Origin of the sequence: Spirochaeta isovalerica (assembly GCF_014207565.1) — a bacterium.
In the GTDB taxonomy this organism is placed as follows: domain Bacteria; phylum Spirochaetota; class Spirochaetia; order DSM-2461; family DSM-2461; genus Spirochaeta_F; species Spirochaeta_F isovalerica.
The window spans coordinates 1-57671 of record NZ_JACHGJ010000014.1 but is presented as its reverse complement, the minus strand read 5'-3'; the positions used below and the strand labels follow the sequence as shown (position 1 = coordinate 57671).

The 57671-nt window shown below is 46.8% G+C and carries 51 protein-coding genes and 1 tRNA gene (1 of these 52 running past the window's edge); 32 read left to right on the top strand and 20 right to left on the bottom strand.

Annotation, left to right across the window (positions count from 1 at the left end; genetic code table 11):
- Positions 1–142 carry the start of a glycerophosphodiester phosphodiesterase gene (locus tag HNR50_RS21445; RefSeq protein WP_184748860.1) on the bottom strand. The gene continues 617 nt to the left of window position 1, outside the view, so 142 of the gene's 759 nt are visible here — the first part of the coding sequence; it begins with the start codon at positions 140–142; its stop codon lies off the left edge, out of view.
- Between the two features lie 66 nt (positions 143–208).
- Between HNR50_RS21445 and mnmE the strand changes: the two genes are divergently transcribed.
- Genes mnmE through rsmG form a run of 3 tightly spaced genes read left to right on the top strand, consistent with a single transcriptional unit; the run spans position 209 to position 4038 of the window.
- A complete protein-coding gene (mnmE, locus tag HNR50_RS21440) occupies positions 209–1567 on the top strand; it encodes a tRNA uridine-5-carboxymethylaminomethyl(34) synthesis GTPase MnmE (RefSeq protein ID WP_184748859.1) in 1359 nt (452 codons plus the stop codon).
- A gap of 1 nt (position 1568) precedes the next feature.
- Positions 1569–3431, top strand: a complete 1863-nt coding sequence (gene mnmG, locus HNR50_RS21435; RefSeq protein ID WP_184748858.1) for a tRNA uridine-5-carboxymethylaminomethyl(34) synthesis enzyme MnmG — start codon at positions 1569–1571, stop codon at positions 3429–3431.
- Positions 3415–4038 carry a 16S rRNA (guanine(527)-N(7))-methyltransferase RsmG gene (gene rsmG / locus HNR50_RS21430; RefSeq protein ID WP_184748857.1) on the top strand — a complete coding sequence of 208 codons (624 nt, stop codon included), beginning with the start codon at positions 3415–3417 and terminating at the stop codon, positions 4036–4038. Before mnmG ends, rsmG begins: the two co-directional genes overlap by 17 nt.
- Here the strand turns inward: rsmG and HNR50_RS21425 are convergent.
- Positions 4035–5408, bottom strand: coding sequence for a tetratricopeptide repeat protein (locus tag HNR50_RS21425; RefSeq protein WP_221439955.1), 1374 nt, complete (start codon positions 5406–5408; stop codon positions 4035–4037). The two genes, rsmG and HNR50_RS21425, sit on opposite strands and share 4 nt — an antisense overlap.
- Positions 5409–5461: 53 nt before the next feature.
- Between HNR50_RS21425 and HNR50_RS21420 the strand changes: the two genes are divergently transcribed.
- From HNR50_RS21420 to HNR50_RS21410, 3 genes are read left to right on the top strand one after another with little or no spacing between them, the layout of a single operon-like run.
- Positions 5462–7561, top strand: a complete 2100-nt coding sequence (locus HNR50_RS21420) for a flagellar assembly lytic transglycosylase (RefSeq protein WP_184748855.1) — start codon at positions 5462–5464, stop codon at positions 7559–7561.
- Positions 7562–7589: 28 nt separating this feature from the next.
- Positions 7590–8387 carry an undecaprenyl-diphosphate phosphatase gene (locus HNR50_RS21415; protein ID WP_184748854.1) on the top strand — a complete coding sequence of 266 codons (798 nt, stop codon included), beginning with the start codon at positions 7590–7592 and terminating at the stop codon, positions 8385–8387.
- A 48-nt stretch (positions 8388–8435) separates the two neighbouring features.
- Positions 8436–11117: a DNA translocase FtsK gene (locus HNR50_RS21410; RefSeq protein ID WP_343060260.1), complete on the top strand. Its 2682-nt coding sequence runs from the start codon at positions 8436–8438 to the stop codon at positions 11115–11117.
- Here HNR50_RS21410 and HNR50_RS21405 read toward each other — a convergent pair.
- Positions 11107–11370 carry a hypothetical protein gene (locus HNR50_RS21405; protein WP_184748853.1) on the bottom strand — a complete coding sequence of 88 codons (264 nt, stop codon included), beginning with the start codon at positions 11368–11370 and terminating at the stop codon, positions 11107–11109. The genes HNR50_RS21410 and HNR50_RS21405 overlap by 11 nt on opposite strands.
- A 93-nt stretch (positions 11371–11463) precedes the next feature.
- Here HNR50_RS21405 and HNR50_RS21400 point away from each other — a divergent pair, with 93 nt between their 5' ends.
- The 12 genes from HNR50_RS21400 (at position 11464) to HNR50_RS21345 (ending at position 24191) form a co-directional block, all read left to right on the top strand.
- The gene (locus HNR50_RS21400; protein ID WP_184748852.1) at positions 11464–12690 is read left to right on the top strand and encodes an ABC transporter permease; all 1227 of its coding nucleotides are present in this window, start codon (positions 11464–11466) and stop codon (positions 12688–12690) included.
- An 85-nt stretch (positions 12691–12775) separates the two neighbouring features.
- Positions 12776–13195, top strand: a complete 420-nt coding sequence (locus HNR50_RS21395; RefSeq protein WP_184748851.1) for a GntR family transcriptional regulator — start codon at positions 12776–12778, stop codon at positions 13193–13195.
- Positions 13192–14316, top strand: a complete 1125-nt coding sequence (locus HNR50_RS21390) for a slipin family protein (protein WP_184748850.1) — start codon at positions 13192–13194, stop codon at positions 14314–14316. Before HNR50_RS21395 ends, HNR50_RS21390 begins: the two co-directional genes overlap by 4 nt.
- The gene (locus HNR50_RS21385; RefSeq protein WP_184748849.1) at positions 14313–14990 is read left to right on the top strand and encodes an ABC transporter ATP-binding protein; all 678 of its coding nucleotides are present in this window, start codon (positions 14313–14315) and stop codon (positions 14988–14990) included. Before HNR50_RS21390 ends, HNR50_RS21385 begins: the two co-directional genes overlap by 4 nt.
- A gap of 2 nt (positions 14991–14992) precedes the next feature.
- The gene (locus HNR50_RS21380; RefSeq protein ID WP_184748848.1) at positions 14993–16240 is read left to right on the top strand and encodes an ABC transporter permease; all 1248 of its coding nucleotides are present in this window, start codon (positions 14993–14995) and stop codon (positions 16238–16240) included.
- A gap of 12 nt (positions 16241–16252) precedes the next feature.
- Complete coding sequence (locus tag HNR50_RS21375; protein ID WP_184748847.1) at positions 16253–17488, top strand: ABC transporter permease; 1236 nt, start codon at positions 16253–16255, stop codon at positions 17486–17488.
- Between the two features lie 23 nt (positions 17489–17511).
- Positions 17512–18252: an outer membrane lipoprotein-sorting protein gene (locus HNR50_RS21370; protein ID WP_343060259.1), complete on the top strand. Its 741-nt coding sequence runs from the start codon at positions 17512–17514 to the stop codon at positions 18250–18252.
- Positions 18246–19508 (top strand): hypothetical protein, encoded by a 1263-nt coding sequence (locus HNR50_RS21365; protein ID WP_184748846.1) that lies wholly within the window; start codon positions 18246–18248, stop codon positions 19506–19508. Before HNR50_RS21370 ends, HNR50_RS21365 begins: the two co-directional genes overlap by 7 nt.
- Before the next feature lie 16 nt (positions 19509–19524).
- Complete coding sequence (locus tag HNR50_RS21360; RefSeq protein WP_221439954.1) at positions 19525–20064, top strand: hypothetical protein; 540 nt, start codon at positions 19525–19527, stop codon at positions 20062–20064.
- Positions 20065–20135: 71 nt separating this feature from the next.
- Positions 20136–21014 carry a DMT family transporter gene (locus HNR50_RS21355; RefSeq protein ID WP_184748844.1) on the top strand — a complete coding sequence of 293 codons (879 nt, stop codon included), beginning with the start codon at positions 20136–20138 and terminating at the stop codon, positions 21012–21014.
- A gap of 26 nt (positions 21015–21040) precedes the next feature.
- A complete protein-coding gene (locus HNR50_RS21350; protein WP_184748843.1) occupies positions 21041–22600 on the top strand; it encodes a hypothetical protein in 1560 nt (519 codons plus the stop codon).
- A gap of 4 nt (positions 22601–22604) precedes the next feature.
- Positions 22605–24191 (top strand): hypothetical protein, encoded by a 1587-nt coding sequence (locus tag HNR50_RS21345; RefSeq protein ID WP_184748842.1) that lies wholly within the window; start codon positions 22605–22607, stop codon positions 24189–24191.
- Here HNR50_RS21345 and ispF read toward each other — a convergent pair.
- Genes ispF through HNR50_RS21330 form a run of 3 tightly spaced genes read right to left on the bottom strand, consistent with a single transcriptional unit; the run spans position 24188 to position 25830 of the window.
- A complete protein-coding gene (ispF, locus tag HNR50_RS21340; protein ID WP_184748841.1) occupies positions 24188–24661 on the bottom strand; it encodes a 2-C-methyl-D-erythritol 2,4-cyclodiphosphate synthase in 474 nt (157 codons plus the stop codon). The two genes, HNR50_RS21345 and ispF, sit on opposite strands and share 4 nt — an antisense overlap.
- 3 nt (positions 24662–24664) lie before the next feature.
- A complete protein-coding gene (locus HNR50_RS21335) occupies positions 24665–25315 on the bottom strand; it encodes an IspD/TarI family cytidylyltransferase (RefSeq protein WP_184748840.1) in 651 nt (216 codons plus the stop codon).
- Entirely contained in the window at positions 25312–25830 is a 519-nt protein-coding gene (locus tag HNR50_RS21330) for a CarD family transcriptional regulator (RefSeq protein WP_184748839.1), read from the bottom strand. Before HNR50_RS21330 ends, HNR50_RS21335 begins: the two co-directional genes overlap by 4 nt.
- Before the next feature lie 107 nt (positions 25831–25937).
- Here HNR50_RS21330 and HNR50_RS21325 point away from each other — a divergent pair, with 107 nt between their 5' ends.
- A complete protein-coding gene (locus HNR50_RS21325) occupies positions 25938–26336 on the top strand; it encodes a flagellar basal body-associated FliL family protein (RefSeq protein WP_184748838.1) in 399 nt (132 codons plus the stop codon).
- A 41-nt stretch (positions 26337–26377) separates the two neighbouring features.
- Here the strand turns inward: HNR50_RS21325 and HNR50_RS21320 are convergent, their stop codons facing one another.
- Both HNR50_RS21320 and HNR50_RS21315 read right to left on the bottom strand, forming a co-directional pair.
- Positions 26378–27937, bottom strand: coding sequence for a peptide ABC transporter substrate-binding protein (locus tag HNR50_RS21320; protein WP_184748837.1), 1560 nt, complete (start codon positions 27935–27937; stop codon positions 26378–26380).
- Positions 27938–27950: 13 nt separating this feature from the next.
- Positions 27951–28898 (bottom strand): aldo/keto reductase, encoded by a 948-nt coding sequence (locus HNR50_RS21315; RefSeq protein ID WP_184748836.1) that lies wholly within the window; start codon positions 28896–28898, stop codon positions 27951–27953.
- Positions 28899–29024: 126 nt separating this feature from the next.
- Between HNR50_RS21315 and aroF the strand changes: the two genes are divergently transcribed.
- Positions 29025–30908, top strand: a complete 1884-nt coding sequence (gene aroF, locus HNR50_RS21310) for a 3-deoxy-7-phosphoheptulonate synthase (protein WP_184748835.1) — start codon at positions 29025–29027, stop codon at positions 30906–30908.
- A 32-nt stretch (positions 30909–30940) separates the two neighbouring features.
- Here the strand turns inward: aroF and HNR50_RS21305 are convergent, their stop codons facing one another.
- On the bottom strand, positions 30941–32332 hold the full coding sequence (locus HNR50_RS21305; protein WP_184748834.1) for a TP0584 family protein: 1392 nt from the start codon (positions 32330–32332) through the stop codon (positions 30941–30943).
- Between the two features lie 73 nt (positions 32333–32405).
- On the opposite strand from HNR50_RS21305, the gene HNR50_RS21300 reads away from it, so the two are divergent.
- On the top strand, positions 32406–33152 hold the full coding sequence (locus HNR50_RS21300) for a hypothetical protein (RefSeq protein ID WP_184748833.1): 747 nt from the start codon (positions 32406–32408) through the stop codon (positions 33150–33152).
- Between the two features lie 37 nt (positions 33153–33189).
- Here the strand turns inward: HNR50_RS21300 and leuS are convergent, their stop codons facing one another.
- From leuS to HNR50_RS21285, 3 genes are all read right to left on the bottom strand, one after another.
- Entirely contained in the window at positions 33190–35697 is a 2508-nt protein-coding gene (gene leuS, locus HNR50_RS21295) for a leucine--tRNA ligase (protein ID WP_184748832.1), read from the bottom strand.
- A gap of 57 nt (positions 35698–35754) precedes the next feature.
- Positions 35755–37239: an HDOD domain-containing protein gene (locus HNR50_RS21290; protein WP_184748831.1), complete on the bottom strand. Its 1485-nt coding sequence runs from the start codon at positions 37237–37239 to the stop codon at positions 35755–35757.
- Positions 37240–37312: 73 nt separating this feature from the next.
- Entirely contained in the window at positions 37313–37720 is a 408-nt protein-coding gene (locus HNR50_RS21285; RefSeq protein WP_184748830.1) for a hypothetical protein, read from the bottom strand.
- Positions 37721–37913: 193 nt separating this feature from the next.
- Here HNR50_RS21285 and rsmI point away from each other — a divergent pair, with 193 nt between their 5' ends.
- The 4 genes from rsmI (at position 37914) to HNR50_RS21265 (ending at position 40933) form a co-directional block, all read left to right on the top strand.
- Positions 37914–38585: a 16S rRNA (cytidine(1402)-2'-O)-methyltransferase gene (rsmI, locus tag HNR50_RS21280; RefSeq protein ID WP_184748829.1), complete on the top strand. Its 672-nt coding sequence runs from the start codon at positions 37914–37916 to the stop codon at positions 38583–38585.
- A gap of 58 nt (positions 38586–38643) precedes the next feature.
- Complete coding sequence (locus HNR50_RS21275; protein ID WP_184748828.1) at positions 38644–38931, top strand: flagellar biosynthesis anti-sigma factor FlgM; 288 nt, start codon at positions 38644–38646, stop codon at positions 38929–38931.
- Positions 38932–39008: 77 nt separating this feature from the next.
- Entirely contained in the window at positions 39009–40148 is a 1140-nt protein-coding gene (locus HNR50_RS21270; RefSeq protein ID WP_184748827.1) for an iron-containing alcohol dehydrogenase, read from the top strand.
- On the top strand, positions 40148–40933 hold the full coding sequence (locus tag HNR50_RS21265) for a TrmH family RNA methyltransferase (protein WP_184748826.1): 786 nt from the start codon (positions 40148–40150) through the stop codon (positions 40931–40933). The genes HNR50_RS21270 and HNR50_RS21265 overlap by 1 nt, the downstream gene beginning before the upstream one ends.
- Here HNR50_RS21265 and HNR50_RS21260 read toward each other — a convergent pair.
- The 3 genes from HNR50_RS21260 to HNR50_RS21250 form a co-directional block, all read right to left on the bottom strand.
- Positions 40923–41153, bottom strand: a complete 231-nt coding sequence (locus tag HNR50_RS21260) for a glutaredoxin family protein (RefSeq protein WP_184748825.1) — start codon at positions 41151–41153, stop codon at positions 40923–40925. The genes HNR50_RS21265 and HNR50_RS21260 overlap by 11 nt on opposite strands.
- A 72-nt stretch (positions 41154–41225) precedes the next feature.
- Positions 41226–42707, bottom strand: a complete 1482-nt coding sequence (locus HNR50_RS21255; protein ID WP_184748824.1) for an HDOD domain-containing protein — start codon at positions 42705–42707, stop codon at positions 41226–41228.
- Positions 42708–42784: 77 nt separating this feature from the next.
- On the bottom strand, positions 42785–45178 hold the full coding sequence (locus tag HNR50_RS21250) for a Lon protease family protein (protein WP_184748823.1): 2394 nt from the start codon (positions 45176–45178) through the stop codon (positions 42785–42787).
- Between the two features lie 28 nt (positions 45179–45206).
- Here HNR50_RS21250 and HNR50_RS21245 point away from each other — a divergent pair, with 28 nt between their 5' ends.
- Genes HNR50_RS21245 through HNR50_RS21235 form a run of 3 tightly spaced genes read left to right on the top strand, consistent with a single transcriptional unit; the run spans position 45207 to position 46772 of the window.
- Positions 45207–45968: a Nif3-like dinuclear metal center hexameric protein gene (locus HNR50_RS21245; protein ID WP_184748822.1), complete on the top strand. Its 762-nt coding sequence runs from the start codon at positions 45207–45209 to the stop codon at positions 45966–45968.
- A 26-nt stretch (positions 45969–45994) separates the two neighbouring features.
- Positions 45995–46516, top strand: a complete 522-nt coding sequence (gene lspA, locus HNR50_RS21240; protein ID WP_343060258.1) for a signal peptidase II — start codon at positions 45995–45997, stop codon at positions 46514–46516.
- Positions 46500–46772: a hypothetical protein gene (locus HNR50_RS21235; protein ID WP_184748821.1), complete on the top strand. Its 273-nt coding sequence runs from the start codon at positions 46500–46502 to the stop codon at positions 46770–46772. The genes lspA and HNR50_RS21235 overlap by 17 nt, the downstream gene beginning before the upstream one ends.
- On the opposite strand, the gene HNR50_RS21230 is transcribed toward HNR50_RS21235, so the two are convergent.
- Positions 46769–48412, bottom strand: a complete 1644-nt coding sequence (locus HNR50_RS21230; protein WP_184748820.1) for a hypothetical protein — start codon at positions 48410–48412, stop codon at positions 46769–46771. The two genes, HNR50_RS21235 and HNR50_RS21230, sit on opposite strands and share 4 nt — an antisense overlap.
- 125 nt (positions 48413–48537) lie before the next feature.
- Here HNR50_RS21230 and HNR50_RS21225 point away from each other — a divergent pair, with 125 nt between their 5' ends.
- Positions 48538–49524 carry an arsenic resistance protein gene (locus HNR50_RS21225; protein WP_184748819.1) on the top strand — a complete coding sequence of 329 codons (987 nt, stop codon included), beginning with the start codon at positions 48538–48540 and terminating at the stop codon, positions 49522–49524.
- A gap of 57 nt (positions 49525–49581) precedes the next feature.
- On the opposite strand, the gene HNR50_RS21220 is transcribed toward HNR50_RS21225, so the two are convergent.
- The gene (locus HNR50_RS21220; RefSeq protein WP_184748818.1) at positions 49582–50361 is read right to left on the bottom strand and encodes a hypothetical protein; all 780 of its coding nucleotides are present in this window, start codon (positions 50359–50361) and stop codon (positions 49582–49584) included.
- Between the two features lie 148 nt (positions 50362–50509).
- On the opposite strand from HNR50_RS21220, the gene HNR50_RS21215 reads away from it, so the two are divergent.
- On the top strand, positions 50510–51004 hold the full coding sequence (locus HNR50_RS21215) for a DNA-deoxyinosine glycosylase (protein ID WP_184748817.1): 495 nt from the start codon (positions 50510–50512) through the stop codon (positions 51002–51004).
- A gap of 119 nt (positions 51005–51123) precedes the next feature.
- Positions 51124–52098, top strand: a complete 975-nt coding sequence (locus HNR50_RS21210) for a helix-turn-helix domain-containing protein (protein WP_184748816.1) — start codon at positions 51124–51126, stop codon at positions 52096–52098.
- Positions 52099–52140: 42 nt separating this feature from the next.
- Here the strand turns inward: HNR50_RS21210 and HNR50_RS21205 are convergent, their stop codons facing one another.
- The 3 genes from HNR50_RS21205 to HNR50_RS21195 form a co-directional block, all read right to left on the bottom strand.
- Positions 52141–53712 carry a glycoside hydrolase family 3 protein gene (locus HNR50_RS21205; protein ID WP_184748815.1) on the bottom strand — a complete coding sequence of 524 codons (1572 nt, stop codon included), beginning with the start codon at positions 53710–53712 and terminating at the stop codon, positions 52141–52143.
- Between the two features lie 210 nt (positions 53713–53922).
- Positions 53923–55044: an aldo/keto reductase gene (locus HNR50_RS21200; RefSeq protein ID WP_184748814.1), complete on the bottom strand. Its 1122-nt coding sequence runs from the start codon at positions 55042–55044 to the stop codon at positions 53923–53925.
- Between the two features lie 267 nt (positions 55045–55311).
- Positions 55312–55385: transfer RNA gene (locus HNR50_RS21195), tRNA-Ala, on the bottom strand.
- Between the two features lie 330 nt (positions 55386–55715).
- Here HNR50_RS21195 and HNR50_RS21190 point away from each other — a divergent pair.
- Positions 55716–57671, top strand: a 1956-nt coding sequence (locus tag HNR50_RS21190; protein WP_484592921.1) for a PPi-type phosphoenolpyruvate carboxykinase family protein, incomplete at its 3' end; no start/stop codon positions are given.

Genomic DNA, 57671 nt, shown 5'->3' with positions numbered 1-57671 from the left:
CATCCAGTTCCACACCGGGAATGTTGTTCTCCAGAATCCTGCTGAACGAGGCCAGAGTGTTTTCGGGAGCTTCAACAGGGCATCCTCTATGCCCGAAAAGCAACGGGGCTTTTTCCCCTACGAATATGCGCGATTCTCTCATATAATTGAGTGTAGCCTTTTCCGGTGGAATTGAAAACTCTTTTGAATAGGAGTATTCTGGTTGACTATGAAAGATTTTAAGTACGATCCCGATGATCTGATAGCTGCTCTTGCTACGCCCTGGGCGGAAAGCGCCCTCGCCGTTATCAGAACTACGGGACCGGATTGCATAAGCGCCGCAGCACGTATTTTTTCTCCATCTGACAAACTGGATCAGGCGGCGGGAAACTCCATTGTCTACGGCTATATTTCCGATGGTGAAGTGAAACTTGATGAAGTGACAGCCGCCGTTTACAGAGCTCCCCGCAGTTATACCGGACAGGAAAGCGTTGAATTTTTCGTTCACGGGAGTCTCCCGGGAATCAGGAAGATTCTGGAGCTGCTTTTCCGTTCCGGTTTCCGCGAAGCTTCTCCGGGAGAATTCACATTCCGGGCATTTCTCAATCAAAAGATGGACCTGACCAGGGCGGAAGCCGTCCAGGAGATTATCAGCGCCAAATCGAACCAGGCCCAGTCTCTGGCGTTAAACCGTCTTTCCGGTTCCATTGAAAATTCCATCAATACAATCAAAAGCGAAGTAACAGACCTCCTCGCTTCTGTTGAAATCCAGCTCGATTATCCGGAAGACGAAGCGGAAATGCCCGATGTGGAAGCGGGAGAAACCAAACCTATCGTCGGGAAGATCGACCGCCTCCTATCCACCTACAGGGCCGGAAAGATTTATCAGGAAGGGGTGCGCGTCGTTCTGGCCGGCAAAACGAACGCGGGAAAATCATCGCTTTTCAACCTGTTCCTGAAAGAGGACAGGTCGATCGTTTCGGATATACACGGCACGACCCGGGATTATCTCGAATCGTGGATATCCATCGGAGGAATTCCTGTCCGGCTCTTCGATACGGCGGGTCTCCGTGAGGCTGATCATCCCATAGAAGCGGAAGGGATCCGGAGAAGCAACGAAATAATTGACAACGCCCATGTCATTCTCTATGTGGCGGACGCACAGGAAGGGATTACCGCAGACCTCGAAGCATTTATGAGTGCCTACAAAGAAGACAGCCGTTGTCTTTATGTGTGGAATAAAATAGATAAAGCCGCAACCGCGGCGCCCGATGGCTTCATAAAGGTGAGCGCCCTGACGGCTGAAGGTTTTGCCGAGCTTGAAGAGGCCATCAAAACTGTTGTTTTCCGGGATCACTATGTTCCCGGTAATGAACCCGTCATCGATTCGATGCGGCAGAAAAAACTTCTCGAGGAAGCCCGTGAGGCTCTGAACCGGTATAGTCAGGCGCTATTAGACGGTATGCCTATGGATATGGCGGCAGTTGAGCTCACAGATGCCCTTAACGCTCTGGGAGAGATTACCGGAGAAGTTACATCTGCGGATGTTCTGGAAAGAATGTTCTCTAATTTTTGTGTAGGTAAATAATATGGATTATAAAGCAATAGTCGTGGGGGGAGGACATGCGGGTATCGAAGCCTCGCTGGCATTCGCCCGCCTCGGTTTTTCAACTATGCTGGTAACACAGAATCTTGATGTTATCGGAAAACTTTCCTGTAACCCGGCTATCGGCGGATTGGCCAAAGGGAATATTGTCCGGGAAGTCGATGCCCTGGGCGGAGAAATGGGAAAGCTTATCGATGCATCGATGATTCAGTTTCGCATTCTCAATAAAAGCCGGGGGCCTGCCGTTCAGGCGCCCAGGGCTCAGGCGGACCGATTTCTCTACCAGAAACTGGCGAAAGAGACAGTGGAAAGCCAGAACAACCTCCATGTTTATCAGGATACGGTTGTAGACTTGATTCTCGACCATGAAAAGGGACTCTGCCGGGGTGTCGTGACGGAGAGAGGCCGACGGATTACATCGGATGTTGTCGTTCTGACGACCGGTACTTTCATGGAAGCGAAAATCTTTATCGGAGAGTACCGCCAGTCATCGGGGCGACTGGGTGAACCGGCCGCCATCGGACTGGGTACGGCGCTCCGCGCCCACGGGTACCGCCTCGGCCGTTTGAAAACGGGAACTCCGGCGCGGGTTAAAAAAAGCTCCCTCGATTTCAGCAAAATGGAGGAGCAGTCCGGCGATGATCCCATGCTGCCCTTTTCTTTTTCCAACGAAGAGGTAAACCGCGAAGACCACAGCTGCTTTATCACCTACACCAATAATGACACGCATAATATCATCAGTGAAAATATGGCATTCTCTCCACTATATTCCGGAGAAATTGTCGGAGCGGGTCCGCGGTACTGCCCCTCAATTGAAGACAAAGTCGTCAGATTTCCAACCAGAAACAGGCATCAGATATTCGTGGAACCGGAAGGAGCCGATTCGGAAGAGATGTATCTGAACGGCATCTCTTCTTCGCTTCCCGAAGAGGTTCAGTACCGTTTCCTGAAAACACTTCCCGGCCTGGAAAATGTGGAAATCATGCGCCCCGGCTATGCTGTTGAATACGACTTCATAGATCCCACTCAGCTGCTGCCGACCCTGGAGAGCAAAATACACAAGGGTCTTTATATCGCCGGACAGACCAATGGAACGTCGGGGTACGAAGAAGCGGCCTGCCAGGGATTGATGGCCGGTATAAACGGAGCCTTGAGCCTTCAGGGCAAAGATCCTCTTATTCTGACGAGGGATGAGGCTTACACGGGCGTTCTTATTGATGACCTTGTCACTCTGGGAACAAATGAACCCTATAGGATGTTTACATCCCGCGCCGAATACAGGCTCTCTCTCAGGCATGATGATTGTGATATGCGTCTGTTCCCAAAAAGCCGATATGCCGGACTCCTCAGCGATAAGGCCATGGAGCTTTTCGAGCGGAAAAGACAATCTCTCGATGAGATCAAGGAGCTTCTGAAAAACCGGAGAATTAAAAAGGCCGATGTGGCAGATTCCTCGCCGGAATTGGCAGGTCATATCGGAGACACAATGTACAAAGCTGTGAAAGATCCCACCATATCCATTGAGGAACTGGCTGAAATCGAACCGGAAATCAGGAAATATAAGTCCCAGTGGGTCAAACATGCTGAACTGGATGTGAAATACGAGGGTTATATTGCCAAACAGGAAAAGCAGGTAGCCCGTTTCAAGAAAATGGAAAATGTGAAAATACCCGCCGATTTCGATTATGATGCGGTTGAGGGGATTTCTACTGAATCCCGGGAGAAACTGAAAAAAATCCGGCCCGTATCTGTTGGTCAGGCATCGCGAATTTCCGGAGTGAGAAATCCCGACATCGCCGTACTTCTGGTACTGATGGGAAAGGAGAACCATGTCTCTGCTGACTGATGGATTAAAAAAACTGCACCTTGAATATACGGAAGAGCAGCTTGCCCTTCTCGAGAGATATATCGGAGAGATCGAACTCTGGAATCCCCGTTACGGATTGGTTAATGCGAAAGGAGACGATCTTATTACCCGCCATATTCTCGACTCGCTATCCGGGGCTTCAGCCGTCCTGTCCAGATCTCCCGAAACCCTTGCCGATGTGGGATCAGGTGCCGGGCTGCCCGGCATTCCTCTGGCCATCATGCTTCCCGGGGTTAAGGTCACGCTGATAGAACGTTCGGGTAAAAGGGTCCGTTTTCTGAGAAATGCCGCGGCGGTTCTCAATCTCAAAAATCTGAATATTATGGAAATGGATCTGAAAAATGTGAAAGACCGGTATGATCTTGTCACTTTCCGGGCTTTTAAACCTGTAGAACCGGGAATCATGACTCTCCTGATGAATATTCTAACTCCCGATGGTCAGCTTGCGGCCTATAAAGGGAGAATGGAAAACATAAATGATGAGATCAGACAGGTCGGATCCATTGCGGAAGCAAAGGAAATCCTTCCATTGTCGGTACCCGGTTTGAGAGAAGAGAGGCATCTGGTCTTCTACTGTAAAAATTAAATCGTATCGATTTTGTTCAGGTACTGAATCAGCTTGTCTTTTGAGATCAGGTCGATCAGTCTGGCCTCCACCCACTGTTCCGCCGACTCGGTGAAGCCTCCGGCGGAAAAGCAGAAGCCTCTTCCTGCATGATGTTCTTTCAGCTTTTCATAGAGATCACGGACCATTATCTGGCCAACCAGGCCGTCTGTGCGGACGTAGCGGTAGAGGATCAGGTCCTCCCATTTCTGGGCTTTGACTTCCGCCACGATATCCACGTATTCCGCATTGGTAAAAGCTACATCTATAATATTGACTTTCGTTTTCTTGATGACAATGTTTGTGATGCTCCGGCAAAGGGATACAAAATCCGTCGCCGGGGCGTTGAGGTAAACCTGCAGATTTTTGTTGGAACTCAACTCTCTGAACTTCCGCACCTGGGTCTGCACGTCTTTGTATCCGGGATCGATTCTGGTAATGTCTTTCAGCACTTCCAGAGACTTGTCGAGTCTTCCTTCGGAACTGTGGACTCCGGCCAGACGGTATTTGAGTTCGAGAAGTATTTCGGTCGGGATGTTCTCGTGTCTCAGGCCTATCTCGTAATCGATAACAGCTTTGTCGAGTTTTCTCATTTTCGTATGGATCGTTCCCGAATAGAGGGCTGATTTGGGGCCCCAGACCGGGTCGGGCCGGAGGTGGGTGAAAATCTTCAGGGCGTGCTCCACACGGCCGGTTTCATTACAGCTGATAGCCAGAGCAAAAAGAGCTTCCTTATCGTCGGGATGTCCGCTCACCGCTCTGTTTAAACGGGGAACCGCTTCCTTGTACTTTTTCATTTTGTAATAGCTCATTCCCAGATATTTCACCGATTCATCGTGGTCCGGCTTAATCTTTAATGCATAGAGAAGATAGCTGATAGACTTATCATACTTCTTCATCATGAATTCGATTTTTCCCAGATAGGCGTTAGTCTGGAAATCCTCGGGCTTCGTATTCCGGGCGAGCATGAGGCTCTTGTAGGCTTCTTTATAGATTTTCTCCTCCATGGCACTGATTCCATAGCGGAGGTTTATTTTATATTCATCCAGATCGGGATTGACCGCGCAGAGATCGACAAGCATTCGATAGGTTTTCATGGCTTTTGCAAAATTGTTATCGCTGAAGTAAATGTCGGCAATTGCCATGAGCGCATTGGGATCCTTGGGATTGGATGCCAGCTTCTTATTGGCTTCTTTCAGGATAGTGGTCTTCGTTTTTCCCTGATATTTATCATTGCTTTTGCCTCCTCCGGAGGACTTTACGAGAACTAAAGTAACGATGGAGCCGACTATGACAACTCCGAGAATTGCCATATATGGTAAGAGAGACATCATGAAGTCATTATTGTTCAAATGGCAATGATTGACAAGTTTTTTCCGCTCCTTTAGATTCTTCTGTGTTCTTTATGAAAAAATATTTATCACTTTTTCTCATATCTTTTATTTTATTCTCCTGCCGGGCTTCTGAATCGCCTCCCTCCCTGATCTGGGGGCTGGAGAAAACAGCAATCGAGGAGTCTCTCCGCCTGGGAGATCTTACTTTTCTCGATGAGGTCGATCTGAACCGCATGGACAGGAAAGGAAGACTGGGCGAGATAAGCCGGTTGAGAGAAGGTGGCGCTTATTATTTCTCTTTTATTATGTCCCGTCAGGGAGAGCCGGAGTGGCAGATCCGATTTCTGGAAGTGGAGCTTTTAAGCGGCATATACAAAGATGCGGCGGCCGATGAACTTTATCGAATCCTCTCCGGGAAAAGAGAGTGGAATCGCCTGTCCGTCATCCTGCTCAATGCCTATAAAGAGGATCGGATCGAAGGCAGAATATTAGATATGCTGATTGAAGCTCTCTTTGAAAGCGGCCAAAGCAGAAAAGCTCGGCAGATTTCCGGCGATGATCTGCTCACTCTGGCTGCGGCAAAATCCCATATCCGCGAGGGGGGCATCCTTACGGAGGAAAAATTCCTCCGGTATGTCTATGGCAGAGCGACAATCGGCGATAGTTCTGAAATCTTCCGGCTGGTAAGAGAAGACAATCTTTATTCCCGAATTCCGGACTCGCTGAAAGGGTATCTGGAACTCTGTTACGCTTCTGCTGCAGGAGACAGGGATCTGATTGATAAGGCCCTGGGCAGATTTGTGCTCAATGAAAATCTGGCCCTTCAGTACCCATCGCTTGTTTACAGGATGAGGCTCCCCTTTATGCAGTCCTCGCAGACTGTATTTCTGGCGGAAAGGCTCAGTACCCTTTCTACTTTCGAAGCCTCTTTCACAGCCGGGAGGCTTTTCCGGTCGGAAAAAAAATACAGTGAAGCGGACAAGTCTTTCCTGAAAGCATACGACCTGGCCGGTTCCGGTTTCGAAAAAGACCGGGCAATGTGGTATCGAATGGACCTTTACAGTTCCAACAGGCCATTTCTCAATGGATTGATTGAAGAGGCTGCACCTCTATGGAGCGATCCGTACTATTTTTCTGATGTTCTCGAGGAACATCTGTCCGGAATCGCCGCCGAAGCCCGATGGGACCTGCTTGAAAGAATTTATCCCCTGATTGTTCAGTATGGAGATCGCGAAACAGCAGCGGCTTACAGCTGGGTCCATCTTTTAAGCCCCCTGTCGGAGCGGGCCTCAGAGGGAGAACGGCAAAAAACGATTGCCCTTATGAAAGAGGCTCCCTATTTTTCCTTTTACTATGTTCTGGGATTTGTTCTCTCGGGAGATGAGATCCCCCTTGCCGGGTCATCTCCTGTCGAAGATGAGAGGGAAACAGATCGGTTCATCTTAGGATTCTATGATTTCGGTCTCGATGAAGTCGCTCTTGAACAAAGCCGGGGAAGGGAGGAACTCCTGAGCGATTCCCTTATCAGGCGCTTGTCAAATCATGAACAGGAAAATGGCGATTTTCTCCGTTCCATCCAATTGTCAGCTTATCTTATGCCTTCTGATAATCGTCCCATGACTCTGGAGGATGTTCAGCTCCGATATCCCCGTGTTTTTAATGATGAAATTGAACAGTACTCGGGCCTGTACGGTTTTCCCCCTGAGATTCTCAAAGGGATAATCAGAACCGAGAGTGCTTTCAAACACGACATCATCTCCCACGCAGGTGCTGTGGGCCTCTCCCAGTTAATGCCTGCTACAGCAGCCGATCAGGCCAGGAAACTGGGAATCGACGATCCCGATCTGACAGACCCGGAAACCAATATCAGGATAGGGAGTTCCTATGTCCGCTGGATCATCGACCGGCCCTGGAGCGACAATCTCTCTCAGATGCTGATCGCTTACAACGGCGGCGGCGGGAATTTGAGAAAGTGGAAAAGAATGTTTCCCGGGTACAGCGATGAACTGTTTGTCGAAGCTTTGCCCTATAAAGAAACAAGAAATTATGTTAAAAAAGTGCTAACTTCATCAGTAGTTTACGGATCTGTCTACGGGGATGAAAATCCTGCTGACATTATCCGTAAGATATATCCCGATTTTGATTCATTATTAGAGATTACCGGACGCTGATTGAACGGTTCAGTCTCGAAGGAAAAAAATGTCTGTTTTAAAAGCCCTCATTCTGGGCGTCATTCAGGGAATTGCTGAATTCCTGCCCGTATCCAGCTCCGGCCATCTTCTGGTAACGAGGAACCTTATGGATCTGGGGGATGTCCCTGTTCTTTTTGATGTTCTTCTCCATGTGGCAACTCTTATTGTCGTTCTGTTCGTTTTCAGGGAAAGGGTTTTTGTCCTTCTCCGGTCTCTCGGACGCTGGTTGATAAGAAAAAGCGATGAAAGCGATAAATACAATCTCAATATGATAATTCTTATAATCGTGGCGACATTCTTTACGGGAGTCATAGGAGTCGTTATTTCAGAAATCTCTTTTTTTGAGAATCCTAAAGTGGTTTCCCTGTTCTTTCTGGTGACAGCCCTTATTCTCTGGACGACCCGGTATGCCAAACCGAAAAAAGATTATGATTCAGTAGGCTGGAAAGAGGGAGTTTTTCTGGGGATTGCCCAGGGCTTCGGCGTTATTCCGGGAATCTCCCGATCGGGCATTACCATTTCTACAGGGTTGATAAACGGAATAAACAGGGATAAAGCCGGGGAAATCTCCTTCATCATCTCCATTCCCGCGATCCTGGGAGCTTTGCTTCTCGAACTCAAGGACGGAGGCGCTCTCGTCTCCGAAGTGGGAATACTGCCGCTTGTCGCCGGATTTCTCATAACAATAATCGTCGGGTATTTTTCCCTGATCTTGCTGATGAAACTTATAAAAGGCGGCAGGCTCTATCTGTTCTCTTTTTATCTGCTTCTGGTGGGAATAGCGGGACTGTTCTTTCTTCCCTGATCTAAACATCCTTTCCATTTATCCGATAATAATTCTGGGAGGACACGGGTGAATTTTCGAATGGATTTAAAGAAATTATCCTATATATTTTATGGCATCGGTGCTTTGCTCACTTTATCTCTTCTGCTGGCAGTAGGCGGATTGGGTTCGTTTCTTGCGGCACCGGGGAGATTTCTCTTCGAATCTTTCAGCTTTCCCGCTTTCTACCTTCCCTTTTTTATGATTCTTTACGGATATCTGTCTTTTAAGGATAAGCTTGATTCCCTCTCACTTATCGTTTTAACCTTGTCAGTCATTCCCTTTCTGACAGTTTCTCTGTTTTTCCGGATCTGGCTCACCGCTGAGGGATCGTATTTTATCAATAAAATGCTGGAATCTATGGGAAAAGGGCGTTCTCTTTTTCTTCTGGGAAGCCTGTCGGCTCTGGAAATTTTTCTCATAATAATTCTGCCGAGGTATTTTTCGGATATTTCTTCTGAAACGGAAGAATTGTACGAGCCGGAAGAGAAATCTTTTGGAAAAGAGGAAAATGGCGAAGAAGAAGCCTTTAAAGAATATGCTTTCAGATTTCCCGAACCGGATGAAGCGGATTTCAGACCTGATAATGAACAAACCGAATCGATTGATGATATCTTTACGTCCATTTTGTCCGGCGGCCCGGGCGCTGTCTCATCCGAACCGGTTCCTCCGCCCAGACCGGGAAATATTGAACCTGTTAAAGATGAAGATCTTTATGATGATCTGGAATCTCCCTTTATTGAATCCGATCCTGCATTTGATGTTCTCTCCAGAGAGCATGATGAAGCGGATCTCGCTGATGAGTTGACGGGACAGGGAGATTATACCTACCACAAGCACAGTGATACGGCGGCTCAGAATGAAGCTGCTGAAAAAATGTCAGAGATAATTGCCGAGCTTGACAATGTTCTCGCTGCCGCAGAGGGTATGGATGAGAGGCCTGTCCGGACATTTGATACTGACCGGATCAGGAACTCCGGCGAAAAAGCGGATAAGAAGGAAGATGAGTATTCCGATGCAAGAGATGAACCGTCAGGTGACTCAGGTTATTACGGCTATGATGAAACAGATATAGCCAATGAGGATCTTCCGGATAAGGCGGCGGACCAGTTCTCTGACGAGTATGCTCAGGACAGCGATTACAGCGATGCCGGTTATCTGGAAGACCGTCTGGACGAACTGGATGACTATCGCGATATATCCGATAAGCTGGCTCCTGTGGAAGGCGATGAGGGTGGGGTGCTCCGCGAAGTCGTCAAGCCGAGACAGCCATATATGGATGATTACAGCGTTCCTGTCGAAGGCGTACTGGCAGAATACCCCGATGATAAATATCAGGAAATAGACGAGGAAACCAGAAAAGCAGCCCGTGTTCTTGAAGTGACGCTCGAGGAATTCAAAATCTCCGCAAAGGTTACGGGAATTAAAAAAGGGCCGGTTATCACCATGTTTGAGCTTCTGCCGGCTCCGGGAGTAAAAATCTCCCGCATTACAAACCTGGCAGACAACATTGCTTTGCGACTTGCGGCCTCCCGTGTGAGGATTGTCGCACCCATACCGGGAAAGCATGCTGTCGGTATTGAGGTTCCCAACAAGAAAAGAGCCATTGTTTCGTTCAGCGAGATGGTTACGGCACCGGAAATGAAAGACCAGGATGTGGCTGTTCCCATCGTTCTGGGAAAAGACATCCGCGGCGGCGTTCAGGTTATCGACCTGACCCGGACCCCTCACCTGCTCATCGCCGGGGCCACGGGATCGGGAAAATCAGTCTGTGTTAACTCATTGATCTGTTCCATCCTGTACGAGCGGTCTCCTGCCGATGTGAAGCTTATTATGGTCGACCCGAAAATCGTCGAATTGAAACTCTATAATGATATACCCCATCTTCTGACACCGGTTATCACCGACCCGAAGAAAGCCATCCAGGCCATCCAGTGGTGTCTTTATGAGATGGAAAGACGCTATGCCCTTCTGGACAGCGTCGGTGTACGGGAGATCAGGAGTTACAACAAAAGGATTAAAGAGAGGAAACTGGCAACGACAGAGCTTCCTTATCTGATTCTCGTGATCGATGAGTTCGCCGATCTGATGGCGACCAGCGGTAAGGAACTGGAAGCCATGATCGCCCGTCTGGCCGCTATGTCCCGCGCTGTCGGTATCCACCTGGTTCTGGCTACGCAGCGGCCTTCCGCTGATGTCATTACAGGTCTTATTAAAGCGAATTTTCCGTCCAGAATCGCCTTTATGGTCGCCAGTATGATGGATTCCAGAATTATAATTGACTCGGCAGGAGCTGAAAAGCTGCTCGGCAAAGGGGATATGCTCTTCACATCAGCCTGGGATCCTTTCCCCTCCCGTGTCCAGGGCGCTTTTATGTCAGAGGAAGAAGTCGAGCGAGTGGTGGAATACGTTAAGACCCTCGGCGCGCCGGAATATATTGACGATGAAATTTTTATCGATGATGATGAAAGCGATGAACCCTCTCTGGCCGGAGGAGGATCAGTCGACCCTCTTTTCAATAAAGCCCTGGAGATTGTCTCTTCCGCGGGAAAAGCCTCGGCTTCCTATCTGCAAAGAAGGCTGAAAATCGGATATAACCGTGCAGCCAGACTGGTGGAGCAGATGGAGGAGATGGGAATTGTCGGTCCTCAGAACGGCAGCAAGCCCCGTGAGGTTATACACTCCCATATGCCTGATTCATCTAATTATTGAGATCATCGCGAATCCGTAAAATTGTCAGATTCTCTATATCCTTGAATACTCCATCGATAGTAGCCATTACGTCCTTATCGAATACTCCGGTTCTTCCGTAATACCTCGCCAGGTCCATGAGTCCTTTGGCTCTCAGGTAGTGCTCGATATTGGCTGTCTCGTTATCCGATTGAATGATGGAATTCTGATATATATTCAGAAATTTCAGAATGTCCTTAAGAATTTTTCCCTTCCGCATAGGCAATCTTAGCATATTTACAGGATTAATTTGACAAGCCTGACCGCAGGGTTTACATTTTTAATGTACTAATGTATTAGTACAATTTTGATTGCTGGAGGATTACCCATGTTTCTTTTGAAAATGGCACTATTAAATCTGGCCAGACATAAAAGGCGAACTTTGATTACAGCTTTCGCCATCTCCTTCGGCGTTGTCTCTTTTATATTCATCGACTCCATGCTCAAAGGAGCGGACAGCGAGTCCGTCAGAAATTTAAAATGGTATGAAACATCATCAGCAAAAATTCTCCATAAGGAATACTGGGAAAACCGGGTCCAGAAGTCTCTCAATTATAATTTCAGCGGATCCGATGAAATCATCGCCCGTTTGAACGGGCAGGGTATCAACGGGACGGAAAGAACGGAATTTTACGGTGAAATGATCCTCAATAAGCAGGATTTCGGAGAAGACGGCAATATTTCCGTACAGGTTACGGCCATTAATCCCCTCAGAGACGAAGATGTGTTTCACTTTCGCGATACTCTGGTGGACGGACGGTTTCTCAATCCGGGAGACGAAGGGATTCTTCTCGGTTCGTGGCTGGCTGAAGATATCGGAGCTGAAGTCGGGTCTGTCGTGACCATTGTGGCGAGAGGGCGGGGCGGCTTTTTCGAAGCAATGGATCTCGAATTGCTTGGCATTGTCAATTGCCCCAATCCGACGGTAAACCGGCGGCTTATTATGATGCCCCTGGATACTGCGGATGATTATCTCTTTCTGGAGGGAACCGTTTCTGAAATTGATATAAAGGAAGAGGATATCGATTCCGTCAGAGCTATTCTCCGGGATTATCCCGATCTTGTGGTTCTCGGTTTTGAGGACCTGGCGAAGGATTATCTGTCCATGATGGAAATGGAGAAAAGTTCGAGCGGCATCATTCTTTTTCTTATTTTTATTATTGCCGCTGTAGGTATTTCCAACACTATGCTGATGACCATGTATGAGCGTTTCCGTGAGATCGGGATGATGCGTGCCATGGGGATGGCCGATGGGAAAATCCGGATAATGTTTCTGCTGGAGGCGGCTGGCATCGGTTTTCTCGGGGCTCTTGTGGGGATTCTGTTCGGGATATTTGCTGTTTTCTTTCTCATTCATGTGGGGATTGATTACGGATTTGCCACGCGGGAGTTTGATCTCGTCTACCGGGTTCAGGCTATTTTCAGGGGGGAGTGGAACTGGTCTACCATGGCTCTCTCCGCCCTGGCTTCTTCAGCCATATCCACTCTCGTTGCCATCTTCCCGATAAATCGGGGGCTGAAGCTCGATATTTCATCGTGTTTGAAACATCAGTAGCAATTAAATTTGACATCCTTTTATTAAAGAGCTATATTTATATTGTACTAGAAGAATAGTACAAGTAGACAATAGGAGTAAACCTGTGGCGGAAACAGGAGTAAAAAAACTGGAATTCAGTCTCGACCCCAAGAGCGGTGTTCCTTTTTACAAACAGATTATTCTCCAGGTGGAAATGGCCATAGCGGACGGGCGCTTGACCAAGGGTGAGCAATTGCCCACAGTGCGGAGCCTGGCCGTGGATCTCCGTATAAATCCCAATACGGTAGGCAGGGCCTACAACGAAATGGAAATACGAGGCATCGTCAATACCCAGCAGGGTACGGGAACATTCATCAGCAGAAAGGAAGTTCAGCTCGATGAAGTTGAGCGGGAGCGCGTCCTCTCCGGTATTACGAAAACTTTTATCTCCAAAGCCGGTTCCTATGGTTTTACTCTCGATGAAATTATCGATTATCTGACTGATTTAAAATCAGAAAACGAAAGAGGAGGGAATAAAAAATGAACCTCATGCACAACAGGGAAGAGAGAGTCAAAAATATGAAAGGTTTTAAAATCCAGAAGGATTTTCATTACAGTTCTGTCTCTTTTCTCTTCCTCGGCCTGTTTATCATGGCCGGATATTTTTTTCAGGTGAACTACGGCGTGTCATCGGAACTGATGCCTATCGTTAAGATTTCCGGTGCCATACTGGGAGCAGGGGTCGTCCTGACGGTCCTTCCGCTGTGGTCAATGGTAATCTTTGTGATTATCGCGCTTCAGCTCAATGTTATCGCTCTCTTTGAAGGGTCCTATCTATGGCTGATGCTGACCGGCTCGGCGGGGATAGTCATTTCCGCATCGATCCAGCTTGTGTATCAGTGGGACAAGGTCGTGATTCTCAGGGCCGGGAAGTTCAAGAAAGTTCATGGTCCGGGTCTTTTCTTTCTCATTCCGCTTCTGGACAGAATCGCCGCTTTTGTCGATACGAGAATCCGGGTGACGGACTTTACTGCGGAAAAAACATTGACCAACGATACGGTTCCCGTCCATGTGGACGCCCTGGCATTCTGGATGATCTGGGAGCCGAAACAGGCTGTACTGGAAGTTGAGGATTATTTTGAAGCGGTATCACTCTCCGGACAGACGGCTCTCCGCGATGCGATCGGAAAGCATAAACTGGCGACTCTACTGGCCGAAAGAGAAGAACTGGGTAATGAAATCCAGCAGAAGCTGGATGCGAAAACCAATCCCTGGGGAATTACAATCCTCTCCATTGAAATTACGGAAATCATCATCCCCAAGGAGCTGGAGGATGCCATGAGTAAGCAGGCCCAGGCGGAGAGAGAAAAGAAATCCCGGGTTATCCTGGGAGAAGCGGAAGTGGAAGTGGCTGCGAAATTCGAAGAAGCTTCGCTGAAGTACAGCGGCAACCCTACGGCGCTCCAGCTCCGGGCCATGAATATGGTATACGAAGGGCTGAAGCAGAATAACAGCCTGATGCTTATGCCTTCTTCGGCACTGGATAATATGAATCTGGGGGCTGTTATGGGAACCGCTGCCCTGAACAAAGTCAAAGACCTGCCCGGGCAGGTGAAAAACAAAGAAACAGTACATGAAGATAAAGAGACGGGAGGAGAAAAATGATTAAAGTTGAAAATGTCGTGCGGAATTATCACGCCGGCGAAACAGTCGTTAAAGCCCTGAGAGGCGTATCTCTGGAGATTGGAAAAGGTGAATTCCTCTCGATAGCCGGTCCCTCCGGTTCGGGAAAGACCACGCTGCTCAACCTTATCGGATGCATTGATCAGATGGATGGCGGTGAAATCTCAATAAAAGATGAAAAGATTTCATCTATGAATAAAAAGGAAAAGACAAATTTCCGCCGGAACAATCTCGGGTTTATTTTTCAGACCTATAACCTGATCCCTGTACTGACAGCCTATGAAAATGTCTCCTTTGTGCTGTCGCTTCTCAACCTCGGTGAAAAAGAGATACAGGATAGAACTATGGCTATTCTCAAAGAAGTGGGTCTTGAGGGGATGGAGCACAGAAGGCCTTCAAGGCTATCGGGAGGTCAGCAGCAGCGTGTCGCCATAGCCAGAGCCCTGGTTAAAAATCCGGAGATCGTTCTCGCCGACGAGCCGACAGCCAACCTCGATTCCGATACGGGAAAAGAAATTCTGGAGCTGATGAAAGAGATGAACAGAAAGCACAAAACAACTTTCATTTTCTCGACACATGACAAGATGGTCATGGAGTATGCCAGCAGATTAGTTATGCTGCACGACGGGCAGATTCAGAGCGACGAAAGGAGATAACCATGAAATTTTTAATTTCACTGGCCTTTAAAAATCTGACCAGATATAAAAGACGGACAATCATAACCGCGAGTGCCATTGCTTTCGGGCTGATGATGTATATTTTCATAGATTCCATGCTCATGGGCGCCGAATACGAATCGGTCCGGAACCTGAAATGGTACGAAACGGCCTCGGCCAGAATTCTCAATGAGGAGTACTGGGCAAACCGTTTTCAGAAACCGCTTGATCTCAGCATTGCCGATCCCGATAAGATTCTGAATAAACTGGAAGCGGAAAAGATAGCCGCTACCAAGAGAATCAGCTTCGGCGGAGACCTTATTCTCAATAAAGAGGATTTCGGTGAAGAGGGAAATCTTCCAGTCAGCGTCTTTGCCATTGATACGGAGAAGGATTTTGATGTTTTTGAGTTCGGCGACACTCTTGTGGACGGACGGTTTCTTGAACCGGGCGAAGATGCTGTGGTCATGGGATCCTGGATGGCCGAAGACATCGGCGCCGAAGTGGGTTACTGGATAACCATCGTCGCCAGAGGAAACGGCGGATTTTACGAGGCAATGGACCTCGAGATCGTCGGGATTCTCAACTGTCCCAACCCCAATGTGAATCGTACGCTTCTCATGATGCCCTTTGAAACGGCCAATGATTATCTGGCAATGGATGGAGCGGCAACAGAGATCAATATCAAGCTGCCGGCCAATGCCGACGTGGACGCGGAAGTTGTCAGAATTCAGAATATGCTGAACGGAGACGGACTTACCGTTATGGGATGGGAAACCATGGCAAAGGATTTTCTCGCTCTGGCTGAGGCCAAAAGGGGTGGAACCGGGATGATTCTGTTCCTCATATTCATCATTGCGGCTGTCGGTATTTCCAATACCATGCTGATGGCCATATTCGAGCGGACCAGAGAGCTCGGCATGATGAGGTCTCTGGGGATGGCGGACAGCAAGATCAGAATCGCTTTTATGATCGAAGCGGCGGGAATCGGAATCGTCGGATCGCTGATCGGGCTGGTCCTGGGAATGGGAGCGGATTTCTTTATAGTGGAAAAAGGCATCGACTTTACATCGATCATGCGCGATATGGATATGGGTTACCGCATCCAGGGGGTTTTCCGCGGTGAATGGAATCCCGGCACCATGGTGAAAGCTTTTATTGCGGGAATCGTTATTTCGTCGCTTGTCGCTTATTTCCCGACTAAACGGGCTTTGAAGATGGATATTCCGTCCTGCCTGAGACATCAGTAAGGGGGAGAACAAATGAATACGAAACTGTTGAAAACAGCCTTCAGGAATATATCGCGAAACCGCAGGAGGTCTATACTTTCGGGAATGGCTATCGGAGTCGCGGCCATGACGATAGTCCTGATGTTCTCGCTCATAGCGGGAATGAGTACTGATATGGCAAACAATCTGATCAATTATTACACCGGCGAAGTCCGTGTGAAGAACGCCCGTTTTGAGGAATTCGAACGGTACAACCCCATGCACCTTACTGTGAATCAGGAAAAGGTGGAGAACGCTCTGGCGGGAATGGAAGAGATCGAGAGCTTTGTTCCCCGTACGACTTTCCCATCAAGCCTTTACATCGGCGGATCCAATTTCGGAGCCGTCGGAATCGGAGCGGACTTTGACAGAGAAGACGCCTATATGGATTTCAAAAGCTCTCTGAAAGAAGGGCGCCTGCCTGTAAACGGAGAAAAAGAGATGATCATGGGGGCTGTTCTGGCCCGGGACCTCAATCTCAAAATAGGAGATAAGGTAACGGTTATGTCAACAACGGCAGCCAGGGGCACCAACGCCATTACGCTTAAAATCGTCGGTCTCTTCGCTCTTCCCGTCGGTGAACTGAACGCCAAATTCTTCTGGATTCCACTCGATACGGCCCAGTATTTCCTGAGAATGGACGGAGAAGTCCTGGAAGTTCTTATAAAAATGAAAGAGGGATACGACGCAAAAGATTTTGCCGCAAAACTGGGAGAAGAACTGAAAAACGGATCGGGAACGGAATACGATGTCCGGTCATGGGACCAGATAAGCACGACGTACGGTTTTCTCAAGCTGGCGGATATGATTTACAACGTGATGGCATTTATCTTCTTTATTCTCGGCAGCACGGTCATCATCAACACGACAATGATGGTCATCTACGAAAGAATGAGGGAAATCGGTACGCTCGGCGCTCTGGGTATGCATGGCAGCGAGCTGACCAGACTCTTTTTTCTCGAAGGGACAATCATCAGCATCATCGGAACATCCATCGGAGTGGTATTGGGAATCGGCATCGTCCTGTATTTGAGCCGGGTGGGGATCGATTTCACTGACGCCATGTCCGGACTGGATTTCGAGATATCTTCCTATCTCTATCCCCAGCTGAAAGCGGGAAGAACCATTTTCGTCTTCTTCTATTCTGTAGTCGTGGCTTCGCTGGCCACACTTATACCCTCACGCAAAGCGGCGAGAATTCAGCCCGTCGAAGCGCTGAGATATATTTAGGAAATGAGAAATTGGAGGTTCATGTGAAAAACAAATTATTTATACCTATCGTAATTGCAGCTCTGATGATTCCCGTCAGCCTTACGGCTTTGACAGGGGAGGAAATCGTCCGGAGAGCTGATGATATTCAGGTTTTCGACACATCGGCGGCAACCGGAGAAATGCGGATTAAAGACCGCTTCGGCACCAAAGTCAGCACATTCAAATCCTGGTCCAGAGGGGCCGACGAGTCTCTCATCGAATTTACCAGTACCGCGGAAAGAGGGCAGAAAGTTCTCAGAACGGAAGATGAGCTCTATCTCTACTACCCCGATGCGGAAGAACTTATCCGTATGCAGGGATCCATGCTCAGACAGTCCATGCTCGGGTCCGATGTTTCCTATGAGGATATGACCGGCAACAAAGACCGGTTATCCCAGTATGACATAAAGCTGCTCGGTGAGGAAAGCTTTAAAGGGCATGACTGCTACGTCGTGGAAATGACGGCGACCGTGAGAACCGTACCCTATCCCGTACAGAAAGTCTGGATCGACAAAGAGAGCTTCCTCGGATGGAAAGGGGAGTATTACACCAAATCGGGAAGACTCCTCAAGGAAATGGAAGTTCTTCAGGCCCGGGAAATCAACGGAAGGATGATCGGTGTGGAAACCAGAATTGTCGACAAAATGAAAACCGACACGGAAACGGTTATGAAAATCAACGATATCGAAATCAACATCCGGCTTGACAACAACCTTTTCTCTCTGGAAGAACTGTCATGGTAAAGCGCTTATTTCCGGTGCTGCTGCTTCTGGCGGCAGCGCCGTTTCTCTCCGCTGAGAACAATATCACAATTGATATGACGCTCTATAACACGGTGATGCAGAGCCGGGAAGTAAATCCGGGTACGGAAGGATATCATGATGCCGGAGGTACATGGGTTCCTCCCGTGCTTCCATCTGTCGGTGACAAATACTGGGCGTATGGTATGGCCGGTACGGGAGCATTATCCTTCAAATCGACTGGAAATGCTAATGTCCGCGCTGATTTCGCACTTGATTTCAGTTATCCCGATATCTCCGGAATTCCTGTCATCACCCTTCAGAAAGCTTATGTAAAAGCGAAATTTCCTTCTTTCCGTCTGACTGTGGGCAAGACAAGACTGGGGTGGGGAGACGGCTTTGTCTTCAACTCCGGAGATGTTGTCTTCGGCAGCATTTCCCCTAATGTCAATCTTGTGGGATCGGAAGTGAGAACGGAAACAGCCTGGATGACATCGGTCAACATTCCCCTGGGTCGGTTTTCCTTTATCGAACTGCTTTTGCGGGCTCCTGAGATGATTTTTTCAGGGACGACGCCTGTCGGACTGGGCAATGTCCTGGATCTCGGCGCGGGAGGACGGGTATATACCAAGCTCGGCGACCTGAAAGTTGAACTCGGATATTACTTTGATGGAACGGATACCATCGACTACGATATTATAGTCACCGATGGAGATGAATCCCTGACGATTCCCGCGTTTCAGCGACCGTATTTTTCCATTCAGGGCAACCTGGGTGCTGATTTTTATCTGAACTGCTCTCTGGCTATTCCCTTTGCGGCAGGAGACGATCTGGCGGACATTATAAAAGACACATGGAATATAAGTTTCGGGCTTTTTCATATGGTGGAGGTCGGTTACGGAAATTCTCTGACCTTCCGGGTGGAATCTGTTTTTCTTCCCTTCCTCGACTGGAGAGAGGATGCCGGATCCGCGGGTACTTATGCGCTAATGCTGTATCCCGAAATCGCCTTTGCCTACGGGCAGAATCTGAACTTCTCTTTGCGGAGTGTTTTCAGCCCCATCGATCTGTCAGCGATGCTGACCGCCGGATTCAGCTGGAATGTCTTTGAAGGGTTCAATCTTCTCGGCTATACCAACTTCTTTATCGGCGATGGAGATGATACCTTCTCCTGGAACAAGGATAATGATGTCTGGGAACTCGGGGTAGATATGGTTGATGGTGTCTCTGTAATGGTTGGAGTTCAGTATATTTATTGATATTAACGTCTCTGAATTGATAGCCCTCCCATTATCGGGAGGGTTTTTTATAGGAAATTTTCCTATAGACGGAAATTTTATTCAATGTGATAATGAGTTATTAAAAAAGTTTACTTCTAAATTAAAGGATTTATTCAATCTAATGAAAAAAATTTATCTCTTATTTGCTGTAGTAGCTGTACTGCTGTTCGCTTCTTGTGATGGACTTTCTTTTTCTGATGGAACCATAACAGTCAGTGTTTCAAATATCAGCTCTATTCCCGATTTTGATCCAGGAGTTTCTGGTATTTATTTTGAATCATACATAGGAAATGATTTTATTGCCGGAACAAAAGTTCTTGGTTTTTCAGGTTCTGATACATCTGTACCGGTTGGATATCCTGCTCACGTTTTCGATGGCGGTGATATTGTCGATGTTGATGTGCTTGTCGACATCGATGGAGATGATAATTTAAATACAGGAGATGTCTATTGGTTAATAAATTATATGAGAGTCACTGTTGATGGTGATTCTATAATCAATGTAGATAATTCAGACTTCGAATTAATGAATTAATTAAAGTATAGAAGAGAGTCGATTTACTTCTCTTCTATACAACTGAATATACTTCATGCTATCTTCCCCCCATGGACAAAAAACGAATTAAAGCCGAAATTTTTCTCGTTCTGGTCACCATCATCTGGGGCGGAACATTTGCCATAATCAAAACGGGACTGGAGGATTCAACTCCTCTCATGCTGCTGGCCGTCCGCTTCGGAGCGGCCTTTCTGATCTTCTCGCTTCTTTACTTTAAGAAATTCAAGTTCAATGGTAAAAAGACCATAATCAACGGTATCATTCTCGGCATATTCATGTTCATCGGCTATGCGGCCCAGACAGTTGGTTTGGCCTATACAACCGCTTCAAAAGCCGGTTTCATCTCCTTCACTTTCGCACTTTTTGTTCCTTTTCTGCAGATCTGGATTCTCAAACGCAAACCTTTTATGGGTAACGTTGTCGGCCTGATTGTTGTTTTCGCAGGAATCTGGATCATTTCCAAACCTACTGGCGGACCATTCAATGTCGGGGATATGATTATGCTCATCGCCGCAGTCGGCTATGCCTTTTTCATCATCTTCATGGATCTGATCAATAAAAAGGAAAGTCCCGAACTAATGACCTCCATTCAGTTCCTCACAACTTCACTTCTCAGTATCATCGCCTCATTCTTCCTGGAAGAGCCTAAGCTCAATCCCACACCTTCTTTTCTGTTTTCCATCGCCTACCTGGTTATTCTGGGCAGCGTTTTCTGCCTCTATATGATGAATCTCTACCAGAAAGATACATCGCCGATGAGAGCTGTTCTAATCTATTCGCTTGAACCTGTTTTCGGCGTCATTTTCGCAATAATCCTCCTGGGTGAGAGCTTTTCCATTCGGGAAGTCTCCGGCGCTCTTCTCATTCTCGGAGGAGTTCTTCTTTCTGAACTTTGGGAGATTATCGGTATTGGGAAGAGGAGGACATAGACCGATAATCGGAAGGTGAGGTTCTGATGGATACGTACTCTGACATATATACTCACCCTCTTTTTTTCGGACTTTCATCCTCAGCCGCGGGTCAACTCGCTGAGATATTTACTGAATATACCTGCGATGAAGGCGCTGTTCTATATTATAAAAACGATGGGAAAGGTGCTCTTTATATTTTTCTCGAAGGGGAGTTCTGCTCTGCATCAGCAGATAATAGTCAAAAGGACTTTTTCTTCCCGGGAGACTTTACGGATCCCCAAGATATTTTTGATAACACGACCCATGAGCAGACTCTGATTTCACGAAGTTCCGGAAGGTATCTCAAAACGGAGAGAGAGTCCTTAGTCGCCTTACTCGGAAGATTAAAGAAAAGCGATTACAACAAGCTGCGCGGCAGACTCAAAATCGGAAAAAATGAAAGTTCTCTTAAAAAGCCGGCTTCAAATGATAATGCCCTGACCTGGAGAAAAAGCGGATTCTTTCTTGTTGAACGCCTTCAGTATCCTTTTCTTATCCTCATTGCCATGACTGTTCTCTCTATGAGTTCTGTTTCTTTTCCCTATCAGAACTGGTTTTACAAAGCCGCTTCTCTTATGATTTTCATCTATTCAGCCCTATGTCTCATTCTCTGGCTGGCTGAAAAATACTCTCTTCGAGGATCTGAATTAACATCTGTCAGGTTCAGTCTTAATCCTCCGGGTCTCAGGCAGATCACTCTTCCTGTAGATCAGATCTGCGGAATCATGGTGCAGAAGAAAAAGCTGAAAAACCGTTTCTTCAATGTGGGAAATCTTCATATACAGACGGCAGCCGGTACCGTTCTGCTTATGGAACACCTGGACCGGCCCCAGAAAATCGAACAGGAAATCTCACAATATCTCGCAACCCGGTCAAACCGGATGAAAGACCGGGACAGAGTGGAAATCCGCAAGCGAATTGAAAATCACTTCGAAGTCAGAGAGGATATCCACAGTTCCGAAAAGAGTCAGGAAGAATCACAATCTCCCGGGGAAGTCCTGTTCAGAAAGTCGGGAATCTATCTTTTCTTTTCTATCTGGTGGCAGATTCTTGCTATCGGATCGGTTTCTTTTCTCATTTGGTTGTTTCGCGATAGCGGAGGAACCTATCTTCTTTTGACTCTTATCCCATTTATCGCTATTATGCTGTGGCGGGTACAGGATTGGAGAAACGATCTCTATAAAGTGGCAGGCGGAAAGATCATCGATATAAACAGGAAGCCTTTCGGAAAGAGCGAAACATCCAATCTTGCAGATATCGGGTTCGTAACGAACGTAAAAGCTGAAAAAAAAGGTTTTTTAAGGTATCTTTTCAATTATGGAGATGTGGAGATCGAAACAGCCGGCGGAAAACTCGTTTTCGAAACCGTCGCCGATCCTGTCTCGGTTCAGAGAACTCTGCTTCAACAGAGAGAGCTCTGGAAAGAGGAAGACTTCAAGAAAGAAAGAGACCGGCAATTTAATGATTTTCTGGTCTATTCGGAAATATATAAGCAGGCGGAAGAGCAGAACCGCCTCAACCGTTTGACACCGCCCTGCGGAGGCGGAAGGAAACAGGGAGTTTAATCACATGAAGAAATCGCGACTCATTGCAGCCCTGATGATATTAATCAATATGACTCTATTTGCCGGTGGGGAGGAATATCTCTATTTCCGCTCCGTCAGGCAGGATGGAATGTACAGGATACACGGGGTGTCTCCCCTCGACAGCGAAACGGAGAAAGAGGTAAACAGTTATCGGCTCGGTTTCAAGAAGGGAAGGCTCGTATCCGTGGAGTACCTGATCAATGGAAGAGTCAGCCTGGATCCCGTTCTGGGAGCGCAATCTGTCGATGTGGAGTACGAGGACAATTATATCCGATACCGATATAAAGACAGCTCCGGGAATCCGGTTCCAAACAACCGGACTGATGCCTATTCCATACGTCTCAGGCTCGATGAATGGGGAAAGACAACAGCCGTCTTCTTTTACGATAGGCTGGGTAACCTGAAACCGAATAAAGACGGAGTCTCCGCTGAAATCTGGACCCTGGATAAGGAAGGACACCGCATCAGCTCCTTTTTCCTCGACGCCTTCGGCAACCGCATAACCGATGCTCATGGAACCTTTCAGGATTTCTACAAATATGATGCCCGGGGCAACGTTATCGAGCGGGGAGCTTTCGGGCGGGACGGAAAGCCGGTCAATTCAACCCGTACAGGAATCGCCTTCTACAATTACACCTGGGACAGCGACGGCAATATGGTTATGGAACGCCGTTTCGATAAAGATCGGAAGCCGGCTGTGGATAACACGGGAACATCTGCATCATCATTCATCTATGATTCCAATGGATATCTGATGGAAAAGACCAATATGAATACGGCTTACCGCCCTTTTGAGGACAACCGCGGGGTCGCTACCTATAAATGGGCTTACGATGAGTTTGGCAACCGCATCCGTGAAGAGCACTACAACCGCTGGGGAGTTCTGACTCCCGATGAACACGGAGTGACCATATACACCTGGACCCATTACAAACAGGGAAATGAGCTGGAAATGTATAATCTCGATGCCAGGGAAAATCCTGTAGAGGATGATATGGGGCTGGCTTCCTACCGATGGGTTTACGATGCTATGGGCAATAAGCTTGAAGAGAAGCACTACGGACTCGATAATGAGCTGAAGGAAGATCCCTGGGGCATATCCATTTATAAGTGGGCCTATAACGAGAGAGGGCTCATGACCAGCTCGGAACACTATTCGGATTATAATGTTCTCATAAAGGATTCCATGGGCGTCGCTGTTATCAAGTGGCAGTATGATGATAAGGGAAACCGGACAGCCGTACGGTATTACGATGAGAACCAGGAGGCCGTGACCAATACAACAGGTGTGTTTATGAAAACCTGGTCATATGATAATTTCGGCTTTGTTATCGAGGAGCGAAATTTCGGATTATACGGCCAGTTGAAAGCTGATAATAAGGGTGTCGCCATTATCAAATGGGATCGAGACTACCGCGGTAAGGAAATCAGTGTGACCAACTACGGCATCGATGAACAGATAGTCGAGAACAACGAGGGTATTGCCATGTCCCGTTTTGAATATGACAGGCTGGGTAATCGCCTGAACGAAGAGCGTTTCAGCAGAAAAAGTCTCTTAAGCGACAGTTAATCGGAGGCGAGAAGCAGTGAAGCGTAGGCTTCGATGGCTTCGCCCCGGCCAACCGCATCTACTTTTTCCTTTGTTTTTCCTTTTACGGATATCCGGCTTATATCTGTCCCCAGGGCATCGGCCATGGTTTGGCGAATCTCTTCTTTGTAAGGAAGGAGCTTCGGTTTTTCGAGAACGACAGTACAATCGAGGTTTATCAGGCTGAATTTTCTTTCTCTAATAATTTCCATTGTTTTTTTCAGCAGAACAAGGCTGCTGACATCTTTCCAGCGGATGTCGCTCGGTGGAAAGTGGCTGCCGATATCACCCTCAGCGATAGCTCCGAACAGAGCATCGATTACCGCGTGAAGCAGAACATCTCCGTCGGAATGGGCTTCTTCTCCGAAGTCGCAGGGGATATGGACTCCTCCGATCATCAGTTTTCGACCGGTTTTGAGTTTGTGCAGGTCATATCCGAAACCAATTCTCATCCCCTAGAGATCCCCTTTATAGGTTATTTTCTTATTGGCTGTATCTCCGGGAATGGTTGAAACAGGTCCTTTGTAGCGGTCCCATAATTCCGTGTCATCTATGGCGCTGAAGTTTTCTTTCCCGGCTTTTATGTGAGCCTCGAGTATCCCCGTATAGCTGAATCCCTGAGGTGTCTGTGCAGAAAAAGTCTGCTCTCTTTTCAGGTGATGGAGAATCAGTCCCTTTTCATCAACCACTTTCATGGCATTAATCGAAGGGACTACGGGGACGGAAGAGCCTGTCTTTTCCGCCTGTTCGAGAACAGCGGCTACCAGTTCTTCCGTAAGCCATGGACGGGCGGCGTCGTGAATCAGAACCACTCCGGGATTATCGGTGGCGAGAGCTTCCAGGCCCTTATATACCGATTCCTGTCTGGTCGATCCACCTTCAACGAATTGAACAGGCACTGCTATATCTTTAAGCACTTCCTGAAGCCGGGCTTTGTCAGCAGGGGAGTAAGTTATAATGATTTTCTGAAATTTATCGGGATTGGCGAATGGCAGTACCGCCGCTTCAACAACGGTACCTCCGCCAAAGGGGAGCAGCACCTTATTGGTGCTTATCTCCATTCTGCTACCAGAACCTGCCGCTGTTATGATAGCAGCGGCTCTCATTCTTCTGTCTCGGCTTCCAGTCGGCTGAAGATCATCTCTTCCGTATCCTCTGTGCTTTTAGACAGGGATGAAGCGATTTCATCTATGAGAAGTTTCAGTGCCGTATCGAAAATCTTTCTTTCCAGAATAGGCAGCTCTTTCACTTTGCTGCGATGGTAGAGTGAGCGGACAACTACAGCGATATCGAGAACGCTTCCGCTTTTCAGCAGATCGAGATTCATCTGATAGCGCATTTTCCAGTCGCCTGTGACCGGTTCGTTAGGCTGGGAAATCAATTCCAGAGCCTTCTCGGAATCCTTTGTGGATACGATGGCCCTGATTCCCAATTCTTCCGCTTTATCAACGGGAACCATGACGGTCATGTCGGAAACTTCGAGGTATATGTTATAATAAAGGATCTCGTTACCTTTGAATTCTTTCTTGAAAATTTCCGTGATTTTTCCCACACCCTGAAGCGGGTATACGATAGTCTGCCCCTCGGAGAAGAGGGTGTCATTGGCTGATTTTTTTTCCATTATCGCCAGTATAAACAATTAATTTCGGCTAGTCAAATATGTGTCCTTCAATTATGCTTTAATCGGATAGCTCTCCATAGACGACAAAAGGAGGCAGATAAGGTAGAATGGTCCATATGAAGAGACTGGCTGTGCTGACACTTTTACTGACAACGGCTCTTTTTCTCAGTTGCGGAGAGAAAGAGAACCCCATCAATTCCTACTATAAAAATATTCCCATGATTCAGGGTATGACCCGTGATGAAAAACCAAAGGTTTACAATGTCAAAGTTGACCTGGGGTATCCACAGGGGGATAAAAAAATTCAGACAGAACTCAATAAACGTAAAAATCAACTCACCGATGTGATCCGCACTCTCCTAAGCTCGCTGAAAGAAGAGCAGTTTCTCATTGAAAATCAGCCGGAACTCCGTCAGATGATAAAAGAGGCGGTCAACGAGGTGCTCATCGAGGGGAATGTGACAGATGTTTATCTTCTCCAGCTTCAGGTCTTTGAGTATAACTGATAGTTGGTACCCTGCCAGTTCGGCGCTGCGAGTCTCGCGCCTCAGGTGTTTGAGTATAACTGACCGGTGGAAACGACTCCGGGAATCTGGAAATCCGACTTGAATTTCAGATACTTAAAGGGATGGATATCCAGGACATTGGGATACCATCCGTCAATAAATCTCAGATCGATAATATTTAATGCCGGCGAGTGCCCCAGAGGCATGACCTGAGCCGAATCCAGGAGAATCTTTTCAGCCTCGCTCATAAGTTTGTAACGGTTTTCCCTATTGTCAGCCGAAGATTTTCTGATTTTCTCATCATATCCGCTGTCGGAGAAGCCGGCATCGTTCAAAGTACTCGTTTGCAGCCACATTTCCAGAAAAGTCATGGGATCGGCGTAATCTCCAATCCAGGTCAGGGCTCCGATAGTATAATCATCTTTTTTCAGGGAACTGAAGTAATAAGGATAGGGTTCGCTGAGAATGTTTACATCGATGTTCAGATGCTCTTTCCAGCTGTCCTGAATCATCTCGCCGATCTGCATCATGCTTTCCGATCTGGGCAGCCTTAACAGAACGGGAGGAAGACCTTCCCCGTTTTCATAACCTTCCTGTTTCAGAAGGGCCATGGCCTGTTCCGTATCGGAGCTCTTTATCCCTTCAGCAACAGGATAATCGGGAATGGATGGGATGAGCGTAGAGCCGGGGATCATCTGCAGAGATCTTATTTTTTCCCAGGGGAGAAGAAGAGCCAGGGCTTTGCGCACATTCCCGTTGCTCCAGACTTTGTTTCTATTGGAAAAGAATAGATAAGTCGTAGAGAAAAGCGGATTGAAAACAATGGCTTCATCCACATTGAGAACGGACAGATCAAAACCGTCGGCAAGCCAGTCTGTTTTATTTCTGACGAAATCCAGGGAATTCTGAACAGGATCATCGTTGAATATTATATTCAGCTGTTCGATTTCAACATTTTCTTCATCCCAGTAGTTTTCATTTTTCCGGAATACGATACGGCCATCGCCGATTTCCTCAAAACGATACGGTCCGTTTACAATAAGGCCGGTCCCTTTCGATTCGAAAAAATCCGGGTGAACAGGGGAAAAAGAGTGGTGGCAGAGAACTTTCAGGAGATAGGGAGCTCTGTGCTCAAGGGTGACCTTCAGAACGCTTTCCGATTCCGCGACAATTCCCACTTCGGAAGCATCTGCCTCGCCGTTGCGATATGCCGCGCCGTTGACGACGATATCGAGCAGAGATCCGTAATCCGATCCGCTTTCAGGAGACATGAGCTGAAGCCAGCTGGTTCTGAAGTGTTCAGCTGTCAACCTGTCGCCGTTGCTGTACTTCAGGTCCCGTCTCAACTTGAACGTATAGGTCAGCCCGTCTTCCGAAATCTCCCATGACCGGGCAGCCGCGGGGAGAGGCTCCAGAGTTCTCGGGTGGTAGGTAACCAGTCCTTCGAATACGGCTGTATAAAGCTGGGCTTCTGTTGATGTAAAGGTTTTATGGGGATTGAAGTTGATATCCACTTCTGAAAAGACAGCGGAAAACTCATTCTGCGCCCATAATCCCGAAAATGCCGTAATAATGATAAAAGATATGATAAATTTCTTCATTGTCTATCCTGTTTCAGGTCTTGTGGCGGAATATATTATCTTCCCGGGGAATCAGAGGTCTGATCCTGTCGGACAGGTTATTCAGTTCATCCGCAAGACTGCTGTTCAAAGTGCGGGAAAAGGGTTTCAGGTTTTCATCAGCCTGAGACCGGTTTCTACAACCCAGTATACTACAATCTATCAGTTCATTCTCTTTTGTCCATAATATTGATGCTTCGGCAGCAGATAAATCATACTTTTCCGCTATTTCTGTCAAATAATGAATCTCTTTTCTTATTTCGGGAAATACATCTTCATCAAAGAGAACGAGTTTTCGTCTCCATTCGAAATCTTCCCGCTTGGGTATTTGGAGAAATTTTCCCGTAAGAATGCCCTGAGCCAGAATGGAGTAGGCTGCTGTCGTGATTTCGTTCTCCCTGCAGAAGGGGATCAGTTCCTCTTCCTCTTTACGCCAGAGGAGATTATAGCCGAACTGGGCTATGTCTATAGTTCCTGCCTCCATTATATGTCTCATCTGGGGCACTGAAAAATTACTGACTCCGACGGCGCGGATTCTTTCCTCTTTTCTGTACTTCTCAAGAAGTTCCATAACCGGCCGCATATCCGCCCCGCTCACCGGCCAGTGAATATAAAATATATCGATATATCCGGTGTTGAGCCTTTTAAGACTTGTTTCAAAACTGCGGGCGAAAGCTTCCGGTTCTCGGTAAAAGCACTTATCGGCTATAATAAAATCCGCCCTGTTTTTCCGCAACTGCTGACCTATCAGCATTTCCGCCCGGCCTTTGCCGTACACAGGTGCCGTATCGAAATGATTGACCCCGGACCGAATAGCGGCATGAATGGCTTTCAGGGAGTCGCTGTGGTCCTGGGGACCCCAGTATTCGCCTCCGAGCGCCCAGGTCCCGAAAACCGCTTCTGTGCTGATGAGTCCGCTCCGGCCGATAGAAATTTTATTCATAACTATTTTATAACGAATCGCCTATTAAAAATCCATATATACCTTTCTGTGGTTGACTCAGACGGCCAGGTTGATATTATTGTGATATTATCCGCAGAAACAGCCTGCGGGCTTAAGGAGTAAGGTATGGTAGTTGTTCTTGAAAATAACATTAGTGATTCCGACAAGGAGATAATACGGCATTTTCTCGAGACAAAAGGATTTAAAGTCCGGGAAATCGTCGGAGAGAACGATACCATATTCGGTGCTGTCGGTAGCGTCTCCATAGACAAAAGAGAAGTCGAGCTGCTGAAAGGGGTGGAAAAAGTCGTTCCCATCCACAAACCATACAAGCTGGCATCGCGGGAATTGAAAAAAGAGGACACTGTCATCAGTATCGGTCCGGTAAAGATCGGGGGAAACCGTATCGTCGTCATCGCCGGGCCCTGCGCTGTTGAATCGCGGGAACAGATTATCGCGAGCGCCCTGGCGGCGAAAGAGGCTGGTGCCGTTATGCTCAGAGGCGGGGCTTTCAAGCCGAGGACTTCTCCCTACTCCTTCCAGGGGTTGGGCCGGGAAGGACTGGAATATCTCCGGGAAGCCGGGGATCTCACGGGAATGCCTGTTGTGACGGAAGTTGTCGCTCCCGGCGATGCGCTAATGATGAAGGACTATATTGACGTCTATCAGATAGGCGCGAGAAATATGCAGAATTTCGAATTGCTTAAAACTGTCGGTTCCATGGGGATGCCCGTTATTCTGAAAAGAGGTTTGTCGGCAACCATCGAGGAGTGGCTGATGGCAGCCGAATATCTACTCGCCTCGGGTACGGAAGATGTTATTCTCTGCGAACGGGGAATCAGGACCTATGAGCCTTATACGAGGAACACGCTGGACCTTTCAGCCATTCCCGTCATCAAAAAGTTAAGCCATCTGCCGGTTATCGTCGATCCGTCCCATGCGACGGGAATCCGGGACAAAGTTTCCCCCATGGCCCTGGCCGGAGCCGCAGCCGGTGCTAACGGCCTCATTATTGAAATGCATACCGACCCCGATCACGCCATGTCTGACGGACCCCAGTCGCTCTACCCCGAGCAGCTGGAGAAACTGATTTGCGATATTGAAGCTCTGGCTCCCGTTCTGGGTAAAGAGATGGCCAGATTGCCTCATATAAATGAAAAAGAAGCCATTGAAAAGAACCTTGCAAGCGGCGAAGGGAAGCTGAAAGTCGCATTTCAGGGACAGCCGGGAGCCTACAGCGAAAAAGCCGTCATGCTTTCCTTTCATGATGATGAAGTTTCCGCTCTGCCCTGCGACACCTTTAAAAACGTCTTTGATTCCGTATTGAAAGGCGATGTCCGATGGGGAGTCGTTCCTATTGAAAACTCACTTGCCGGATCGATTCTGGAAAATTATGACCTTCTTTCTCTCAATCCCGATATCCGGATTGCCGGTGAGGTTAAAGTCCGGATACGCCACAACCTGATAGGACGCAAAGGAGTCGATCTGAAAGATATTAAAAAGGTCTACTCCCATCCCCAGGCTCTGGCCCAATGTGCCGAGTTTTTAAAGAAGCATAATATAGAACCTGTGCCCTATTATGATACGGCAGGAGCTGTCGCGGATCTGGACAGATTCGAAGACCCGAGTTGCGCCGCAATCGGAAGCGCCGAATCAGCTGATTTATATGGCATGTCCATTGTCAGAGAGGGGATCGAAACCAATCCGAATAATTACACGCGTTTTTTCATTATCATGAGAGAAGAGCTCGTGGCGGTAGAAAAACCGCAAAAGGCATCTTTTATTCTGACGGTTTCCGATGAACCGGGAGCCTTAACCAGCTGCCTCTCTGTTTTCTCCGATCATAAACTGAACATGACAAAACTGGAATCAAGGCCTATTCATGGTAAACCCTGGTCCTACAAATTCTACATAGATGTTCAGATGCCCGAAGATAAGCCGCAATATGAAGCGGCTCTTTCCGCAATAAAGGAAAAAGCCGTAGACTTCAGAGTGCTTGGTGAGTACTGATATTCAGAGTGATGCGAGCCGGGTAAACCGGTTCAAGTCTGCTCTATATGAATGCCCAGCTTTTTGAGCTGTTCGATTTCCTCTTTCTGGGAAAGGTATTCGTTGCGCCTCTTCTGGGCGGTAGTCAAAGACATTTTTATACCGTTCAATTCAACTTTAACACCGGAAATCTCCGATTTAACATGTTTGGGAGATTTTTCCTTAAAAAAATCATCGAGCGCCGATAGCTTCCGGAAACTGCGCTTGAAAACATCCATGCTCGTGTTGATTTTAATAAGAATATCTTCATCGTCCATTTCCGACAGTTTTTTCAGGCTTTCCGGGGTTGAAAGCATATAGATCTTGTGGGCATTGGCTTTCAGCTCTTCGGCAAAATGAGTGTAGTTCATATGAACGGCTTTTTTGACGGTGTGTTCCGCATTATAGACTTCAATATCATAAAAGATCTTTTTATTCTTGTTAAAAGCTTCCGATAGGGCGAAGGCGATTTTTTCAATGAAATTTCGCTTTTTTCGGTTTATCAGAATGCCGTTTTCATCAAATTTTTTCAAAATCTTGTTAAGAAGAAGAGACGTTTTACCCAACTCTTTGATTATGATAAGAAGCTCATTTTTATCGAGCCCTTTTGTCGTTACGGTTTTCTTCTCTTCCGGAGACAGCTTTTTCAGTAGCTCTTCCCAACTGGCTGGCGCTTTCATTTCATCATCAATCAACTGGTTGATCAGCTGGCTGTAAAAAGGAACACCTTCCATCTCCCGCTTCATCATATGGCGGATGTTCTTTTCGATATCTTCTTTGGTATCTTCTTTATAGTCGATGACTCCGTCAAAGGCGATCCGCTTTCTCAATTCTGATTTGTACTGTTCTTTGCGCAGCAAAGCTATGTCCTGAAGCGCTTCCTTGAAATTTTGAGTTTCTTCTCTGAGCCGCTTCAGATCATTTTTGATGACCTTGACCTGCATGGCATCGGAACCGAGCCTTAAGGTTCCCAACATAACAGCGAACGCTCTGGTCATATGTTTTCCGGAATTTTCGGAGAATGATGTCCAATCGATGTAGGAAATCAGATCTGAAAGCTGTTTAACTGTTGCCAGATCGAAATTTTCAATATTGAATGAAAAAGAAGTATTGAGATACTCCAGCTGCTTGTTATATGCGGCAAATCGGATATTGAGCTCGACCTGTCTCTCCGATTCAATAAAAGGATCGGATGAAGGCGCTTTTAATTCCTTAACTGCTGATTCATCGCTGTATTGGTCTACAGAGAGGAGTTTTTTATCTAAACAAAACTGATAGAGATTTTTATAAGAGCTGTGGAGCACCGAGGCGGACTGTTTCATTTTGGGAATGGCTGATGATTCAAGCTTGACTCTGTACTGTTCAAGACCTTTTGCCAGTTTTACGAGGAATACTTCTTCAGTCATAAAATGAATTATATACCGAAAAAAAAATTATTTTTATAAATAGACAGGGAAATTCTTCACGTAGTTATAAAAAATGAAGTTTTTATATATCTTTTTCCTGATTCTTATCATTTCCGCCTGTCGATTCCTGGGAGATAGACACACAGTCAACATTTCCATGCCGGTTCAGAGGGATAATCTATTTACTGTTGAGCCGGAGTTCTGGGAGCTGAGTTATCGCGATGAAAATGGAATTCTTCAGTGTGTATCATTCGATTTTGATGGAAATGATTCTCTTGTTTTTGAGTTTATTAAAGGGAAAACAACAGCTTTAACAATCGAGGCTGTTTTTGTATTGGAAGATGGCAGAACCTTCAGGAGCCAGCCGGCCGGGTTTCTCTATCCTTTTGATACTGAAAGCCGGGGCGTCGGCTCATTTTCATGGGATGAGGGATTTGTCGGTTCTGTCATTCTAAAATGCTCTGAATATATCAATCCCGATTATATTAATATTCCCCGACTTCGTTCGCTGATTGACGAGAAAGCCGGTTCTGACAGCCGCTGGGTTCTGGATTATCAGGTTCTCTGTGATGAAATCATTACAGGGGATTTGTCTTATTACGATGTGCGCAAAATACGGTTTCGGGAGGTCAATCTGAGGTTGCCGCAAGGTTTGTGGACGAACCGGGATGTCTTCGGGGTGGATATTTTATCAGAAGGGACTTCGGTCTATACAGATGCATCTTTTCCGACCGGGGTTAATAAGTTGATGAACTCTTCTGGGTTGATTCTGGAATTACATATAAAGTCTGACGGGACGTATGAATATATGGTTTATTAAAAAAGGAGGATGATCACTCACCCTCCTTTTAAAATTATCACTTAACAACAATATTAACAAGCTTATCCGGTATACAAATGACTTTGACGACATTCTTGCCTTCGGTCATGGACTGAATCTTCTCAATCCCGAAGGCCATCTTCTCCAGATCATCTTTCGATGTTCCGGCAGCGACAGTCATCTTGCTTCTCACTTTTCCGTTGATCTGAACAACAACTTCCTTCTCGTCATCGAGTGTCAGTTCTTCGATCCATTCGGGATAAGGCTTGTAGGCGAGAATCTCTTCGTGTCCGAGCATCTGCCACATTTCCTCTCCAAGGTGGGGAGCATAAGGGGCAATCAGCAGGGTAAAGGGTTCCCAGAGTTCTCTGTAGCATTTGTCCAGCTTGTACGCTTCGTTGATAAAGATCATCATCTGGGCAATCGCCGTATTGAATTCCAGCGCTCCCGTATCGAGGCTGACTTTCTTGATCGTCTTGTGCAGCAGTTTGATCATATCATCGGAAGGTTTCTCATCGGAAATTTCCCTCTCGGCGATATTCCAGACTCTGTTCAGGAAGCGGTGGACACCGGACAGACCTTTGGTCGACCAGGGTTTGGATACCTGAAGGGGGCCCATAAACATTTCATACATTCTGAAGGAATCGGCGCCGAAGTGTTCAATCATCTCATCGGGATTTTCCACGTTTTTGAGACTTTTGGACATTTTGGCTATAACCTGTTCCAGTTCTTTACCCGTAGCGATTTCGATGAATTTTCCTTCCTCTTCCTTAACCTCATCTGTCGGGACGAGAGACTTGTTCGGTCTCTGATAGGCGTATGCCGTAATCATTCCCTGGTTGACCAGTCTCTGGAAAGGTTCCGCATGGCTGACAAGTCCCAGATCGAAAAGGACTTTATGCCAGAAACGGGCATAGAGGAGGTGAAGAACAGCATGTTCCGTTCCGCCGACGTAGAGGTCTACGGGCATCCAGTAGTCTTCCGCTTCTTTGGAAACGAAGGCTTTCTCGTTTTTCGGATCGAGATAGCGCAGGTAGTACCAGCAGGAGCCGGCCCACTGGGGCATGGTTATGGTTTCTCTCTTGGCCTCGCCGCCGCATTGCGGACAAGTGCATTTGACGAACTCTTCAACTTTAGCCAGGGGAGATTCTCCCGTATTGGTCGGTTTGAAGTCGTCAACGTGAGGTAAGGTTATAGGCAGCTGGTCTTCGGGAACCGGCACTGTCCCGCAGGCGGGACAGTGCACCAGAGGTATGGGCTCACCCCAGTATCTCTGACGGGCGAAGATCCAGTCGCGAAGTTTATAGTTAATGGTTTTCTTTCCGAGCTTGCGCTCTTCAAGCCAGGCGATCATCGAATCGATGGCTTCCTGTTTGCCCATACCGTCGAGAAAGCCGGAGTTCACGTGGTCTCCGTCTTCCGTGTAGGCTTCGACAGAAACATCGCCGCCTTTGAGGACTTCGATGATGGGAAGATCGAATTTTTTAGCGAACTCCCAGTCTCTCTGGTCGTGGGCGGGAACGGCCATAATGGCCCCCGTACCGTAAGATATGAGGATATAGTCGGAAATCCACACGGGGATTTTCTCTCCGTTTACCGGATTGATGGCATACGCCCCGGTGAATACACCGCTTTTGTCCTTGGACAGTTCCGTTCTTTCCAGGTCCGATTTGTGGCTCGCTTCCGCAATGTATTTCTCAACGGCTTCTTTCTGATCGGCCGTCGTGATTTTTTCTACAAAGGGGTGTTCGGGAGCGAGTACCATATAGGTGGCGCCGAACAGCGTATCGGGACGGGTCGTGTAGACTTCAATATAGTCATCAAACTTTTCCAGTTTAAATTCGACGTTGGCACCTTCGGAACGGCCGATCCAGTTTCTCTGCATAGCCTTGAGCGAATCGCTCCAGTCCAGAGTGTCCAGGCCTTCGAGAAGCTTGTCGGCGTAGTCTGTTATTTTGAGAATCCACTGGCGCGTATTGCGTCTTTCCACCTGGGTCCCGCAGCGGTCGCACATGCCTTCCTTGACTTCCTCGTTGGCCAGACCTGTAAGACAATCGGGACACCAGTTGATTGGCGTATCCGCTTCGTAGGCCATGCCCTTCTTGTAGAGCTGGAGGAAAATCCATTGAGTCCATTTGTAGTACTCGGAAGTGTGGGTCGATACTTCTCTGGACCAGTCGTAGCTGAATCCGAGAGATTTGATCTGCTCGCGGAAGTGATCGATGTTTTTTTCCGTTGTGATTTTCGGATGAGTTCCCGTTTTGATAGCATAGTTTTCCGCGGGAAGTCCGAAAGAGTCAAAACCCATGGGGTGAAGGACGTTAACGCCTTTCATCCTCAGGTAGCGGCAGTAGATGTCCGTTGCCGTATATCCTTCGGGGTGTCCAACATGAAGACCGGCTCCCGAGGGGTAGGGGAACATATCGAGAATGTATGCTCTCTTCTCTTTTGGGAATGAAGGATCTTCCGTTACTTTAAAAGTCTCGTTTTCTTCCCAGAATTTCTGCCATTTTTTTTCGATTTCGTTAAAGGGATACTTACTCATAGAGGGAATAATAGCAAAGAACGCCGTGAGAAACCAGACTTTAATCTAATATAAGTCTTAATCAAATCCCTGCATTTTCAAATTCTGGATAAATTCGATGAAATGCTCTTCCTCTTCCAGTTCGAAATACTCCAGAACCATGTAGTTCAGGTCAAAGAATTCCCTTTCATCTTTCAGATAATAATAAAGTTCATTTCCCAGATAGATGGCATAAATGAGGTCCTTGTATTCATCTGTCACATCGAGGGGGATGTGATGGAAGGCAATGGCCGTAATGTATTTTTCCGGAAAGTTCCACTTCTCCGCCACTTCGGAGCCGATCATGGCGTGATTGTAGCCTTTTGTCAGGTCTTCCAGGACCGATGTGGGAATATATTTTTCCGAACAGAGCTTTTTCAGGTTGTTTTCCAGATCTCTGTTCATGGAATTGACGATGATCTTACCCATGTCGTGGAGTAATGCCGCAACATATACATCTTCTGTTACTTTCCCCAGTTTCTTGTATGACGTCAGATAGGCGGAGACCCGGGCCACGTAATAGGAATGCTCGTTGACTTCCTTAATCACGTTTTTGTCGTATTTGCTCTGCATGATTTTGTTCATGCCGTAATTGTAGAGGACTGATTTGACGCCCAGCATACCCATGATTCTAACGGCGCCGGCCACATCGGTGATCTCGCTCCGGACTTTATAAACCGGAGAGTTGGCAATCCGGATGATTTCCGCCGTCAAAGCCGGATCGGAGGTGATTTTGCCGGTAATTGTCGCAAAAGAGCAGTTAGGGTCGGACAGTTCCTTCTGCAGAGCGACTATGCTCTCTGGAAACTGCGGCATCCGCTCCATTTCGACGGCGATTTCGCTGGCAATGATTTTTCCATGATCTTTCTGCAGCGTGCTGACGGGAATATGGATGGATGTGACTGAGTGGTCTCCCTCATTTGAAAAAATCAGAGCGTTTTCGTTCAGGCTGATTTTTCTCAGCATCATAACGATGATGATCAACCCGAAGCCGCGGCCTTCAGAGGAATCGAAAGTCTGGTTGAATAGGTCTGTAATGTCGTCAAAACCGTGAGCTATGCTCAGTTTTTCTGCGATTCGCTTTCTTTCTATGTCGAGCATGGGGTTGTTGTTCGTAATCCGGAGGTTTATCGTCGTTCCGTCGGATTTAATGCTGACGTTGACGAAGCTGCCGGCGTCTTTCAGCTTCGCTTCGTAGTCCGGGTTTCCCATGGCTTCTTTACGGAACATTTTCATTCCCGTTTCATAGTCGCCGCCGTTTTTGATATCCAAACCCTTCTCTTTGAAATACAGCCGTTTCAGATTGGATTTCGAGGCATTGAGAACCAGTTCGGTCAGGACATACTCGAGGTGGAGAAACATGGTCTCCTGTTTCAGCTCTTCCAGAATAGTTCGGAAGGCATGGGATAAAAAGACATCCCCTTCCTTTGATGAATAGGGCAGATTGCAGGAAAACTCTTTTTTTGTGATAAACTCGTTCCGAATATCTCTTATGGCAATATCGTTAGTTTTTGTGTATTCCATTGTTCCACTCCCTGCCCGGATCTGACCGGTATCTTAAATTGTAATATGAAATTGTTGGCAGGTCGTCAAATTTTTATTTAACTTTGCGGCAGACAGTGCATCCCAGAACGTGAACATGAGTTTTTTCCGGCTTTTCGAACACCCGGGCTACCACCCATCCATCTGATGGGATTTTCACTTTGCAATAGGGGCAGATTCTTTCGACTTCGCGGCCGCCTTTGAATCGGGGATGATCTTTGTGGCAGAAGGGACAGCCGTAAATGTACATCATGCCGTCCGGTTTTCCCGGATAGAGATGAGAGTGGACTGTTTCCCCTCTTAGAAGAGGCGTTCCGCATATAGGGCAGTTGCGGTAGGAATTCTCTTTCCGGAAACTTTCATCGGAAATCGGATTTTCCGGCCGATTTTTCCTTAACAGAGAGATTATGATGATAACGAGAACAGCTGCCAGCAGGACAGCTACGGTAATTTTCAATAACATGGTTTTAATATTTCTCTGATCTTATGCCGGAGAAGTTGTAACTAATTCCGCAAGATCCTTATTTCTTTCTCAGCGGCCTCTTTCGAATCGACGATGGTAAGGTTAGCTGCCAGTATGATCAATATCCATATTTATAAGTCTAGTGTCGGTTCAGAACGTAGGCAAGAGAAAGATTAATCAGTAAAATGGTGTTATGGGTGATCTTTATATTGTAGCGACTCCCATCGGCAATCTGGAAGATGTGACCTACCGGGCCGTTGAGATCCTTAAGAATGTCGATGTCATAGCCTGTGAAGATACCAGGCTTTCTAAAAAACTGCTGTCCCATTACGGCATTGCGAAGCATACGATCAGCTGCAGGGCCAGAAATGAGGTTCAGAGTTCCGCCGGCATTATAAAGCTCCTCGATGAGGGGAAAGATGTCGCCTATGTTTCCGATGCGGGAACGCCCGGTATCAGCGATCCCGGCTCCATCCTCGTCAGAGCGGCGAGAGATGCCGGTTTCAGAACCATTCCCGTGCCCGGTCCGTCGGCTCAGACCGCACTGGCCAGCATAGGCGGGTATAAGGGTAAAAGCGTTCTTTTTGAAGGTTTTCTGCCTCAGAAATCGGGAAAAAGAAAAAAAAGGCTGAGGGAACTGCTCGATAGAGAAGAAGCTTTTGTCGTCTATGAGTCACCCTTCAGAATAGAGAAATTAATGGGCGAACTGACTGAGCTGGAACCGGAAAGAACAGCTCTCATAGGCCGGGAAATGACCAAAATCCATGAGCAGTATGTCGAGGGAACAACTAAAAGTCTCCTTGAAATGCTGGGAAAAGAGGTTACAATTAAAGGTGAGTTCGCAATTCTTGTTTCGGGGAAATAAAATGTTAATGTTATCGGAATTTTGACGATAGTATTAATGTGGGAGCAAAGGAGATAAGATGACAATAGACAGATTGGGTCCCGTTGATCCGGTAGCCAAATACAACAAAACAAGCAAGACATCAAAAGTTGTCAAGAAAAACGAAGCGGATTCTGTCAATGTTTCGGATGAAGCCAAGAGAAGTGCGGAACTCCTGAAAGCAGCTGATACGGCCAAGTCATCTCCCGATATCAGAATGGACAGAGTTGAAGAAGTCAAAGCCAAGCTTCAGGATCCCAATTACATTAACGACAAAGTGCTGGGCGAAGTTGCCGATAGCATAATGGATATGTTCGGAATCCGCTGACAGAATTCAGCGGGAATCTTAGAAAGAAAGGCAGGGTTCAACTCTGTCTTTTTTTTGCTGCAAAATGAGAGGGTTTTATGGCTGAAATCAGATTGGAATTTCCCGGGTCGCTTATTTTCGGAAACAAGGAAATCTTAAGACTCGGCAGTGAGGCATCTAGCTGGGGCGAGCGGGTTCTGCTCATTTCCGATTCAGTTCATAAAAGCACAGGAACTCTCGATTACGTAAAAGGCATTCTGGAGAAAAAGCATCTTAAGGTGCTGGTTTACAGCGATGTTAAATCTTCAGCTTCCACATTTTCCATTGAAGAAGCCGTGTCTCTCGCTGAACGAAGCCACAGCCAGGTCATTGTCGGCCTGGGCGGAGTCCGCACTCTTTCTTTTGCAAAAGCCGTGGCTTTTGTTGCTGCCGGAGAAGGCAATATCGATGATTTTTTTACAGATCGTGTTACCAGGAGAATCGTACTTCCCTTTATTTCCGTGCCGACATCTCTTCGAGACCCTTTTCTTCTTTCGGAATCCTGTTTTATAACGGAAAGCCGGCAGAGAACTTCGTCGATTTCCCATCTGCCGCCATTCAGCACAAAACAGATCATTGTCGATCCGACTTTGACTGTCTCGCTTCCGGCAAAATATTCATTACTGGCTTTAATGGAGATACTCCTCTCATCCATTGAGGCTTATATCAGCAGACAATCGTCCTTTCTTGTTGAAACAGCGGCACTCGATGCCATTGGAAAAGTCACTTCGGTTCTCGATAAGATTTCGGGGAATCAGGGGGATTTGAATTTCAGAAAAATTGCCTGCGAGGCCTCAGTCAGTTCCGCTATGGCTCTCTCCATGACTGGACCATTACCGGGATTGATGCTCGCCTATGTAACAGGGTCCTATTACAAGGTTCCCCGCGTTTCGCTGGTTACAACCCTTTATCCCCATGTTTTTGATTCCTCCATATACTCCTCTACCGATAGAGCGGGGCAGGCTGCCAAAGCTTTGAGAGAAGGTCTTGGTTGGTCTTCCCTGGGTGAGAGAGATTCTCTCAGCACAATGGTCAGAAGCATCATCGCCCGGTATAAACTGCCTGTCCGGCTGGAAGAGATGAAAATCAAATCCGACGAACTGTCCATCTGTTCCGATATTACCTCGGCGCTGCTATCCAATGTCAATCAGACTGTCGGGGCGGACAGCCTTTTCGAGATTCTCCGGGAATCGTTCTGATGATTACTCTCAGGAAACTGGCATCTCTTAAAGACGATACGAGGAGAAGGAAATTTCCTCTGCTTCTTCAGGGATTTGAAGAGAACCTGAAATCCGGCGGGTCAATAAACAGGGTTTATCTCGCGGGACTGGCTGATATGATTCTCAGAGATCGTTTTTATGAAGAAAAAGTTCATAAAGCCTGCCGAAGTTTAATATCCGCTCTGGAAACAGAAGGGAAAGAAGACACTCTTTTATGGTCGTGCAATTCCCTCCGGTATAAGCTGCAAAGTGCTGTCGGAGCGGAACCCGGGGACTGGGATTTTCTTCCTTCGAAAAATGAGGCGGCCCGTTCGGAACGGGTCTCAGGTGAGCTCTATCTTTATCTGGATGGAGTCCGCTCTCCCTTTAATGTCGGATCGATTTTCCGTTCAGCCGAGTCTTTCGGCATTAAAGAGATTATCCTGTCGGAAGAAACCTGTTCTCCCGATCACAGAAGGGCAAAAAGAAGCTCCATGGGCTGTACCGATATTTTGCCATGGAGCTATGGGAAATTAGATGATCTCGTTCATCCGCTTTTCGCTTTGGAGCTGGGAGGAACCGCTCTGGAATCCTTTCCCTTTCCTGAAAAAGGAACATTGATCATCGGATCTGAAGAACTTGGCGTCAGCCCCGCTTCTCTGGATGCTGCGGACAGCAGCCTGGGACGGGTGTCGATAAGAACGGGAGGTTTGAAGGGTTCCATCAACGTTTCTGTCGCCACGGGAATAGCACTTCAGAAATGGTTTAACACTTTTACCTTTTAAGGCTTCTTTCTATTTCAGTCTGATTGAACCCGACTATAATCTTTCCGTTTATATCAATGACGGGAACTCCGCGCTGTCCTGACTTGTCGACCATCTCCTGGGCTCTTTTAGGGTTGATCATTACATTGTAATCAGTGAATTTTATATTGTGTTCACGGAAATATTTTTTTGCGATATTGCAGTATGAACAAGTGGGAGTAGAGTATATTTTAACTGTCATGGCCGCTCCTTTCCTATTTTTTTGTATATATGAAATATAATATATACAAAAAACAAAGTAAAGAGGGAAATGCTAAATCTTTGATCTTTCGTTTTCGAAATCTTTGGAAAGCCTGGTCATAATGTGTTTTATCTGACTTTCATTGGATATCCTGAAGAAAGCCAGCACCTTTTCATCGAGCTGGTCAAAGCTTATCTCTTTTTTCTCAAGATTACATATGGCATTGGCCAGGTAAATCGTGTAGACAAGCGGCTTGTAGTCAGCCGGACTCGCTTCCGGGTTGTGGTGATACCCGATCGCGGCGACAAGAGAATCAGGGAAGTTCCATTTCTCGGCGATCTTGGCGCCCACTTCCGCATGATTGTAACCGGCTGACAGCCTTTCGAAGAGTTCTCCGGGAATCTCTTTTTCCGTAGAAAACTCCTGTATCCGTTCAATCAGCATGGGGTGAACATTGGAAAACACGATTTTTCCCATATCGTGGAGGATGCCGCCGATATAGGCGTCGTCGACCATTTCTTTCTTCAGCCGTCTGTTTCTGGCCAGGTTATAAGAATAATATGCTGTTCTGTGCGCATGCTCCCAAAGCTCTTTCTTTTCGGGGAAGTTCAATATCTTTTCCGTTCCATAGCTGTAGAGCAGGTTTTTCAAACCGCGGAGGCCGACCATTTTTACAGCGTCGGCGATGTTGTCCACTTTGTTGGGAAGCATAAATTGCGCTGAGTTTACGGTTTTCAACAGATCCGCTGTCAGCGACGGGTCTGTCGCGATCCGGCGGGCTATTTCAGCAATTTCCGAGTCCGGGTCGTTAATCAGTTTCTGCAGATGAACGATATTATCGGGGAACTGGGGAAGGGCTTCAATTTCATCGACGATCTGCCTGGTAAGGAGTTCAAGTTTTTCAAGGTGAACTTCGCCCATGGGTATGGTTATGGATGCTGTTGTTACGCCGTTTTCGCCTTCGATCTCAAAAGATTCTTCATCGAGACCCATTTTTCTCAGCATGAGTATGAGGATGACGATTCCCAGTCCGGCTCCTTCCGAATCATCAAGAACTTCGGCGAAAGCTTCTTCCATGGAGTCGAAAGCTCTTGATCGGGCGATACGGTCGTAAATCCTCATTTGCTCCTTTCTGTTGATTTCAACGTTGTTCTTGATGGATATTTTAAATTTTTTGCCGCGGCTGTGGAAAATTATCTTAATGTACAGACCCTTTTCCTTCTGCAGGTTCAGGTAGTAATCGAGATTGTTGAAAGTCTCTTCCTTGAAGTTCCGCATTCCTTCTTCATACTGCTCTTTATTGGCGAGGTCGAGACCTTTGTCCTCAAAGTAAACCCTTTTCGTATTGGCTTTCTTGGCATTGACAGCCAGCTCTCTCAGACGGTAGGCCAGACGGTCCTTCAGCATATCCTGATCCATTTCCTTCAGAAACATACCCAGAACATTTTCCAGATCCATTTCCGTTTCATGGGGCAGTTTGTATGTTGTAATTGCCAATGGGATAGACTGTCTTACAGCTCGAATGATTTTTTCTCTGTCGATATTAAGAGCCACTGATGCACTTCCTTAAGTGAAACTATTCACGATTATATATCAAATTATAATGGGGGGTCCCCTACTGTCAAGAAAGTTTACTTCTCTTCACGGCTCAGACGGCTGAATTCTCTCAGTTTTTCATCGATTCTGCCGTTCAGAGAATCTTCGGGATATCTTCCCTGCCCGCCTTTCTCTCCTGTTTTCATGCCTGTCAGCAAAGCCAGTCCGTCATCGACAGTTCTCATTGTGTAGATGTGGAAGTTTCCCTCTTTGACCGCTTCCAGAATACGCGAAGGCAATAAAAGGTTGTCCCTGTTGCTTTCCGGTATGATAACTCCCTGGGTTCCCGTTAAGCCGTTCTTGCTGCAAACCGTAAAAAATCCCTCGATTTTTTCAGAGACTCCCCCGACCGGCTGAATATGGCCGAGCTGATTTATCGATCCAGTCACGGCAAGGTCCTGGCGGAGAGGGACCTCTGATATTTCAGAGACAAGACAGAATAATTCCGCTGCCGAAGCCGAATCCCCGTCAACTCCTGTATATGATTGTTCCATGCAAATGGACGACGTGAAGGAGAGCGGGTAGGTATTGCCGAAACGCTTTCTTACAAAACCTTCGAGAATGAACATGCCCTTGTCGTGAATGTTTCCGGAAAGACCGGCTTCCCTTTCAATATTAATGACACCTCCCTTGCCCGGACCCGCTGATGCGGTAATCCGGACCGGCAAACCGAAGGAGTGATATCCTCTGTCAAATACGACCAGCCCGTTTACGGCGCCTATGGCTTCTCCCTCTCTGTCTATGAGAATAACCCCTCTGTTTATCTGGTCATCCAGCTTCTCTTCCGGCAGGTTCAGTATGTAGTTCTTTTCTCTTATGGCTCTGATGACAGAGTTTCTATCGATCAGGTCCTTTCCCTCCCGGGCCGCCCAGTAATCAGACTCGCGCAGCAGGTCGGATATAAGTGAGAACCTTGTGCTCAGGCGGTCTCTTCTGTCGGAAAGTTTAATGCCGTACTGGCATACTTCCAGAATCCCGTCGTCGTCTATAGACCGCAATTCTTCCTTTTTAATGAGGTTGTGGATAAAACCGGTGTACTCGCCGATCGTCGAATTGTTGCGTTCCATGTCGGAATCGAATTCCGCGCTGATTTTAAAATGCTTGATGAAATCGCTGTCCAGCTGGGACAGAGTAAAATAGAGATCCGCCGGCCCGATAATTATCACCTTTGTGTCGATCCTGACAGGTTCCGGCTTCATATTTGTCATGGGAATGCCTAAAGGAGACTGCTGCCCCCTGACTTCGACCTGTCCGGTTTGGAGAACCCTTTTCAAACCGTTCCACAGCTCATCGTTTTTCAATATGTCTTCGGCCTGGAGGATGAGAAAACCTCCCGAGGCTGAAATCAGAGAACCGCTCCGGATCATCATGAAGGAAGTCCGTCCCTCTCCGCTCAAATCCACAGATGTTTCAATGGTACCGAAAAGATTGGCATCGGTAGGATGATTTTCCGTCAGAACCGGCAGCTGATCTTCTTTGCTGTGCTCAACAATGATATTGACATCGTATCGTTCGGAGAGCAGATCTCCCATTTCCTCTTCGGCGTTTTCATCGATGAGAAGGCTGTGGAACTGGATCACATCTTTTTCCATATCCCTCAGATATTCTCTGACCTCCGGCAAAGTCCAGGATTTCCGGATTTTCCGCAGCTCACCGGCAATGCTCTTTCGGACGGCTTCCTCGGCGGATTTGCGCAGGTCTTTTTCCATCTGTTCCCGTTCTCTCTTTATGGATGAGAAGATGTTCTTCATTTCATCCATGAAGTAGTAGTAGCGCTCGCGGATAGCCTGCCACTGCTCTTCGGTAATGGTGCCGGCGGTTACGAAAGTTTGCAGTTCTTCAAAAGTCACAGCTTCATCGTTATAAAGCGGAACCAGATCTGTCAGCGCTTCCTCGTTCTCTTCATCGGGAACCTGAATGGTGCGAAATCCCGCCTCGACAAGCCTGTCTTCAAATTCGGAAAGGATCCGGTTCTCCCGGCTTTCGATCTGAGTTATCTGTCTGTCCCTTTCGCTTTTATATGTCTCTTCAGAGAGGTTCTCCTCAATGATGGATTTGAGCTTCTCCACCAGCCCTTTCATTTTCTTCTTAAATCGCGAAGCCGACCCTTCCGGGAAATAGAGCACTTTTGGATTTTCCGGTTTATCGAAATTGTATACATAAGCTATATCTTTCAGGGGAGATGTTTTTCTGCTGTGCTCTTTCAGGATTTGCATGGTAGCTGTTTTTCTGCCTGTGCCGGGGTCCCCGGAGACAAAGAGATTGTAGCCTTTTGCTTTTATTTCAATTCCCATCTTGAGGGCTTTCAGGGCTCTTGGCTGACCGATTATTCCCCAGCTGCCCGTATCAACCGAAGTTTTGTCATGATCGGGAATATCAACTGTCAGTTTCAGATCGTCGTAGGAAAGTTCTTTTATATTTCTATTCATGTTATAAATAATAATTTACAATGGCCCTATGAACGTAGAAGAATTTGATAAATGGGTAAGAAATATTTTAAATATCAATGAAATGGCCGGTCGCGATGCTTCTTTGAACGGGCTTCAGGTGGGAAGAACAGAAAAGGAGTTGAAGAAAATCGCTTTTGCCGTTGACGCATCTATGGAGAGTTTCCGCCGGGCTTCAGAGTCGGGAGCCGATATGCTATTCGTTCATCACGGCCTGTACTGGGGCCGTGTCATTCCCGTAACCGGCGATTTTTACAGACGGATGGAAATTCTGATCAAAAATGATCTGGCCCTTTATGCCGCTCATCTTCCTCTGGATATGCATGAGGAACTCGGCAACAATGCCGGAATGGCTAAAGCTCTTGGGTTGAAATCCCTCGAGCCCTTCGGTGCCTACAAAGGCGTTCATATCGGATGGAAGGGGGAATTCGAAACGCCTCAGACCCGCGATGAAATTACGGCCCGTCTTTTCGGAAGCTGGGAGGAGAGTGTCAGAGTGCTGCCATTCGGAAAGGATGAAATCCGCACCGTCGCTCTCATATCCGGAAGCGCTTCCCATGATCTCGATCAGGCGATTGAAGCCGGCGCGGACTTATATCTTACCGGAGAGGCCGGGCATGTTCTGTATCATGCCGCTCTGGAAGCGGGAATCAACGTGATCTGCGGGGGCCACTATGCAACGGAAGTCTATGGTGTTAAACTACTGGCTGAAAAGATAAAGCGGGAATTGTCCATAGAAACGGAGTTCATCGATATTCCTACCGGACTTTAATTTCCATAAAAACACGGAGAAGATTTGTGAATAAAAATATGCAGAGAAGCCTGACAATGGTTCTGCCGGCTTTTCTTATCGCAGCCGATCAGATCAGTAAAAAACTGATTGTAGACAACATTGCTGTCAATTCCATTGGATATTCCTTCTGGAACGATTTTCTGTGGATCGTCCATGTAAAAAATCTCGGTATTGCATTCAGTATGGGAGACTCTGTTCCCAATTTCGTCAGAATCATACTTTTTATTATTATTCCCCTGATCGTTATGGCCGGGCTGGTTGTTTATATACTCCGTGCCAATGGCATAACGGTTTTACAGCGGTGGCTGATGGCGGGAATCCTAGGCGGTGGAGTTGGAAATCTCATTGACCGCATCTTCCGTCCCGACGGAGTGGTGGACTTTGTCAGCGTGAAATTCTACGGTTTGTTCGGAATGGAGCGGTTTCCCGTTTTCAATGTAGCCGATTCATCAATTGTCGTCTTCGGCATTCTCCTGCTTATAACTTTTGCCTTGGAAGGAAAAAATAAACATGAACAAGAAACTTAATACATTTCTGTTCCTCATAGTAGGGACAATCGTCAATATCGGAATCATGCTGATTCTGCTGATTCTATTTCTCTATCTGATCGGTTTCGCATTTACAGCCGAAACAAGCAGTCAGCTCGTATCGGCTCTGACCCTGGGCGCAGTGATGCTTTCGGTTGTCGGAAGTTATCTCATCTATTCCCAGATAATCAAGTTCATCAATAAGAAATGGGATCTTGAGAAATATATCGCGCCTCTATTTAAGAGAAAGCGTTAATACCCGTCGGACATCTCTCTGTTTTTGTCTTTCTTGAAAAGTTCGTTATAAACGAATCCCCTCTTTCTGAGTGATTCTCTCAGCTGGAGGGGGAAAGGCATGTCCCGCCAGAATATTCCGCGAACATCTTTATCCAGCTTTTGCACACCTTCCGACTCTTTCGTCATCCATAAAATATAATCCTGGATAAATTTAAGTCTGACGTCGCCTCTCAGTTTTTTGGAGTCGAACCATTCATAATAATGCCCCGTAAGACCTTCCTGCATCCAGTAATGCTGAGCTTTTTCCTTGGCGACCTGCCATCGCAAATCGCCCAGAGCGGTCAGCACGGCGACTTTCAGGTCTTTGGGAAACATGGGGATCCCGATTCTTCCGCGGCTTGTCGATTTGTTGGTTTTTTCAAATGGCTCCCAGCAAAGACCTCTGTCTCCGAAACAGGGGAGGATTATGACATGAGGCACGATTCTCGTTGTCTTCTGCCGGAAGGTTCTCCTGAACACTCCCGGATCAATATTTTCAAATTGCCTGAGCAGGTCTATGATATTTTCTCTCGTGGCAATGGCTTTTATATTTGAGAAGAAGAACTGTTTCATCAGCATGGGCATATGGTTTCCCTGTCGGCCGACAGACATTTTCGCCATCTGCCGTATGCTGTCCACTTCCTTTGATGCCAATCTGGGGTCGACAGACGTTCCCACCCCGGCGCTATGAGCTTGCTGTTCCAGGTTCTTTAACTTCTCGCCGTTTCTGCGCAGTGAGTCAAACCGCTCTTTTATTTCCCTGTCGATATTCTGGAGTTCCTTTACATGGGAGAGTATCTCTCCCAGGGAAGCTCTCTGGGACTGGTTGTATGGGTCCCGGACACCTGTATAAACCCGGGATCTTTCGTGCCTGGAAACAACCTGGGCTTTCATCATAAGAGACTTTTCCACAGACTTCTGCCGGATTTCCAGATTCCGGATGGCCGCAATATAGGAGTCTTTTTCTCCCCTGGCTTTAGTCAGCTGCTGTTTAATGGCGGAAACATCTTTGCTTTTTTTTCTATAGGTAAACTCTTCATCGGTCGCAAGAGGAGCTACGTCGCCCCTGCCCACGAAAAGAAACCATTCGTCAACATAGTGGACCGGTTCGTCCAAACGGTTTTCAAAAATAATCGAAGAGAGCATCTTCCGTTGTTCCGCTGAAATGACATTGGGAAGAAGAGCGCCATAGCGGATCAGAAGCCGTCGGGGCATTTCCGAATCTTCGCTTAATACTTCAACCTGTTTACGGATCAATTCCCAGTACAGAGGGATCATGCGCTGCCGGTAGACCGTTTTGTCTTTCGGATCAGTCGCTCTCAGATAGCTCTGCAGTGTTTTGTGCAGTTTGTCTGAAATATCCCCCATACCCGTCAGTAGAAATTTGTAGTAATTGGGATTGTTGAAATAAGGCTTGGGTTCACATTCAAAATCTATTACAGCGTGAAATTCTTCGCTCGTAATGTCCTCAAGCATGGATACTTCTTCTGCTTTTGGCGATGAAAGTTTGTTATCGCTGAATAAGTCATCAAAATCCGGTTTGTCATCTGTGCTGCCAATGGGAGCCAGAAGGGATTCAAGTTCAGAATCAAGAACATTATTGTCGCTGAAGTCACTCATAAGACAATTTTATCCAATAGAAGGTGTTTTTTCAACAAAAGAAGTAGGCAGATGAGATTTCTTATTGTTGACTATATATTAGAAACTATATATAGTGGCGAAGCAATTAGAGGAGGAATCTGTTTATGTGGAAAGTTTTAAAATTTCTTAAGGAACATCTGGTATATACTATACCGGTATTTATGGTCCTCGGTTTTGTTGCCGGGCTTCTGTTTGATGTTACCTTTCTGAAAAGTACTATTCTTTTTCTGACGTTCCTGATGGTATACCCCATGATGGTCAATCTTCAGGTAAAAAAGCTCTTTGTAAGAGGAGATAACAAGCCGGTTGTGGCAGCGCAGCTGATCAATTTTATTTTTATCCCTCTGGTTTCTTTCGGCCTGGGAAAAATCTTTTTCGCAGAAGAACCGATGATGATTATGGGAATGCTTCTTATCGGTCTGATTCCCACTTCGGGCATGACCATATCCTGGACAGGCTTCGCCAAAGGGAACCTGAACGGCGCCATTAAAATCCAGACCAGCGGCATGATACTCGGCGCGATACTGGCGCCGCTCTACATACAGTTCCTCCTGGGAGCGAAAGTTGAAGTTCCCATGATGTCCATGTTTATACAAATCTTTTCTATCGTTATTCTTCCGCTTGTTCTCGGAGTCTTTACGAGATTTCTCATTGTGAAAAAAGTGGGAGAAGAGAAATATAACAGGAAAATAAAAATGAAATTTCCTCTGATTTCGACTCTGGGATTGTTTCTTATGATTTTTGCCGCCATGGCCTTAAGGGCAAAAGCCATATACAACAATCCGCAGATACTTCTTCATGTGATTGTTCCCATCGTTCTTTTCTATATAATCAATTTTCTCTTTTCCATATTTGTCGGCAAAAGTCTTTTCGATTTTAAAAATCAGAGTCCGGTCATTTTCGGAACGGCTATCAGGAATCTTTCCATAGCCCTGGCTATTGCCATGAACGTATTCGGAAAGAACGGAGCCGATATGGCGCTGCTGATTTCAGTCGCCTATATCGTTCAGGTTGAGTTTGCGGCTCTGTATGTCAAAAAGGTGGCCGCACCCGCTGCCGCCAGGTTTGAAATTGTAAAAGTTCCCGGATAATTGATTATTTGAATCAGTTTTAAATATGATAATTGAGCCCTCCGGGGCTCTTTTTTTTCAGGCGCTGACCGGAAGCCGTCTTCTCATCTGTACCGCTAATTCTTTTTCTACATCGCCATGTATCACTTTGCTGACAAAATGGCGGATTTTTGACCTGCTGTTCTCCGGGGTTCTCCCATCGAAAAGCAGCACATAAATCTTTTTCCCATTAGGATCTGTTCTGAAGCCTGCGACTACGGCGGACAATAGAAGCAGACTTCCTTTAAGCTTTATCTGAATATCGGGCAGAAAACTGTTTTTTAACAAATCTATAGAGGTCTGAAACTGAACGGACATTCCCACGGAACTTATTTCGGAAATTGTTCCGTATTCGAAAATACCGTCGATTTTAACATTGAAGGATGTCTCTTCATTCCGGCAATCCGCTCTCAGGTATTTTCTGTTACGCTCTTTTGTGTGGTTCCGTATCAGTTGAATGATTTCAGCTGTACCGTCAGTTTTTTCATTTCTCAATAGAAGAACAGAGTATCTGTCGGGGAGAGAGATAAAAAGAGGATCCTCTAAGAGAGATCGGTTATATGTTGCGATTGCAATTTTTACATGGGAGAGGCTCCCGTCGTTCGAGAGTTCTTTCAGCTTCGTTTTCCAGAAGGAAAAACTTCTGCCTCTGTCGGGGTTTATGATGATAAGAGGGGAGCTAAAGGATCGGCAAATCGCCGGGAATAATGTGTAATCATTCAGAAAATAGACTTCGTGTTCTTCATCAATGAGGCTATCATATAGTTTATTTCTGACAACATTGTGCGGGTCAATAAAAAAGATAGTTTTTCTGGACACTCTACTAACTCAGATAATTAGTTAACGTTTTTTTATAGCTTATTGTAACTTAAGATTCCGCAAGAGTAAAATGGTTTATAAATGAATAGTATAGAGATTTGGTAATATTCTTCTTTGGATTTCAGCCTTAATTGTTTAATATTGTTTTATGTCGGAAGTGCTTCAATCTTTTGCTCCTGTCGTCTCGCAGAATTCCCAAATCCTTATTCTGGGGTCCATGCCCGGAGCTGAATCGCTCAGAATGCAGCAGTATTACGCGCACCGGAGAAACCAGTTCTGGAAAATCCTTTTTGATCTTTTCGAAGAAGACTATGTTGAGAGCTATTCCGAACGCATTAATTTTCTTACGGACCATAGAGTCGCTGTTTGGGATGTGTTTAAATATTGTGAAAGAAAGGGGAGCCTGGATCAGAATATCCGGAATGAGATTCTAAATGATTTTCCTTCCTTTTTAAGTTTGTATGAAGGAATCGTAAAAATATATTGCAACGGCAGGAAATCCTATGAGAGCTTCCGTCGGAATTATCCTGAATTAGCTGAAAAATATTTATGTGAAGCGCTTCCTTCGACGAGTCCGGCTTATGTTATGAAATATGGAGAAAAGCTCGAAAAATGGGCGGTTCTTAAAGAGTATCTCAGTTGATTTTCGAAAAAAAAGTGAAAATGCAACTGCCGGTTGACAAATTTAAAAGGCCGATTGATAGCTTGCAACTATAAGCTTTGTTATGTTTCAGGCAAATAAAAATGAAGGAAGTCGTAAAAATGATATTAGCTGAAAAAATTATTCGCTTGAGAAAGAAGCTCGGTTGGTCACAGGAAGATCTGGCTGAGAAAATTAATGTTTCCAGACAATCCGTTTCAAAATGGGAAAGCGCCGCCAGCATTCCGGATCTGAATAAAATAATTCTGCTGGCAGATCTGTTCGGAGTCTCCACAGATTTCCTTATCAAAGATGAACTTGAGGAAACCGATACAGTCGGAGAAGACAAAGAACCGGGAATCTTTAAAGTTACTCTGGAAGAAGCTGTCGAATACGCAGAGAAGAAAATCGAACAATCGCGCTACATTTCCATAGGCGTCCTGATAAGCATCTACTCGGTCGTTCCATTGATTTTTCTCCTGGGCCTGTCCAGCGGCGAGGGGGCTCTTATCGGTTCAGATGCGGCTGTGGCATTCGGGCTTGTTTCGATCTTTGTCGCTATTTCAATCGCGATCAGTTTCTTTTTGAGAAGCAATGGCTTTAACAGTCGTTTCACCCGCATCGATGAAGGGAATTTTGAGCTGTCCTACGGTGTCCGGGGCGTCTTCTCGGAAAAACTCGAGCAGATGCAGGGGACATATAGCATACGATTATCCATTTATATTTCCATGATTATCGTCAGCGCAGTTCCTCTGGTCATTGTCAGCGTATTCGGTCAGTCGCAAACGGTTGTACTTCTGATGCTGGTACTTATGCTCGTTATGGTCGGCGCCGCCGTTTATCTGCTGATTCCCTGTGTAACCGAAAACAGCGCATACAATCTGATTCTCGGCGAAGGGGATTTCTCTCCGGTCAAACGGGATCAAACCAGAAGATCTGAAAAACTCGGTGCATTCTACTGGCCTCTGGTAACGGCAATTTACATCGGGTGGAGCCTCTGGACCCATGCATGGGGCATTACCTGGATAATCTGGCCTGTCGCCGGGATCGCTTTTGCCGGTCTCGTCGGACTGATGGGGTTGTTTTCAAAGGAATGAAAGACCGGAGAGGATCTCCTGCTTTGGAATGAGCTGTTTTTATTATAAAATAGAAACGGGGCATGTTCCTTCAGCTGTGATTTCTCCTTTGAGAAGAGCAACGAGGCTGTCTGCTGCCAGGCGTGTGTTCTCATAACCGAGGAGCAAGAAATCTGCCCCTTTGAAATGACCGGCTTCATAGGGGGTGCGCATTACGGCGACACCGACTGGAAGTGGTCCGTTAATCTGTTCTTGAATGAAGCTGACCGCATCGGGATAAAATCCCGTATCGCAGGTGAGAACCAGAAGTTTCTCAACCCCTTGCAATGCGAGGGGGCGGCGGCGCAATTCTTCTTCAGCCCTGTCTGAGGGAATCCGTCTGAAACGGCTTTCGGGAAAAGCTTTCTCTACCCGATCCAGAGGATCACCTCCGGAGACGGTGTTTTCTCCGATAAACTGTTCGGGACGGACGAAATATAGAATCTGGAATCCGGGGAAATCTTCAAGACCTGATGAGGGTAGGAAATTGGTGTTTTTCAGAAGCGTCAGGCTTTTCCGGCTGAGATTCTCCATTTCGGGATCGGGCAATCGGCCCGACCATCCGGGAATAGAAATCCCGTCTTCCCACTGTCCGGGAAGGTTTTTCATCATGATTCTCTGCTGTCTTTGGAGGCTTTCATCTATCCTGGACTCGGATATCGTTCCCGATTTTATTCCATCGTAAAGGGCCTTTACTCCTTTTTCCTGTTCTTCCAGGGTATGGGAAATAAAGCAGAGATCCGCGCCGGCTTTTACAGCTTTCAGAACGGCTTCTCCTGTATCGTAATAGAGTGATATTCCCTGCATTTCCAGGCAATCGGTCATGATCAGCCCGTCGAATCCCATTGTTCTGCGAAGTAATCCCTGAATAATATCAGCATTAAGCGAAGCAGGCAGATCGATTGATGAAAGAGCCGGCACAAGAAGATGGGCTACCATGATCGCCGGTATGTCTGCTTCAATTGCCTGTATAAAAGGAATTAATTCCCGGTTCTGAAGGGTATGTGCCGGATGGGGTAGAAGGGGAAGTGATTTGTGGGAATCTTCCGATGTGTCGCCATGGCCGGGGAAGTGTTTCACAACAGGGAGAATCCCCCCCTCGAGATAGCCACGGCTCGTGGATATAATATGCTGCGACACAGCTTCCGGATCATCCCCGAAGCTGCGGGGGCCGACAATCGGATTCTGAGGATTGCTGTTTATATCTGCGACCGGAGCGAGATTGACATTAAAACCGAGGCTGTGGAGGTGTTCTGCCGTAATTCTGGCAGCTCTTCCACTGATTTCAGGACCGCCGGCAGCCGCGAGGGCCATCGCTCCCGGATAAGTGTTAAGATCACCATGGAGCCGGCTGACGATACCTCCCTCCTGATCGATTGTTATAAAAGGCGTGCTGCCATTATTGCTGCGGGTCTCTCTGGCAAGCCACTTGTTGAGCTCCGCCACCTGTTCGTGATCCCGGATATTCCTTGCAAAAAGTATCCAGTGTCCAATCAGTAATTCCCGGGCAGCCGTTCTGGCATGCTCTCCCGGTTCAAGTCCGTCGAAACCGCATACAAGCATTCGTCCTGCTTTTTTCAGTAGATCTTTATCCATACAAATCCTCCGGAATAACCCTGCAGCCATATTTTTACATGTTGATAAAGAGAATATATATGACTTGGTTGGTAAATACAACCAAGTCCGTGTCCGTTTGGGGAGTTATGTTAAATTACTTGAGCGATAAAGGATTTTCCCTATGGAAAATTTTCTGACAGAGTCGGTGGTTTTATTCAGGATCACCTTTAGGATTTGTTACTTCTTTTCTTATCCGAAAACCCCGGCCACTTCCTGCAGCGCATCAATTATGGCTATATGCTGCGGACATTGCTCTTCGCAATAGCCGCAGGCAATGCAATCCGAAGCTTTCCCGCTATTGGCTGTGACCCAATTATAGTGTCCCTTCACGGCCTTGAGATCTTTGTATGTCCGATAGGTGTTCAGGGAACCCAGTACTTCAGGAATATTGATCTTTTGAGGACATCCGTCGACGCAATACTTACAGGATGTACAGGGAACAGTATCAGCTTTCGCAAGAACATCCACGACCTGCTCTATTGTGGCGTATTCCTCTTCACTCAATTGAGAAAAGTCCTTCATCGTATCGATATTATCCTGCATTTGATCCAGGTCGGACATTCCGCTCAATACCGTTATAATGCCTTCCAGCGATCCGGCATAGCGCATGGCCCATGAGGCAACCGATTTTCCCGGTTCTTTCGATTTAAAAATCCGACCGGCTTCTCCCGGCATGTTTGCCAGATTGCCGCCTTTTACCGGTTCCATGACAATTATCGGCGTATTGTGCTTTCTTGCGATTTCGTAACACTTTCCCGATTGCACGTCACTGTTTTCCCAATCCGCATAATTTAACTGGAGCTGTACAAATTCCGCTTCGGGATGAGAGATCAGAATCTGATCCAGAACGTCTGCCTTATCATGAAAAGAAAAACCGAAGTGTCTGATCAGCCCTTCCTCTTTCGCCCTTTTTACAAAATCCCAGCCGCCGATTTTGTCCATCTGTTCCATGCGGTTTCTATCCAGAGCATGGAGCAGGTAAAAATCAAAATACTCCGCTCCGGTTCTTTTCAGCTGAACTTCCAGCAGGGGGTTGAAATCTTCTGGCTTATTACAAAGCCAGACCGGCATTTTCGATGCGATCTGAATGGACTCCCTCGGGAATCGGCCGATCAGAGCCTCTTTTACCGCTTCTTCCGATTTTCCGTTTATATAAGGATAAGCTGTATCGAAATAGGTGAATCCGTTCTCAACGAATATATCCGCCATATGTTTTACCTGTTCGATGTCAACCTCATCGCCGATCATGGGGAGCCGCATCAGCCCGAATCCGAGTTTGGGTATTTCTTTGCCTAAATAAGTATTCTTCATGATATGAAATGATAGGATACGTTTCTTTTTAATGCAATTTTTAGTAAAGGCCTGCTTGAGCTTTATTTCAGTTGCCTGAAACAGGACTCCAACTATATTAATTGGAAGATTGAAGTCATAATTATATAAGAAGTCTGTTGCCAAATACTGTGTCCTGCACTGATGCATTCTTTCGGGTACTCAATCTGTTTGGCTTTCATTCCCGATTGAGCCCCATGAATTTATAAAAAAAAAGAAGCACTGCAAACGCAATGCTTCTAATTCTTGTGGAGGTAATGGGGCTCGAACCCATGACCTCATGGCTGCCAGCCAGGCGCTCTAGCCAACTGAGCTATACCCCCAAGGATGCAGGGGCGAGCAGAAGACAAAGTCTTCGACCAGCCCAAGGGCAATTGGACGATCAGAAAACTTGTTTCCGGCCGGTCCAAAAAGTCAGGTTTGAGAGATTCGCAGGAACTACGTCTATCCCAAATCTGAAAGTGATGATAATTAGATATTCAAATCCTGTCAAGATTATTTTGAATTGTTAACTAAATAATAAATTATCTATTCAGCTTTTTCTCTACCATTTGAACATATCCTCCGTATGGTTTAAATTATTAAATGCAGTAATAGTGAATTACTTGAAATTTTTGACAGTGAATGAATGAGATATATTTCAGGAGGAAATAATGGATCCAAAAAGATCGCTCGGACTCGGCGTCAGCGCAGATGATCCGGCACAGAGGGAGCGGATTTTAAGATATATCAATCTTAAACTGGCTTCCATGGGACTTCCGTACAGTGACATAACCGATGTGACTGATATCGATATTGCACATGACCTGATAGAGAACTACAAAGAGAAGAATCGGCTTCTTTCTACCTATCTCTGTCCCGTTGACCAAAGAATCCAGAATTTTCTGGAACGCTATCTTGAGGATTTGAAGCTGGATTCAACTCCTGAACTTCCTAAAGATACCCTTATCCTGGACCGTTATGGCCTGGCAAGAGAGTTAAGCGTTCCGCCTGATAAAAATGAATTCATTACAGACATCATCAGCTCATATAGAGTCAAACAGGGGGTTCTGAATAACCCTAAAAACGATAGAAGAACGACAAAAGGATCTTTTCACGTAGCGGAAGGCGGGCTTCCCGTTCCTTTCGATAAAAAATCCGTTCCCAAACAGACTTTTGCCATTCTACTAGAAAAATCTTTCAGCGATGCTCCGGATAAACTTAAAATTCTGCCTTTTACTTCAACGCAGAAAGAGAAAGCCAATGTGTTTCTCTCTCTTCTCCTCAGGCCGATAGTTGTTCCCGAAGTTCCCGGCTATACGCCCCGGAAAACCATGGAAGTGCGTTTCTTTGCTCCCGGAAACCTGGTGAGCAACCTCGATTTCGCAGAATCCATTTTCGGGAATGCCGGCGACCCCTATCTGCCGGAACACGATGCGGCTCTCGATCCGGAGCACTGGACCGGCCATACGGGCTGTGTTATCCTGGCGCCCCATCTTACAGAGGTCACCAAGAAGGAAGCCGGTCTTCCTCATGTGAAATACGCTACGGATCGTCAGAAAGCGGAAGGAATGTGCTGGGAGTCTGAAGAGGAGCTTTACAACGACGGTTCTCCCTTCAAACTGACGGCCCGCGATGAGAGCGGTGTTATCGTCACTCTTATCGCCGACAACTATTTCGGATATACCAAAAAAGAAGTGAAAACCCAGATCGGCTATTCGGCCAACCTTCTCGGCCTCGCCGAGGAAGAGCATGCCGGTGGAGCCCTGGCTTTTCCCAGCTTCAATCTTGGTACGCAGTTCCTTCCCGATACAAACATGCATTTTCTCCACCTGGAGAAGGACCACCGGTTCGGAAATTTCAAAGCCGTTCTGGGCGATGATTTCGTCGAACAGAAAGACGGCTATGGCATAGACCGGAACTTCAACAATATTATCTACATTCCCGAGGATGCCCGTATCGATCTGGAAACCCAGAAAGCCCATTGGAAACTCGACGGTAAAAAGAAATCGCTCAGAGTTCTTCCCGACAATATTTACGTTCATCCTTCGGGCTACAAAGTGCGGATGGAAAAACATCCCGCATCTCCCGCCTGGAGACTTGTGGGAACTGTTGCCGAGGGAACCTTCTGCCATAAACCTTGTACGGTTTCCGGCGGCGGTAAATCGGAGATTTCCAAGTCCATCAGCGACGCCATGACCTACGGCTCCGTTTTTATCGGCGATTTCAAGGCCGATATGGATAAAGCCGAAGAGATCATCAATTACAATTACGGCGAGAGATTCAAGCCCGAATACAGAAAAACCCTGAAACCGGGACATACGACCAGACCCCTTCTCAGCGAAGAGCGGTCTCTCGGTTCGGTTATCAAGCTCCTCTCTCCTTCGTCGAACAACACCGATGAATTCAACCAGTGGCTGGCCAAAATTCCCTTGAGGGTTAAAGCGCTCATATTTGTGGTTAAACGATTCTATCAGCCTGAATGGGGCAAAAACTGGCGGGACAAGTTCTCCGTCGATATTATCAACTCCGAGTCGGGCCATGTCCTCAAGTTCGAGAACCGCGAGCTGGTGGGCAGTTACCTGAAAGTGGGTACGGACAAGAACGGCAGCTGGGTAACCAACAAGCTG

Excerpts from the sequence above, each read along its gene's own strand:
- mnmE (WP_184748859.1), top strand. The coding sequence starts at position 209 with ATGAAAGATTTTAAGTACGATCCCGATGATCTGATAGCTGCTCTTGCT.
- mnmG (WP_184748858.1), top strand. The coding sequence starts at position 1,569 with ATGGATTATAAAGCAATAGTCGTGGGGGGAGGACATGCGGGTATCGAA.
- rsmG (WP_184748857.1), top strand. The coding sequence starts at position 3,415 with ATGTCTCTGCTGACTGATGGATTAAAAAAACTGCACCTTGAATATACG.
- HNR50_RS21420 (WP_184748855.1), top strand. The coding sequence starts at position 5,462 with ATGAAAAAATATTTATCACTTTTTCTCATATCTTTTATTTTATTCTCC.
- HNR50_RS21415 (WP_184748854.1), top strand. The coding sequence starts at position 7,590 with ATGTCTGTTTTAAAAGCCCTCATTCTGGGCGTCATTCAGGGAATTGCT.
- HNR50_RS21405 (WP_184748853.1), bottom strand. The coding sequence starts at position 11,370 with ATGCTAAGATTGCCTATGCGGAAGGGAAAAATTCTTAAGGACATTCTG.
- HNR50_RS21400 (WP_184748852.1), top strand. The coding sequence starts at position 11,464 with ATGTTTCTTTTGAAAATGGCACTATTAAATCTGGCCAGACATAAAAGG.
- HNR50_RS21390 (WP_184748850.1), top strand. The coding sequence starts at position 13,192 with ATGAACCTCATGCACAACAGGGAAGAGAGAGTCAAAAATATGAAAGGT.
- HNR50_RS21385 (WP_184748849.1), top strand. The coding sequence starts at position 14,313 with ATGATTAAAGTTGAAAATGTCGTGCGGAATTATCACGCCGGCGAAACA.
- HNR50_RS21380 (WP_184748848.1), top strand. The coding sequence starts at position 14,993 with ATGAAATTTTTAATTTCACTGGCCTTTAAAAATCTGACCAGATATAAA.
- HNR50_RS21375 (WP_184748847.1), top strand. The coding sequence starts at position 16,253 with ATGAATACGAAACTGTTGAAAACAGCCTTCAGGAATATATCGCGAAAC.
- HNR50_RS21365 (WP_184748846.1), top strand. The coding sequence starts at position 18,246 with ATGGTAAAGCGCTTATTTCCGGTGCTGCTGCTTCTGGCGGCAGCGCCG.
- HNR50_RS21355 (WP_184748844.1), top strand. The coding sequence starts at position 20,136 with ATGGACAAAAAACGAATTAAAGCCGAAATTTTTCTCGTTCTGGTCACC.
- HNR50_RS21350 (WP_184748843.1), top strand. The coding sequence starts at position 21,041 with ATGGATACGTACTCTGACATATATACTCACCCTCTTTTTTTCGGACTT.
- HNR50_RS21345 (WP_184748842.1), top strand. The coding sequence starts at position 22,605 with ATGAAGAAATCGCGACTCATTGCAGCCCTGATGATATTAATCAATATG.
- ispF (WP_184748841.1), bottom strand. The coding sequence starts at position 24,661 with ATGAGAATTGGTTTCGGATATGACCTGCACAAACTCAAAACCGGTCGA.
- HNR50_RS21335 (WP_184748840.1), bottom strand. The coding sequence starts at position 25,315 with ATGAGAGCCGCTGCTATCATAACAGCGGCAGGTTCTGGTAGCAGAATG.
- HNR50_RS21330 (WP_184748839.1), bottom strand. The coding sequence starts at position 25,830 with ATGGAAAAAAAATCAGCCAATGACACCCTCTTCTCCGAGGGGCAGACT.
- HNR50_RS21325 (WP_184748838.1), top strand. The coding sequence starts at position 25,938 with ATGGTCCATATGAAGAGACTGGCTGTGCTGACACTTTTACTGACAACG.
- HNR50_RS21320 (WP_184748837.1), bottom strand. The coding sequence starts at position 27,937 with ATGAAGAAATTTATCATATCTTTTATCATTATTACGGCATTTTCGGGA.
- HNR50_RS21315 (WP_184748836.1), bottom strand. The coding sequence starts at position 28,898 with ATGAATAAAATTTCTATCGGCCGGAGCGGACTCATCAGCACAGAAGCG.
- aroF (WP_184748835.1), top strand. The coding sequence starts at position 29,025 with ATGGTAGTTGTTCTTGAAAATAACATTAGTGATTCCGACAAGGAGATA.
- HNR50_RS21305 (WP_184748834.1), bottom strand. The coding sequence starts at position 32,332 with ATGACTGAAGAAGTATTCCTCGTAAAACTGGCAAAAGGTCTTGAACAG.
- HNR50_RS21300 (WP_184748833.1), top strand. The coding sequence starts at position 32,406 with ATGAAGTTTTTATATATCTTTTTCCTGATTCTTATCATTTCCGCCTGT.
- leuS (WP_184748832.1), bottom strand. The coding sequence starts at position 35,697 with ATGAGTAAGTATCCCTTTAACGAAATCGAAAAAAAATGGCAGAAATTC.
- HNR50_RS21290 (WP_184748831.1), bottom strand. The coding sequence starts at position 37,239 with ATGGAATACACAAAAACTAACGATATTGCCATAAGAGATATTCGGAAC.
- HNR50_RS21285 (WP_184748830.1), bottom strand. The coding sequence starts at position 37,720 with ATGTTATTGAAAATTACCGTAGCTGTCCTGCTGGCAGCTGTTCTCGTT.
- rsmI (WP_184748829.1), top strand. The coding sequence starts at position 37,914 with ATGGGTGATCTTTATATTGTAGCGACTCCCATCGGCAATCTGGAAGAT.
- HNR50_RS21275 (WP_184748828.1), top strand. The coding sequence starts at position 38,644 with ATGACAATAGACAGATTGGGTCCCGTTGATCCGGTAGCCAAATACAAC.
- HNR50_RS21270 (WP_184748827.1), top strand. The coding sequence starts at position 39,009 with ATGGCTGAAATCAGATTGGAATTTCCCGGGTCGCTTATTTTCGGAAAC.
- HNR50_RS21265 (WP_184748826.1), top strand. The coding sequence starts at position 40,148 with ATGATTACTCTCAGGAAACTGGCATCTCTTAAAGACGATACGAGGAGA.
- HNR50_RS21260 (WP_184748825.1), bottom strand. The coding sequence starts at position 41,153 with ATGACAGTTAAAATATACTCTACTCCCACTTGTTCATACTGCAATATC.
- HNR50_RS21250 (WP_184748823.1), bottom strand. The coding sequence starts at position 45,178 with ATGAATAGAAATATAAAAGAACTTTCCTACGACGATCTGAAACTGACA.
- HNR50_RS21245 (WP_184748822.1), top strand. The coding sequence starts at position 45,207 with ATGAACGTAGAAGAATTTGATAAATGGGTAAGAAATATTTTAAATATC.
- HNR50_RS21235 (WP_184748821.1), top strand. The coding sequence starts at position 46,500 with ATGAACAAGAAACTTAATACATTTCTGTTCCTCATAGTAGGGACAATC.
- HNR50_RS21230 (WP_184748820.1), bottom strand. The coding sequence starts at position 48,412 with ATGAGTGACTTCAGCGACAATAATGTTCTTGATTCTGAACTTGAATCC.
- HNR50_RS21225 (WP_184748819.1), top strand. The coding sequence starts at position 48,538 with ATGTGGAAAGTTTTAAAATTTCTTAAGGAACATCTGGTATATACTATA.
- HNR50_RS21215 (WP_184748817.1), top strand. The coding sequence starts at position 50,510 with ATGTCGGAAGTGCTTCAATCTTTTGCTCCTGTCGTCTCGCAGAATTCC.
- HNR50_RS21210 (WP_184748816.1), top strand. The coding sequence starts at position 51,124 with ATGATATTAGCTGAAAAAATTATTCGCTTGAGAAAGAAGCTCGGTTGG.
- HNR50_RS21205 (WP_184748815.1), bottom strand. The coding sequence starts at position 53,712 with ATGGATAAAGATCTACTGAAAAAAGCAGGACGAATGCTTGTATGCGGT.
- HNR50_RS21200 (WP_184748814.1), bottom strand. The coding sequence starts at position 55,044 with ATGAAGAATACTTATTTAGGCAAAGAAATACCCAAACTCGGATTCGGG.